At 70.2% G+C, this 56,164-nt stretch carries 55 protein-coding genes, 1 tRNA gene and 2 pseudogenes (1 of these 58 cut by a window edge); 32 read left to right on the top strand and 26 right to left on the bottom strand.

The annotated features are described in order from the left end of the window. The 6 genes from RMT89_RS22010 to RMT89_RS21985 form a co-directional block, all read left to right on the top strand. Positions 1-389: the 3' portion of a prenyltransferase/squalene oxidase repeat-containing protein gene (locus tag RMT89_RS22010; RefSeq protein WP_315885500.1), read on the top strand. 814 nt of this gene lie to the left of the window's left edge; 389 of the gene's 1,203 nt are visible here — the last part of the coding sequence; its start codon lies beyond the left edge, outside the window; the stop codon is at positions 387-389. Continuing rightward, the gene (locus RMT89_RS22005; protein WP_315885467.1) at positions 386-1,003 is read left to right on the top strand and encodes an SCO2322 family protein; all 618 of its coding nucleotides are present in this window, start codon (positions 386-388) and stop codon (positions 1,001-1,003) included. The genes RMT89_RS22010 and RMT89_RS22005 overlap by 4 nt, the downstream gene beginning before the upstream one ends. After that, positions 1,003-2,115: an energy-coupling factor transporter transmembrane component T gene (locus RMT89_RS22000; RefSeq protein ID WP_315885466.1), complete on the top strand. Its 1,113-nt coding sequence runs from the start codon at positions 1,003-1,005 to the stop codon at positions 2,113-2,115. The genes RMT89_RS22005 and RMT89_RS22000 overlap by 1 nt, the downstream gene beginning before the upstream one ends. After that, positions 2,112-3,833 carry an ATP-binding cassette domain-containing protein gene (locus RMT89_RS21995; RefSeq protein ID WP_315885465.1) on the top strand — a complete coding sequence of 574 codons (1,722 nt, stop codon included), beginning with the start codon at positions 2,112-2,114 and terminating at the stop codon, positions 3,831-3,833. The genes RMT89_RS22000 and RMT89_RS21995 overlap by 4 nt, the downstream gene beginning before the upstream one ends. Then, a complete protein-coding gene (locus tag RMT89_RS21990) occupies positions 3,830-4,660 on the top strand; it encodes an ECF transporter S component (RefSeq protein ID WP_315885464.1) in 831 nt (276 codons plus the stop codon). The genes RMT89_RS21995 and RMT89_RS21990 overlap by 4 nt, the downstream gene beginning before the upstream one ends. A gap of 337 nt (positions 4,661-4,997) precedes the next feature. Next, the gene (locus RMT89_RS21985) at positions 4,998-5,408 is read left to right on the top strand and encodes a transglycosylase SLT domain-containing protein (protein WP_315885463.1); all 411 of its coding nucleotides are present in this window, start codon (positions 4,998-5,000) and stop codon (positions 5,406-5,408) included. Between the two features lie 181 nt (positions 5,409-5,589). Here RMT89_RS21985 and RMT89_RS21980 read toward each other — a convergent pair whose 3' ends face one another. Beyond that, positions 5,590-5,985 (bottom strand): ATP-binding protein, encoded by a 396-nt coding sequence (locus RMT89_RS21980; protein ID WP_315885462.1) that lies wholly within the window; start codon positions 5,983-5,985, stop codon positions 5,590-5,592. Positions 5,986-6,113: 128 nt separating this feature from the next. On the opposite strand from RMT89_RS21980, the gene RMT89_RS21975 reads away from it, so the two are divergent. Next, positions 6,114-6,941, top strand: coding sequence for a helix-turn-helix transcriptional regulator (locus tag RMT89_RS21975; RefSeq protein WP_315885461.1), 828 nt, complete (start codon positions 6,114-6,116; stop codon positions 6,939-6,941). After that, a complete protein-coding gene (locus RMT89_RS21970) occupies positions 6,922-7,179 on the top strand; it encodes a DUF397 domain-containing protein (protein ID WP_315885460.1) in 258 nt (85 codons plus the stop codon). The genes RMT89_RS21975 and RMT89_RS21970 overlap by 20 nt, the downstream gene beginning before the upstream one ends. Here the strand turns inward: RMT89_RS21970 and RMT89_RS21965 are convergent. Further along, the gene (locus tag RMT89_RS21965; RefSeq protein WP_315885459.1) at positions 7,163-8,332 is read right to left on the bottom strand and encodes a steroid 3-ketoacyl-CoA thiolase; all 1,170 of its coding nucleotides are present in this window, start codon (positions 8,330-8,332) and stop codon (positions 7,163-7,165) included. The genes RMT89_RS21970 and RMT89_RS21965 overlap by 17 nt on opposite strands. Positions 8,333-8,547: 215 nt before the next feature. Here RMT89_RS21965 and RMT89_RS21960 point away from each other — a divergent pair, with 215 nt between their 5' ends. Beyond that, positions 8,548-9,783, top strand: coding sequence for a cytochrome P450 (locus tag RMT89_RS21960; RefSeq protein ID WP_315885458.1), 1,236 nt, complete (start codon positions 8,548-8,550; stop codon positions 9,781-9,783). An 87-nt stretch (positions 9,784-9,870) separates the two neighbouring features. After that, entirely contained in the window at positions 9,871-11,526 is a 1,656-nt protein-coding gene (locus tag RMT89_RS21955; RefSeq protein ID WP_315885457.1) for a hypothetical protein, read from the top strand. Here RMT89_RS21955 and RMT89_RS21950 read toward each other — a convergent pair. Beyond that, positions 11,489-13,528, bottom strand: a complete 2,040-nt coding sequence (locus RMT89_RS21950) for a bifunctional glycosyltransferase 87/phosphatase PAP2 family protein (RefSeq protein ID WP_315885456.1) — start codon at positions 13,526-13,528, stop codon at positions 11,489-11,491. The two genes, RMT89_RS21955 and RMT89_RS21950, sit on opposite strands and share 38 nt — an antisense overlap. 323 nt (positions 13,529-13,851) lie before the next feature. Here RMT89_RS21950 and RMT89_RS21945 point away from each other — a divergent pair, with 323 nt between their 5' ends. Further along, on the top strand, positions 13,852-14,340 hold the full coding sequence (locus RMT89_RS21945; protein ID WP_315885455.1) for a DUF2330 domain-containing protein: 489 nt from the start codon (positions 13,852-13,854) through the stop codon (positions 14,338-14,340). Positions 14,341-14,361: 21 nt separating this feature from the next. Continuing rightward, the gene (locus tag RMT89_RS21940) at positions 14,362-15,033 is read left to right on the top strand and encodes an O-methyltransferase (RefSeq protein WP_315885454.1); all 672 of its coding nucleotides are present in this window, start codon (positions 14,362-14,364) and stop codon (positions 15,031-15,033) included. A 10-nt stretch (positions 15,034-15,043) separates the two neighbouring features. Here the strand turns inward: RMT89_RS21940 and RMT89_RS21935 are convergent, their stop codons facing one another. Further along, positions 15,044-15,436, bottom strand: coding sequence for a hypothetical protein (locus RMT89_RS21935; protein ID WP_315885453.1), 393 nt, complete (start codon positions 15,434-15,436; stop codon positions 15,044-15,046). Between the two features lie 91 nt (positions 15,437-15,527). Between RMT89_RS21935 and RMT89_RS21930 the strand changes: the two genes are divergently transcribed. After that, positions 15,528-15,947: a DUF1992 domain-containing protein gene (locus tag RMT89_RS21930; RefSeq protein ID WP_315885452.1), complete on the top strand. Its 420-nt coding sequence runs from the start codon at positions 15,528-15,530 to the stop codon at positions 15,945-15,947. Here the strand turns inward: RMT89_RS21930 and RMT89_RS21925 are convergent. Next, on the bottom strand, positions 15,936-16,223 hold the full coding sequence (locus RMT89_RS21925) for a hypothetical protein (protein ID WP_399498465.1): 288 nt from the start codon (positions 16,221-16,223) through the stop codon (positions 15,936-15,938). The genes RMT89_RS21930 and RMT89_RS21925 overlap by 12 nt on opposite strands. Positions 16,224-16,228: 5 nt before the next feature. Continuing rightward, positions 16,229-16,912, bottom strand: coding sequence for a hypothetical protein (locus RMT89_RS21920; RefSeq protein ID WP_315885451.1), 684 nt, complete (start codon positions 16,910-16,912; stop codon positions 16,229-16,231). Between the two features lie 108 nt (positions 16,913-17,020). Here RMT89_RS21920 and RMT89_RS21915 point away from each other — a divergent pair, with 108 nt between their 5' ends. Further along, a complete protein-coding gene (locus RMT89_RS21915; protein WP_315885450.1) occupies positions 17,021-17,512 on the top strand; it encodes a GNAT family N-acetyltransferase in 492 nt (163 codons plus the stop codon). Here RMT89_RS21915 and RMT89_RS21910 read toward each other — a convergent pair. After that, positions 17,505-19,541 carry an MFS transporter gene (locus tag RMT89_RS21910; protein WP_315885449.1) on the bottom strand — a complete coding sequence of 679 codons (2,037 nt, stop codon included), beginning with the start codon at positions 19,539-19,541 and terminating at the stop codon, positions 17,505-17,507. The two genes, RMT89_RS21915 and RMT89_RS21910, sit on opposite strands and share 8 nt — an antisense overlap. 190 nt (positions 19,542-19,731) lie before the next feature. Between RMT89_RS21910 and RMT89_RS21905 the strand changes: the two genes are divergently transcribed. Beyond that, complete coding sequence (locus RMT89_RS21905) at positions 19,732-20,646, top strand: peptidoglycan-binding protein (RefSeq protein ID WP_315885448.1); 915 nt, start codon at positions 19,732-19,734, stop codon at positions 20,644-20,646. A gap of 190 nt (positions 20,647-20,836) precedes the next feature. On the opposite strand, the gene RMT89_RS21900 is transcribed toward RMT89_RS21905, so the two are convergent. Together RMT89_RS21900 and RMT89_RS21895 are read right to left on the bottom strand one after the other, a co-directional pair. Further along, positions 20,837-21,499 (bottom strand): HAD family hydrolase, encoded by a 663-nt coding sequence (locus RMT89_RS21900; protein WP_315885447.1) that lies wholly within the window; start codon positions 21,497-21,499, stop codon positions 20,837-20,839. A 169-nt stretch (positions 21,500-21,668) separates the two neighbouring features. Then, positions 21,669-22,250 carry a TMEM165/GDT1 family protein gene (locus RMT89_RS21895; protein ID WP_315885446.1) on the bottom strand — a complete coding sequence of 194 codons (582 nt, stop codon included), beginning with the start codon at positions 22,248-22,250 and terminating at the stop codon, positions 21,669-21,671. A 359-nt stretch (positions 22,251-22,609) separates the two neighbouring features. Here RMT89_RS21895 and RMT89_RS21890 point away from each other — a divergent pair, with 359 nt between their 5' ends. The 4 genes from RMT89_RS21890 (at position 22,610) to RMT89_RS21875 (ending at position 27,536) form a co-directional block, all read left to right on the top strand. Further along, the gene (locus RMT89_RS21890) at positions 22,610-23,254 is read left to right on the top strand and encodes an HNH endonuclease family protein (RefSeq protein WP_315885445.1); all 645 of its coding nucleotides are present in this window, start codon (positions 22,610-22,612) and stop codon (positions 23,252-23,254) included. A 72-nt stretch (positions 23,255-23,326) separates the two neighbouring features. After that, on the top strand, positions 23,327-24,964 hold the full coding sequence (locus tag RMT89_RS21885) for an alkaline phosphatase D family protein (protein WP_315885444.1): 1,638 nt from the start codon (positions 23,327-23,329) through the stop codon (positions 24,962-24,964). A gap of 189 nt (positions 24,965-25,153) precedes the next feature. Beyond that, the gene (locus tag RMT89_RS21880; RefSeq protein ID WP_315885443.1) at positions 25,154-27,046 is read left to right on the top strand and encodes an FAD/NAD(P)-binding protein; all 1,893 of its coding nucleotides are present in this window, start codon (positions 25,154-25,156) and stop codon (positions 27,044-27,046) included. Positions 27,047-27,098: 52 nt separating this feature from the next. Beyond that, on the top strand, positions 27,099-27,536 hold the full coding sequence (locus RMT89_RS21875; protein ID WP_315885442.1) for a DoxX family protein: 438 nt from the start codon (positions 27,099-27,101) through the stop codon (positions 27,534-27,536). A gap of 50 nt (positions 27,537-27,586) precedes the next feature. Here RMT89_RS21875 and RMT89_RS21870 read toward each other — a convergent pair whose 3' ends face one another. Then, positions 27,587-28,120 (bottom strand): superoxide dismutase family protein, encoded by a 534-nt coding sequence (locus tag RMT89_RS21870; protein ID WP_315885441.1) that lies wholly within the window; start codon positions 28,118-28,120, stop codon positions 27,587-27,589. Positions 28,121-28,300: 180 nt separating this feature from the next. Between RMT89_RS21870 and RMT89_RS21865 the strand changes: the two genes are divergently transcribed. After that, entirely contained in the window at positions 28,301-28,900 is a 600-nt protein-coding gene (locus RMT89_RS21865) for a VTT domain-containing protein (RefSeq protein ID WP_315885440.1), read from the top strand. Between the two features lie 189 nt (positions 28,901-29,089). After that, positions 29,090-31,258 carry an RNA polymerase recycling motor ATPase HelR gene (helR, locus tag RMT89_RS21860; protein ID WP_399498461.1) on the top strand — a complete coding sequence of 723 codons (2,169 nt, stop codon included), beginning with the start codon at positions 29,090-29,092 and terminating at the stop codon, positions 31,256-31,258. Here helR and RMT89_RS21855 read toward each other — a convergent pair. Next, complete coding sequence (locus RMT89_RS21855; protein WP_315885439.1) at positions 31,253-31,582, bottom strand: hypothetical protein; 330 nt, start codon at positions 31,580-31,582, stop codon at positions 31,253-31,255. The genes helR and RMT89_RS21855 overlap by 6 nt on opposite strands. 220 nt (positions 31,583-31,802) lie before the next feature. After that, positions 31,803-32,690, bottom strand: a complete 888-nt coding sequence (locus RMT89_RS21850) for a 2-dehydropantoate 2-reductase (protein WP_315885438.1) — start codon at positions 32,688-32,690, stop codon at positions 31,803-31,805. Positions 32,691-32,803: 113 nt separating this feature from the next. On the opposite strand from RMT89_RS21850, the gene RMT89_RS21845 reads away from it, so the two are divergent. Then, positions 32,804-33,034, top strand: a complete 231-nt coding sequence (locus tag RMT89_RS21845) for a DUF2277 domain-containing protein (RefSeq protein ID WP_315885437.1) — start codon at positions 32,804-32,806, stop codon at positions 33,032-33,034. Positions 33,035-33,083: 49 nt separating this feature from the next. On the opposite strand, the gene RMT89_RS21840 is transcribed toward RMT89_RS21845, so the two are convergent. Next, a tRNA-Val gene (locus tag RMT89_RS21840) sits at positions 33,084-33,155 on the bottom strand. A gap of 168 nt (positions 33,156-33,323) precedes the next feature. Here RMT89_RS21840 and RMT89_RS21835 point away from each other — a divergent pair. From RMT89_RS21835 to RMT89_RS21825, 3 genes are all read left to right on the top strand, one after another. Next, positions 33,324-33,743 (top strand): DUF4097 family beta strand repeat-containing protein, encoded by a 420-nt coding sequence (locus tag RMT89_RS21835; RefSeq protein ID WP_315885436.1) that lies wholly within the window; start codon positions 33,324-33,326, stop codon positions 33,741-33,743. Between the two features lie 77 nt (positions 33,744-33,820). Continuing rightward, positions 33,821-35,200: a hypothetical protein gene (locus RMT89_RS21830; RefSeq protein WP_315885435.1), complete on the top strand. Its 1,380-nt coding sequence runs from the start codon at positions 33,821-33,823 to the stop codon at positions 35,198-35,200. A 9-nt stretch (positions 35,201-35,209) separates the two neighbouring features. After that, positions 35,210-35,416 carry a zinc ribbon domain-containing protein gene (locus tag RMT89_RS21825; protein ID WP_315885434.1) on the top strand — a complete coding sequence of 69 codons (207 nt, stop codon included), beginning with the start codon at positions 35,210-35,212 and terminating at the stop codon, positions 35,414-35,416. Between the two features lie 79 nt (positions 35,417-35,495). Here RMT89_RS21825 and RMT89_RS21820 read toward each other — a convergent pair whose 3' ends face one another. From RMT89_RS21820 to RMT89_RS21810, 3 genes are read right to left on the bottom strand one after another with little or no spacing between them, the layout of a single operon-like run. Continuing rightward, positions 35,496-36,308: an HAD family hydrolase gene (locus RMT89_RS21820; protein ID WP_315885433.1), complete on the bottom strand. Its 813-nt coding sequence runs from the start codon at positions 36,306-36,308 to the stop codon at positions 35,496-35,498. Further along, the gene (locus RMT89_RS21815; protein ID WP_315885432.1) at positions 36,308-38,788 is read right to left on the bottom strand and encodes a phosphoribosyltransferase; all 2,481 of its coding nucleotides are present in this window, start codon (positions 38,786-38,788) and stop codon (positions 36,308-36,310) included. Before RMT89_RS21815 ends, RMT89_RS21820 begins: the two co-directional genes overlap by 1 nt. Before the next feature lie 22 nt (positions 38,789-38,810). Beyond that, positions 38,811-39,977: an HpcH/HpaI aldolase/citrate lyase family protein gene (locus RMT89_RS21810; RefSeq protein ID WP_315885431.1), complete on the bottom strand. Its 1,167-nt coding sequence runs from the start codon at positions 39,975-39,977 to the stop codon at positions 38,811-38,813. A 186-nt stretch (positions 39,978-40,163) separates the two neighbouring features. Here RMT89_RS21810 and RMT89_RS21805 point away from each other — a divergent pair, with 186 nt between their 5' ends. Then, the gene (locus RMT89_RS21805) at positions 40,164-40,997 is read left to right on the top strand and encodes a TerD family protein (protein WP_315885430.1); all 834 of its coding nucleotides are present in this window, start codon (positions 40,164-40,166) and stop codon (positions 40,995-40,997) included. 9 nt (positions 40,998-41,006) lie between these two features. Here RMT89_RS21805 and RMT89_RS21800 read toward each other — a convergent pair whose 3' ends face one another. The 6 genes from RMT89_RS21800 to RMT89_RS21775 form a co-directional block, all read right to left on the bottom strand. Further along, complete coding sequence (locus RMT89_RS21800) at positions 41,007-41,747, bottom strand: Tellurium resistance (protein ID WP_315885429.1); 741 nt, start codon at positions 41,745-41,747, stop codon at positions 41,007-41,009. Between the two features lie 87 nt (positions 41,748-41,834). Then, the gene (locus RMT89_RS21795; RefSeq protein WP_315885428.1) at positions 41,835-42,980 is read right to left on the bottom strand and encodes a DUF475 domain-containing protein; all 1,146 of its coding nucleotides are present in this window, start codon (positions 42,978-42,980) and stop codon (positions 41,835-41,837) included. A gap of 125 nt (positions 42,981-43,105) precedes the next feature. Next, on the bottom strand, positions 43,106-43,681 hold the full coding sequence (locus RMT89_RS21790) for a TerD family protein (RefSeq protein ID WP_315885427.1): 576 nt from the start codon (positions 43,679-43,681) through the stop codon (positions 43,106-43,108). A gap of 147 nt (positions 43,682-43,828) precedes the next feature. Then, on the bottom strand, positions 43,829-44,404 hold the full coding sequence (locus RMT89_RS21785) for a calcium homeostasis/redox stress adaptation protein (protein ID WP_315885426.1): 576 nt from the start codon (positions 44,402-44,404) through the stop codon (positions 43,829-43,831). A 113-nt stretch (positions 44,405-44,517) separates the two neighbouring features. Next, a complete protein-coding gene (locus RMT89_RS21780; RefSeq protein ID WP_315885425.1) occupies positions 44,518-44,976 on the bottom strand; it encodes a peroxiredoxin in 459 nt (152 codons plus the stop codon). A 117-nt stretch (positions 44,977-45,093) separates the two neighbouring features. Next, a complete protein-coding gene (locus tag RMT89_RS21775; protein ID WP_250078557.1) occupies positions 45,094-45,534 on the bottom strand; it encodes a DUF3052 domain-containing protein in 441 nt (146 codons plus the stop codon). A gap of 373 nt (positions 45,535-45,907) precedes the next feature. Between RMT89_RS21775 and aceE the strand changes: the two genes are divergently transcribed. Then, positions 45,908-48,655, top strand: a complete 2,748-nt coding sequence (aceE, locus tag RMT89_RS21770; protein WP_315885424.1) for a pyruvate dehydrogenase (acetyl-transferring), homodimeric type — start codon at positions 45,908-45,910, stop codon at positions 48,653-48,655. Positions 48,656-48,730: 75 nt separating this feature from the next. Beyond that, entirely contained in the window at positions 48,731-49,462 is a 732-nt protein-coding gene (locus RMT89_RS21765; protein WP_315885423.1) for an ion channel, read from the top strand. 192 nt (positions 49,463-49,654) lie between these two features. Here the strand turns inward: RMT89_RS21765 and RMT89_RS21760 are convergent, their stop codons facing one another. Continuing rightward, on the bottom strand, positions 49,655-49,960 hold the full coding sequence (locus tag RMT89_RS21760) for a small hydrophobic protein (protein WP_315885422.1): 306 nt from the start codon (positions 49,958-49,960) through the stop codon (positions 49,655-49,657). 284 nt (positions 49,961-50,244) lie between these two features. After that, positions 50,245-50,903: pseudogene (locus RMT89_RS21755) on the bottom strand (MFS transporter); the annotation flags it as partial. A gap of 1 nt (position 50,904) precedes the next feature. On the opposite strand from RMT89_RS21755, the pseudogene RMT89_RS21750 reads away from it, so the two are divergent. The 3 genes and pseudogenes from RMT89_RS21750 to RMT89_RS21740 all read left to right on the top strand — a co-directional run. Beyond that, positions 50,905-51,164: pseudogene (locus RMT89_RS21750) on the top strand (TetR family transcriptional regulator); the annotation flags it as partial. 54 nt (positions 51,165-51,218) lie between these two features. After that, a complete protein-coding gene (locus RMT89_RS21745) occupies positions 51,219-52,436 on the top strand; it encodes an alpha/beta hydrolase (protein WP_315885421.1) in 1,218 nt (405 codons plus the stop codon). Positions 52,437-52,493: 57 nt separating this feature from the next. Beyond that, positions 52,494-53,348 carry a DUF4429 domain-containing protein gene (locus tag RMT89_RS21740; RefSeq protein ID WP_315885498.1) on the top strand — a complete coding sequence of 285 codons (855 nt, stop codon included), beginning with the start codon at positions 52,494-52,496 and terminating at the stop codon, positions 53,346-53,348. A 69-nt stretch (positions 53,349-53,417) separates the two neighbouring features. On the opposite strand, the gene RMT89_RS21735 is transcribed toward RMT89_RS21740, so the two are convergent. Together RMT89_RS21735 and RMT89_RS21730 are read right to left on the bottom strand one after the other, a co-directional pair. Then, entirely contained in the window at positions 53,418-54,437 is a 1,020-nt protein-coding gene (locus RMT89_RS21735; RefSeq protein ID WP_315885420.1) for an aldo/keto reductase, read from the bottom strand. Then, complete coding sequence (locus tag RMT89_RS21730; protein WP_315885419.1) at positions 54,434-54,901, bottom strand: MerR family transcriptional regulator; 468 nt, start codon at positions 54,899-54,901, stop codon at positions 54,434-54,436. Before RMT89_RS21730 ends, RMT89_RS21735 begins: the two co-directional genes overlap by 4 nt. Before the next feature lie 289 nt (positions 54,902-55,190). Between RMT89_RS21730 and RMT89_RS21725 the strand changes: the two genes are divergently transcribed. Then, positions 55,191-56,006 (top strand): serine hydrolase domain-containing protein, encoded by an 816-nt coding sequence (locus tag RMT89_RS21725; RefSeq protein WP_315885418.1) that lies wholly within the window; start codon positions 55,191-55,193, stop codon positions 56,004-56,006. Positions 56,007-56,164: the final 158 nt, after the last annotated feature.

The following is a 56,164-nucleotide window of genomic DNA, read 5'->3' as shown; positions in this document are numbered from 1 at the left end:
GCGCCGAGGACCGGCCGGACTACGGCAACACCGCCGACGCGGTCGTCGCGCTGGCCGTGACGGGCGGTCCGAAGGCGGCGCAGCAGCCGCTGACGTGGCTGGAGCAGAACTCCGCGGACTGGGCGAAGCAGAACGGCCCCGCGGCCTACGCCCAGCTGATCCTCGCCGCCTCCGTGGCGGGCGCCGACCCGCGCGACTTCGGCGGCACGGACCTGGTGAAGCAGCTCAACGCGACGGGCCCGGAGCCGAAGGCCACCGCGCCGGCCGAGGAGAAGAAGGACGAGGACGACGGTGGCGTCAGCGTCTGGTGGATCATCGGCGTCGGCCTGGTCGCGGGCATCGGCGTCGGCTTCCTGATCAGCAGCCGCAACAAGGGGCAGCAGCTGTGATCCGCCGCGCCGGCGCGCTGCTGCTGGCCACACTCGCCCTGTGTGCGGCCACGCCCTCGGCCCAGGCCGCCAGTTACCGCTACTGGTCCTTCTGGGACCGCGAGGGCTCGTCCTGGATGTACGCCACCCAGGGCCCCTCCATGGCGGTCCCCTCCGACGGTGACGTCCAGGGCTTCCGCTTCACCCTGAGCGAGGACTCGTCGGACGCGGCGACCCCACGCAGCACGGCGAACTTCGGCACGGTCTGCGCGAGAACGCCCGCGCAGGACGGCCGGAAGAGAGTGGCCCTGGTAATCGACTTCGGCACGAAGTCGGAGTCCCCGTCAGGAGAAACCCCACCGAAGCTCCGCACGGCCTGCGCCCGGGTGGCGGAGGACGCGACGACGGCAGAGGCCCTGGCCTCGGTTGCCAAACCCCTCCGCTACGACTCGAACGCCCTGCTCTGCGCGATCGCGGGCTACCCGAGCGCGGGTTGCGGAGAGCAGGTCGCGAAGACGACGAACAAGAACACGAAGAAGAACGACAACCCGTCCGTGGGCCTGTGGGCAGGTGCGGCGGGCGTAGCAACCTTGGGAGCGGCGGCGATCTGGCAGGCGCGCCGACGGCGGGCGTGATGGCCAGGATGCGGGCGCCTGGCGGGCATCCCACCCAGCCCCAACCCCGCGCACCCCTGCACCCCGGCGCCTGGTGGCTCTGGGCCCTGGCCCTCGGTACCGCAGCAACCCGCACCACCAACCCCCTCCTCCTGACCCTCCTCATAGCGACATCCGCGTACGTGGTAACGACCTGCCGCCAGAACACCCCCTGGTCCCGCTCCTACAACGCCTTCCTCAAACTCGCCCTGGCCGTAGTCCTCATCCGCCTGGCCTTCGCCATCCTCCTCGGCTCCCCCATCCCCGGCACCCACACCCTCGTCACCCTCCCCGAAATCCCCCTCCCCGACTGGGCCCAAGGCATCCGCATAGGCGGCCGAGTACACGCGGAGGGGATCGTCTTCGCCCTCTACGACGCGCTGCGGCTCGCCACGCTCCTGATCTGCGTTGGCGCCGCGAACGCCCTGGCCAACCCCACCCGCCTCCTCAAATGCCTCCCGGGCGCCCTGTACGAGATGGGCGTGGCGGTAGTGGTCGCCCTCACCTTCGCCCCGAACCTGATCGCGGACGTCCAGCGCCTACGAGCCGCCCGCCGTCTGAGGGGCCGCCCGGACAATGGAATCCGAGGCCTGCTCCAGGTAGGCCTCCCCGTCCTGGAAGGCGCCCTGGAACGCTCGGTCGCGCTGGCCGCCGCCATGGACGCGAGAGGCTACGGCCGCACCGCCGACGTCCCCCCAGCCGTACGCCGTACCACCACCGCCCTCACCCTCGGCGGACTCCTCGGAGTCTGCGCGGGCACCTACGGCGTACTGACGGCGGAAGGCGGCGCGTACGGCCTCCCCGTCCTCCTCACCGGTCTCACCGCGGCCCTCATCGGCCTACGCCTGGGCGGCCGCCGAGCCACCCGCACCCGCTACCGCCCGGACCCCTGGGACGCCCGGGCCTGGCTGGTCACGGCCTCCGGCACAGCGGTGGCGGCGCTCATGTTCCTGGCCGCGTCGAAGGATCCCGCCGCCCTCGAACCGGGCGTCATCCCCCTGACCGCCCCCACCCTCCCCCTCTGGCCAGCGGCAGCGATCCTCCTCGGCCTGCTCCCGGCCGCCCTCGCCCCCACCCCGAAGGAGCCGTCGTGATCCGCTTCGAGAACGTCTCCGTGACGTACGACGGCCAGAGCGAACCCACCGTCCAGAACGTCGACTTCGAGGTCCCGGAGGGCGAACTCGTCCTGCTCGTGGGCCCGTCCGGCGTGGGCAAGTCCACGATCCTGGGCGCGGTCAGCGGCCTCGTCCCCCACTTCACCGGCGGCACCCTCCGCGGCCGGGTCACGGTGGCCGGCCGGGACACCCGCACCCACAAACCCCGCGAACTGGCCGACATCGTGGGCACGGTGGGCCAGGACCCGCTGTCCCACTTCGTGACGGACACCGTCGAGGACGAACTCGCCTACGGAATGGAGTCCTTGGGCCTGGCCCCGGACGTCATGCGCCGCAGGGTGGAGGAAACCCTCGACCTCCTGGGACTGGCCGACCTCCGCAACCGCCCGATAGCGACCCTCTCCGGCGGCCAACAGCAGCGCGTGGCGATCGGCTCGGTCCTCACCCCCCACCCCCAGGTCCTCATCCTCGACGAACCCACCTCAGCCCTGGACCCCGCAGCAGCGGAAGAAGTCCTGGCAGTCCTCCAACGCCTGGTCCACGACCTGGGCACAACAATCCTGCTGGCCGAACACCGGCTGGAACGGGTCATCCAGTACGCCGACCAGGTAGCCCTGCTCCCATCACCGGGCGCGGCCCCGGTCCTCGGCACCCCGGCAGACGTAATGGCGATCTCCCCGGTGACCCCACCGGTGGTGGACCTGGGCCGCCTGGCGGGCTGGAGCCCCCTCCCCCTGACGGTGCGGGACGCACGGCGAAGGTCAGCGGACTTGCGGGAACAGCTCAACAAGTGGGACGTCAACTCCCTCAAGGGGCGCGGGGAACTGCGCGACCAGCCACAGACAGCCCGCAGCCGCCCACAAACCGCAGCCCCCACCCCACTGGGCGCCACCCCCCGCCGCTGGTTCCACCGCACCCCCGACCTTCAGCCCGCCCCCCAATCCCCTTACGCAGCCGAAGTAAAAGCCCTCGCCATCACCCGCGGAGCGGTCCGCGCCCTGCGCAAAGTCGACCTCACCATCATCCCCGGCGAAACCATCGCCCTGATGGGCCGAAACGGCGCCGGAAAATCCACCCTGCTCAACGCGCTGGTCGGCCTGCTCGAACCCACCAAGGGCACAGTCCAAGTAGGCGGCGTAACCCCCCACCGCACCCCGCCCTCCACCCTCGTCCGCCAAGTAGGCCTCGTACCCCAAGAACCGCTGGACCTCCTCTACGCAGACACAGTCGCCGCCGAATGCACCGCAGCCGACACGGACGCCGGCGCAGCCCCCGGCACGTGCCGCACCCTCGTCACCGACCTCCTCCCCGGCGTCACAGACGACACCCACCCCCGAGACCTCTCGGAAGGCCAGCGCCTCGCGCTCGCACTGGCCGTCGTCCTGACCGCCCGCCCACCCCTGCTCCTCCTCGACGAACCGACCCGAGGCCTCGACTACGCGGCGAAGGCCCGCCTGATCAAGGTCCTGCGCGCACTCGCGGCAGAGGGCCACGCCATAGTCCTGGCCACCCACGACGTGGAACTGGCCGCAGAACTGGCCAACCGAGTGCTCCTGCTCGCAGAGGGAGAGGTAATCGCAGACGGCCCCACAGCAGACGTCGTGGTGTCGTCCCCCTCCTTCGCCCCCCAGGTCACCAAGATCCTCGCCCCCCAGCACTGGCTGACGGTCGCCCAGGTCAAGCAGGCCCTCGCATGACCCCGCAGCCAACCCCCCAGTCCCGCCCCATCCGCCTGGGCCCCCGATCCATAGCCGCCCTGATCCTCGTCAGCGCGGTCGGCCTGGGCGCCATCGGCTGGCCCCTCTTCGCCCCGCCCGAATCCCAGGCGAGCGCGCACGCCCAGGACGCCCCGTGGCTCTTCGCGGCGCTGCTGATCCTCTTGGTCGCGGTCGTAGCGGCGACGATCTCGGAGTCCGGCCTGGGCCCGAAGGCGGTGGCGATGCTCGGCGTACTCGCGGCGACGGGCGCAGCCCTCCGCCCCCTCGGCGCGGGTACGGCCGGCATCGAGCCGATGTTCTTCCTGATGCTGCTCAGCGGCCGCGTCCTCGGCCCGGGCTTCGGCTTCGTGCTCGGCTCGCTGAGCATGTTCGCGTCGGCCCTGCTCACGGGTGGAGTCGGGCCATGGATGCCGTTCCAGATGCTGGCGATGGGCTGGTTCACGATGGGCGCGGGCCTGCTCCCGGGCCAGGACAGGCTCCGGGGCCGCGCGGAACTCCTGCTGATCGCCGCGTACGGCTTCCTCGCCGCCTTCGCCTACGGCGCGCTGACGAACCTCGCGGGCTGGCCCTTCCTGAAGGAACAGGCCTCCAACATCGCCTACGACCCCGACGCGGGCGTTGGCACCAACCTCGCCCGCTTCGTCGTCTACTGCCTGGCCACCTCCCTCGGCTGGGACCTGGGCCGAGCCCTGGTGACGGTCGTGCTGACCCTGACTCTCGGCCCGGCGATCCTCAAGGCGCTCCGCCGAGCCACGAGGAGGGCGGCTTTCGAGGCGCCGGTCACATTCGACCAACCCACTGCGTAAGCCTCAAGGAACACCCTGTCACCGCAGCGGTGAACCACCCCACATGACCCACATCACCTACGATCCGACCTAGTTGGACATTCCGGACGCCATGTCCACGCCAAAACAGCCCCCGACCTGCACATTGAGAGCCACATCACACGAGAAGCGTGTACCCCACATACGACCACAACTAGCAAAAGGGGGCATTGCGGACCCCTGCCGAGCCTGTTTCTCTGGATGACGTCGCACGGCGCCGACGAGCCCCACGGGCCTCGGCGCCGACGCATGTCCCCGCCACACACCGTGTGGTTCCGACATGCCGCGGCCACACCGCCCCCGACGAAAGGTCACCGCCTTGTCCGCCACTTCCTTCCTCCGCAGCATCGCCACCCCGAAGAAGGCCCTCGCCGGTACCGCCGTGGCAGCTGCCGCCGCCGGTGCGATCTTCGCCGCGGCGCCCGCTCAGGCCGCCGAGGCGTCCTCGGCCCAGGCGACCGCGAAGAAGATGATCGGCGACTCGGCCCAGTACCAGTGCTTCTCCAACATCGTCGACAACGAGAGCGACTGGAACGTGAACGCCACCAACGCCTCGTCCGGCGCATACGGCCTCGTCCAGGCCCTCCCCGGCTCGAAGATGGCCTCCGCCGGCTCCGACTGGAAGACCAACCCCGCCACCCAGATCAAGTGGGGCGTCGACTACATGAAGGACCGCTACGGCAGCCCCTGCGGCGCCTGGAACTTCTGGCAGGCCAACGGCTGGTACTGAGCCGAGCCACCCACGCGCAGAGAACCGCACCCGTGTCCGCACGGGTGCGGTTTCATTTGACGAGCTCCGGGGCCGGCCTGCGCGCCAGTTACCTCACCACGGGGTGGTACGAGTCCCGGTACACCGCCTCGAACAAGGACCACGCATTCGCGATCTCGCCGGAGTGGAAGCGGCGCACCGGTCATTCCGTCGCCCTCTCAACGGCCAAGCAGGCAGCCTCCCCGCACTCGAACCACACCGTCTTCCCACCCCCACACCGCCGATCAACCCCCCACTTGTCGGCCACCTCACAGAGCAGCACCAGCCCCCGCCCGCCCTCCGAGTCCGACGGCAACCCGCCCTGCATGCACGGGACTTCCGCACACCCGTCCGCCACCTCCACCCGCACCCCGGCCCCCTGCCGCAGCATGACCACCCGGCAGCGGCGGTCCGGGACATGGCGTACGACATTGGCGACCAGCTCCGTCACACCCAGCGCCACCGCGTCGTACAGCTCCGGCACCTCCCAGTCGGCCAGCAGCGAGCGCACGATGCGGCGGATGTGCCGCGCCGAATGCTCACCGACGGTGAGGTTCATGGCGTACTGAACCGTGTGGGGCGTGGCGAGAGTAGGGGGAATGTATTCGTTCACGGTACGAGCCTGACCTCGCGCAACTACTCTGGGCTACAGGCCGGATACAACATGCTCTGGAGTGGGGGCACTTCGTGACGCACGTCAACGTTCTGGATCCGGGGGCCTCGCCTCTCGACTACTACGGCTTCGAGTTGCGGCGGTATCGAGAGGCCGCCGGTCTCACTCAGCGCCAGTTGGGTGACATCGTCAACTACACCGGGTCGCTGGTGGGCCAGATCGAGACCGCCCGGAAACTCCCGACACCGGAGTTCAGCGACCGCGCGGACGCGGCTCTGGGGACGGGCGGGTTACTGTCCCGGCTGGTCGTCCTGGTGATGCGCAGTCAACTTCCGGCCTGGTTTCAGCAGGTGGCCGAGCTCGAAGTCCGGGCCGTCGAAATCTGCACCTTCCAGACGCACATGGTCCACGGTCTCCTCCAGACCAAGGGCTACGTCCGCGCAGTTCTCGGCGTACTCGACGAAACCAACCTCGACGACCGCACGGCGGTACGACTCGCCCGTCAGCGCATCTTCGAGAAGGAGGAGCCGCCGGTCTTCTGGATGATCCTCAGCGAGGCGGCGTTGCATCAGGAGATCGGCAGCCGCGAGGTCATGCGCGAGCAACTCGCTCACCTGCTGTCCTTCGAGAGCAACCCGCTCATCAACATCCAGGTGCTGCCGTTCACGGCAGGGGCGCATGCGGGGCTGACAGGCTCGTTCAACCTCTACCGCTTTCCCAGCGATCCGACCATCGTCTACACGGAGGGCTACGGCAGCGGGCACCCCACCGCCAACCCGGACACCGTCAAGGACTGCTCGCTCCGTTACGATCATCTTCAAGCCGCCGCACTCTCGCTAAAAGACTCGGCGGAGCTGATCCGGCGCGTGATGGAGGACCGCTATGGAGAGCAACTGGCGTAAGTCCAGCTACAGCAGCGACCAGGGCGGCGATTGCGTCGAATGCGCGCCGATCGGGCTCCTCGCCTGGCGCAAGTCCACGTACAGCGGCGACCAGGGTGGCTCCTGCGTCGAAATCGCCGAAGCCACCCACTGCATCGCCATCCGCGACTCCAAGAACCCTGCGGGGCCGATCCTCACCCTCGACCCCGCCGCGTTCACTACCTTCGTCACCTGGACGTCGACTACAACCGCTGAATGATCGTGCCGGTGGCCAGCCCGCCACCGGCGCACATGGTCACCAGCGCGAACTCCTTGTCCGCACGCTCCAGTTCATGAAGTGCCGTCGTGATCAGCCGCGCCCCCGTCGCCCCCACCGGATGCCCCAGCGCGATTCCACCGCCGTTCACGTTGACCTTCTCCAGGCTCTGCTCGAAGACCTGGGCCCAGCTCAACACCACGGAGGCGAAGGCCTCGTTGATCTCGACGAGGTCGATGTCCCTCAGGGACATCCCCGCCTTGCCCAGTACCGCTTTCGTCGCGTCGATCGGACCGTCGAGGTGGAAGTGCGGGTCGGCGCCGACCAGCGCCTGCGCCACGATCCGCGCACGCGGGCGCAGCTTCAGTGCCCGTGCCATCCGTTTCGACGCCCACATGATGGCCGCGGCGCCGTCGCTGATCTGGGACGAGTTGCCAGCCGTATGGACGGCGGTCGGCATGACCGGCTTCAGTCGGGCCAGCGCCTCCATGGAGGTGTCGCGGAGCCCCTCGTCCCGGTCCACGAGGCGCCACATGCCCTGGCCCGCGCGCTGCTCGTCCTCGGTCGTCGGCACCTGCACCGCGAACGTCTCCCGCTTGAACCGCTCCTCGGCCCACGCGACGGCGGCCCGTTCCTGCGACAGCAGCCCCAGCGAGTCGACGTTCTCCCGCGTCAGCCCCCGATGACGCGCGATCCGCTCCGCCGCCTCGAACTGGTTGGGCAGGTCCACGTTCCACTCGTCCGGGAACGGCTTGCCGGGGCCGTGCTTGGAGCCGGAGCCCAGCGGCACCCGGGACATCGCCTCGACGCCGCAGGAGATACCGACGTCGATGACCCCGGCCGCGATCATGTTCGCGCTCATGTGCGAGGCCTGCTGCGAGGACCCGCACTGGCAGTCGACGGTCGTCGCCGCCGTCTCGTACGGCAGACCCATCGTGAGCCAGGCCGTGCGCGCGGGGTTCATGGACTGCTCGCCGGCGTGGGTGACCGTACCGCCGACGATCTGCTCGACGCAGTCGGCGGGGATGCCGGTGCGGCCGAGGAGTTCACGGTAGGTCTCGCCCAGGAGGTAGGCGGGGTGCAGATTGGCCAGCGCGCCGCCGCGCTTGCCAATGGGGGTGCGGACGGCTTCGACGATCACGGGTTCGGCGGCCATGGGGGGCGGTCCTCTCGTCCAGAACCAGCAGACCTGACAACGAGACCTGCAACTAGATCCGACAACTAGTACGTGTTCTAGTTCTGTGTGCAGTCTGCTGATGTGACGCCCATCACCGCAAGGGTCTTGCAGTCTTCGGGGCCCGCCGTTACGTTGCGCGATAACTGATGGGCCGTCAGATCACCGCCCCGAGTTGGCCAATGGCTGGAGCCGCCATGCCCTGTCCAGCGCTTCCCGACGGGTTCGACTTCACCGACCCCGACCTCCTCCGACACCGCGTCCCCTTCCCGGAGTACGCCGAGCTGCGCCGGGCCGAACCGGTGCGCTGGATCCCGCAGCCGGGCAATCTGGCCGGCTTCCAGGACGAGGGGTACTGGGCCGTCACCCGGCACGCGGACGTCAAGTACGTCTCCACGCACCCGGAACTCTTCTCCTCCTGGGTCAACACCGCGATCATCCGCTTCAACGAGCACATCGAGCGCGACGCGATCGACGCGCAGCGGCTGATCCTGCTGAACATGGACCCGCCCGAGCACACCCGGGTCCGCCAGATCGTGCAGCGGGTCTTCACCCCGCGCGCGATACGGGCGTTGGAGCAGCGCCTGCGCGACCGGGCGCACTCGATCGTCACCGAGGCCCGCGCGAACCCCGGCCCCTTCGACTTCGTCACCCAGGTCGCCTGCGAACTGCCCCTCCAGGCCATCGCCGAGCTGATCGGCATCCCCCAGGACGACCGGGCCAAGATCTTCGACTGGTCCAACAAGATGATCTCGTACGACGATCCCGAGTACGCGATCACCGAGGAGGTCGGCGCCGAGTCGGCCACCGAACTCATCGCCTACGCGATGAACATGGCCGCCGACCGCAAGCAGTGCCCCGCCAAGGACATCGTCACCACGCTGGTCTCCGCCGAGGACGAAGGCAACCTCGGCTCCGACGAGTTCGGCTTCTTCGTGCTGATGCTGTCCGTCGCGGGCAACGAGACCACCCGTAACGCCATCACGCACGGCATGCACGCCTTCCTCACCCACGCCGAGCAGTGGGAGCTGTACAAGAGGGAGCGGCCCGAGACGGCGGCCGAGGAGATCGTCCGCTGGGCGACCCCGGTCAACTCCTTCCAGCGCACCGCCACCCAGGACACGGAGCTGGGCGGCAAGCTGATCAAGAAGGGCGACCGGGTGGGTGTGTTCTACGCCTCCGCCAACCGCGACCCCGAGGTCTTCGAGAACCCGGACGCCTTCGACATCACCCGCGACCCGAACCCGCATCTCGGCTTCGGCGGCGGAGGCCCGCACTACTGCCTCGGCAAGTCCCTGGCCGTCCTGGAGATCGACCTCATCTTCAACGCCATCGCCGACGCGATGCCCCACCTGCGCCTGGCGGGCGACCCGGACCGGCTGCGCTCGGCCTGGATCAACGGCGTCAAGCATCTCCAGGTCGAACTGGCCTGACAGACCCGGGGGAGGCAGGAGCACCTCATCCCCCCGCCCCGCCCCTGCCTCCCCCGAGACCCGGAATCTGTCGTCGGCCGACAACCGATGAACGAATCCGTTCGATTCGGCGTCTACGCAACCGTGGTCCCTGCCGAACTCACCGCCACCCGGCCCGAAAGCACGGCCTCACTCCGGAAGCCATCCTTCCGCACCCTCTGGGAGCGCCACCGCGTCCCGCTCCTGGCTACCGCCCCCACCCTGCCCCTGTACGCCCTGTGGTGGCTCGTCCTCGCCACCGGCGGCGGTGATCTCGCGGCCCAGGAGGCCTGGGCGGGCTTCGCCTCCAGGCACGGCGGTTCGGCGTACAACCTGTTCTGGTACGGCGGGATGCACACCGCCAACTACAGTCTGATCTCGCCGTACTTGATGGCCGCGCTCGGTGTGCGCACGGTCACCGTCCTCTCCGGGCTCGCCGCGTCCTGGCTGGCGGCCGTCCTCATCGGCCGGGCCGGGGTCCGAAGACCCCTGGGCCCGGCGCTGCTCGCCTCGCTCGCCCTGTGGTGCAACGTGGCCTCCGGCCGCACGACCTTCGCCCTGGGTGTCGCCTTCGGTCTGGCCGCCTGCCTCCTGCTCACCCGCGAGCGCCGGATCACCCTCGCGGTGGCGTACGCGGCACTGGCGACCATGGCCAGCCCGGTGGCGGGCCTGTTCCTGGTGGTCGTGGGCGCGGCCCTGCTGTTCGTACGGGACTGGGGGCGGGCCCTGGCCCTGCTCGTGCCGCCCGCCTTCGTCGTAGGCGTGACGACGCTCCTCTTCCCGTTCACCGGCGAGCAGTTGATGCCCCCGGCCCGCATCTGGCCGCCCGTCGTCCTCGGTCTCGCCGTCACCGCGCTGGCGCCTCGCACCTGGCGGGTCGCCCGGTGGAGCGGTGCGGTGTACGCGGCCGGGACGGTCCTGGCGTATCTCATCCCCTCGCCCGTGGGCACGAACGTCGAGCGGTTCGCGGAACTCTTCGCGCCCGCCGTGCTGTTGGCGGCCCTGCTCAGTGCACCCGGGCTCCGAAAAGCACGCCGGAATCTGCTCGTCGCCGCCCTTGTCCTCTCCGTCGCCTGGGTCGGCAAGAAGACCGCCGACGATCTGAGGGTCTCCACCGTGGTGCCCGCCTGGGCCGCCGAGACGCAGGGTGTCGTACGGGCCCTGGAAGGCCTCGGCGCCGACCGCACCCGGGTCGAGGTCGTCCCGGCCCGCAACCACCGCGAGGCCGTCGCACTCGCCCCGCACATCAACATGGCCCGCGGCTGGAACCGCCAGCTCGACATGGAACGCGCCCGCCTCTTCTACGACGGCACCTTCAGCGCCACCACCTACCGTGCCTGGCTGGACCGGTGGGCGGTCGGTCTGGTGGTGATGCCGCTCGGCAAGCCCGACGGATACGCCGAGGCCGAGGCGCGGCTCATCAGCGAACAACGGCCGGAGTGGCTGGAGCCCGTGTGGCAGGACGCCCACTGGCGGATCTACCGGGTGCGGGACGCCGTACCCCTCGTATCGGCGCCCGCGAGCGTCGTGCGGTCGTCCGGCGCCGACCTCGTCGTCCACCTTCCGCGCCCGGGCTCGGTGACCGTGCGGGTGGCGTACTCGCGCTGGCTGCGGGCGGAGGGCGGATGCCTGTCCCGGCAGGGGGAGTTCACCCGCCTCACGGTGACCGCGCCCGGCGAGTACCGGATCAGCTCGGAGTACGGTCCTTCAGCGGCTCGCTGCTGACCGCCTGGGCCGTCACCAGCCGGGCGCGCGGGCCCTGGAGCAGATACGTCAGACCGAAGCCGGCGCCGACGACGGCCGCGCCGCCCACCGCGTCCAGCACCCAGTGGTTTCCGGTGACGACGATCGCGGTGAGCGTGAGGAGGGGGTGCAGGAGGCCGAGGGCCTTCATCCACGCCTTCGGCGCGACGATCGCGATGACCAGCCCGCACCACAGCGACCAGCCGAAGTGCAGCGAGGGCATCGCCGCGTACTGGTTGGTCAGCGCGGTGAGTGTGCCGTAGTCCGGCTTCGTGAAGTCCTGCACGCCGTGCACGGTGTCGATGATCCCGAGGCCCGGCATCAGACGCGGCGGGGCCAGCGGGTAGAGCCAGAAGCCGACCAGGGCGAGCAGGGTGGCGAAGCCGAGGGCGGAGCGGGCCCAGCGGTAGTCGACCGGTCGGCGCCAGTAGAGCAGGCCGAGGACGGTCAGCGGGACCACGAAGTGGAACGACGTGTAGTAGAAGTCGAAGAAGTTCCGCAGGAAGTCGACCTTCACCACGGCGTGGTTGAGCGCGTACTCGATGTCGATGCGCAGGAAGCGTTCGAGGTCGAGGATCTGCTGCGCGTGCTCCTCGGCGCGCTCCCGGCCCGCGGAGTTGCTGCCTCCGGTCGCGGCGAGGCGGACCTTGGAGTAGGCGGCGTAGGTGACCCGGATCAGCAGCAGTTCCAGCAGCAGGTTCGGACGGGCCAGGACCCGGCGCAGGAACGGCAGCAGCGGGACGTGCTTGAAGCGCGTCGGGACGGGATCGGCGTACGGCGTCGGGACCGGCGCCTGGTAGTAGGGCGAGGTGCGGGAGAGGAACGGCACGAAGGTGGCGGCGGCGAGCGCGGCCAGCAGGACTACGTTGTCACGCAGCGGGTAGAGGGCCGCCATGTTCGGCAGCATCATCTTCGCCGGGAGCGTCATCACCAGGACGACGGCGACCGGCCATACGTACCGGTCGGAGGCCTTCTTGCCGACCCGGCCGACGACCGCGAGCAGCACCCACAGCAGCTGGTGCTGCCATGCGGTGGGCGAGGCGACGATGGCGGCGCAGCCAGTGATGGCGACCGCGAGCAGCAACTGCCCGTCACGGGCGTAGCGCACCGCCCGTCTGACCCCGAGCGCGGCGACGGCGGCGGCGAGTACGAGGAAGAGCGTGATCTCCAGCGGTCCGTCCAGGCCCAGCCGGAGCAGGGCGCCGTGCAGCGACTGGTTGGCGAGGTCGTCGGCGCGTCCCCCGAGCCCGACGCCCGCCATGTGGTGCACCCAGTAGGTGTACGAGTCCTGCGGCATCGCGGCCCAGGCGAGCAGGGTCGCGGCGCCGAAGGTGGCGCCGGTGGTGGCGGCGGCCTGCTTGCGCCCGGTGAACCAGAGGAGGGGCGCGAGCAGGAGCAGCGTCGGCTGGAGCGCGCCGGCGAAACCGATGAGCAGGCCGCTGGCCCGCTGCCCGCGCACGGCGAAGCAGCCGAGGAGGACGAGCAGGACGGGGATGATGCTGGTCTGGCCGAGCCAGAAGCTGTTGCGCACCGGGAGGGACAGCATCAGCAGGCTGACGGCGACGGGCGCGGCGAGCAGGGAGGTCCTGCGGCTGACGGGCTGCGGCAGAGCCCTCGCCGCCACCAGGCCGAGGGCGACCACCAGGAGCAGGGTGCCGAAGGTCCAGCCCCAGCCGAGGGCCTGCTCGGCGGACTTCGTCAGCGGCTTGAGAACAAGTCCCCCGAAGGGGGTGCCGGTGAACCGCGTCGAGTCGTAGAGGGAACCGTTCACATGCAGGACGCCGTTGGGACCGACCCAGGTCGCCAGGTCCGTCAGCCGCTCCCCGCGGGGCGTGCTGAGGACGACGGTCACCTGTCGTACGGCGAGGACGGCGGCGAGCAGCCACAGCCCGATGCGGGCCGCGCGCAGGCGTGCCCTGGCCGTACCGACGGCCGTCGCTCCGAACGCATTCGCCGGTCGCCCGCTGTGCTCCGCATTCGCCACGCCTCGTCGGCCTCCCGCCCCGTCAGTCCCACGCGTCCCGAGCGCGCGAGATCCCGTTACGAACCCTATGAGGCTCGCACCACCCCCGGAAGAGACGCAGGCAACCCCCGATTCACCTGACATCCGCTCTCCTTTTGTCCGAATGACGATAGTCCCGAGCGGCTCACCTCGCCTGTGAAGGGCGCGAGATGGACCACAATGCGGACCGGAGCACACCCGTCCGCCGCGTCGCCCGTACCGTCCGAGCCTTGGCGGCACGGCGGGACGCTTCTGAGGTGGCGGGGTGTCTGCGGGGTCGGGCACGTGCGCGTGTCGTTGCCGTGGTGCCGGCCCTGCCGGCCGCGCAGGTGGGCGCCGAGCCCGTCTACCCGATGCGCCTGTCCCGGCCGGCGCAGACCCCGCGGTCCCTGGGCCTGTACGTGCTCGCCGGGCACCGCATGGAACCGGCGTCCCGGATCGGCGGTGAACGGCCCCGGGTGACATACGCCGGACGGGTGAACGCGGCATCCGGCCCGCTGACGGAAGTGACGGCCGGGACGCCGTATCTGACCGCGATCGGCCAGGAGTTCCCGCACCCCGAGTCGATCTCGGCCGACCACGTCCTGCGCCGGGCGCCCACCGAAGACCCCTTCCAACAGGATCAGCCACGAGGACCGGCTGAGGGCGGTGGCGGGGATCCCGGCGTGGCTGCTGACGATCGCGGGCGCGCTCACGGCGGGGATCGCGGCCGTGTCGGTGTTCCTCGTACGCCGTTCACGGCGGCCGGTCGGCGACTATATTCCTTAGCACCGCTACTTAGCCGCTCTAACTAGCCATAGGAAAGGCACACGTACATGAGCGAGTCGCAGCTCTGGGACGCCGTGGACGACTACTTCACCACCCACCTCTCGCCGGACGACGAAGCGCTTCAGGCGGCCCTGCGCGACAGCGAGGCGGCGGAACTCCCGCACGTCGCGGTCACCGCCCCGCAGGGCAAGCTCCTCCACCTCCTGGCCGTGACCCAGGGCGCGCGGAACATCCTGGAGATCGGCACGCTCGGCGGCTACAGCACCATCTGGCTGGCCCGCGCCCTGCCGGCGGACGGACGCCTGGTCTCCCTGGAGTACAGCCCGAAGCACGCCGAGGTGGCCGCCCGCAACATCGCCCGCGCGGGCCTGGAGAAGCTCGTCGACGTCCGGGTGGGCCCGGCCCTGGACTCCCTGCCCCACCTCGCCGACGAGAACCAGGCCCCCTTCGACCTGGTCTTCATCGACGCCGACAAGGCGAACAACATCCACTACGTGGAGTGGGCGCTGAAGCTCACCAGCGCGGGCAGCCTGATCATCGTGGACAACGTGGTGCGCGGCGGCCGGGTCGCCGACGCGGACAGCACGGCGGCGGACGTACGGGGCACGCGGGCGGCCATCGAGCTGATCGGCAGCCACCCGCGGCTGAGCGGTACGGCGATCCAGACGGTGGGGAGCAAGGGCTACGACGGGTTCGCGCTGGCGAGGGTGCTGGCGTAGGAGCCTTCGGCTACACCTCGTGGTAGAAGCCGACGTTGACGCTGCGCGGCGCCGTGCGGTCCTTGACGATGATCTCTCCGCTGCCGCCCCTGGGGAGAGGCGCGGTGCCGCCGTAGGCGAGGGGCTGGGCGTAGTCGCCGATCGTGAGCCGGACCTCGGAGGACGGGTCGGGCTGGGAGCCGCGCAGCCAGGTCACCTGCCAGGTGCCGTCGGGGCCGCACAGGAACTCCAGGTGGACCCGGGAGATGAACAGCCAGTCGTCCGGCGTGGACAGCCGGCACACGGACTTGTCGCGGCCCACGCGGAGCACGGCGCCCGGCTCGCTGGGTGCCTCGGCCATGAGCATGCCGGCCGTGGCACCCTCCTCCGCCGCGGTGACGGCGGCCATGGTGAGTTCGAGCACGTGCGCTCCTCTGAAATGTTCCTTGAAGTGTCCTTGTACAGCGGCCGCATGATAAATCGCCCGGCCCGGCCGTGTCCGGCACAATGGACTCATGACCGAGCGAAAGCCACCCGGCGTCCCGTTCGAGTCCTGGGTGGACAAGCAGATCCGCGACGCGGAGAGACGCGGTGACTTCTCCCATCTCCCCGGGGCGGGACGGCCGTTGCCGCCGGGCACGGACACCACGTACGACGAACTGTGGTGGGTCAGGCAGAAGATGGCCCGCGAGGGGCTGTCCGTCCTGCCGCCGACGCTCGCGCTGCGCAAGGAGGCCGAGGACGCGCTGGAGGCGGCGCTGAAGGCGCCCACGGAGCGGCTGGTCCGGAAGATCATCACGGACGTCAACGCGAAGATCCGCGGCATGATGTTCAAACCGCCGCCGGGTCCCCCGCTCGGAAAGAAGCCGTACGACGTCGAGGACGTCGTACGGCAATGGCGTCGGGCCAGGCTGTCGGATGCGTCAGACGCGTAGCAGCCGGTCGGCCAGCTCGCGGTAGTCGCGCAGGGCGAGGCGGAGCTGCTCGGTGTCGGAGGCCGACTCGTCGCCCTGCCAGGAGCCGCGCAGGGTGCGCCGGCGCTGGTTCAGGGCGTCGGTGAACCGTGTGGTGATCTCCTCCAGCGCCTTGTCGGCTTCCTCGACGGAGGCGCGGGGCTCGTCGACGAATCCGGACATGGCGTGCTGGAGCCGGGTTTCGAGCTTGTCGTACTCCTCACGGGGGAGGAGAGGCGTGGCGGTGCCTTCGGTCATGTCACTCAGCTCCCCTTCGCGTGACGCCTGGTGATCGCCCACGGCGTGTGGCCGTGGCCTTCGGTGGGCTTGGCGGACTCCTCCGGAGCCGCCCGGTGACGCTTGTTCTCGGACTGCCCCACCAGCTCCTCGAAGAGCAGCCGGGCCTCGATCATGGCCTCCCGCATCTCCTCGGTGCCGGCCCCGCCGCTCTGCCCGACGGCCGCGATCCCGGCACCTCCGCCCGCACCGGCGTGCGCGGCACGGTGGACGCGCCGGTAGCCGTCCACATGACCGGCGTGGTGGACGGAGAGCGCGGCGAGCTGCTCCTCGTACCGTCCGCCGTCCGGGAAGCCGCGGTCACCGGCCAGCTCGGCGAGCAGCCGGTCGGCCTCGCTGACCGCCTGCTGCGGCGAGTCGACGAAGTGCTCCTGGGCGGCCGCCCAGCGTGTCTCGTACTGCTGCCGCCGCGCGGGCTCCAGCGGGCGCTCCCGCAGCGACCCGTGCCGCTGCACCCGCTCGGAAAGCTCCCGCTCGGCGGCCTTGGTGTCACCGTCGTGCCGGGCCACGGCCCGGTCGTACTCGGGCCCGAAGCGCCGCTTGAGGCTCCGGCCCCCCTGCCCGCCTCGGGCGCGCAGGAACAGGACGGCCGCGACGATGAGAACGGCCGCCACGATCACGATCAGAGCGATGATCAGACCTGTGGACATGAATGCCTTCCGGGGTTCTCGACCCAACCGGTCCTCCCTGCGAACCGGTACCGGGTCCGGGTAGCCCCGCCCGGCCTCCTCAAACGGCGCCGGCCGACAATGACCGCCATGACCTGGACCATCACCCCGGAAGCCCCGGACTCCCCGGCCGCCACCGCACTCTGGCGGGCGTACTACACGGAGGTCAGCGACCGCTACTACCTCCTGCACGAGGGCCGCCGCACCGATCCGGACGAGCTGGAGCGGGAGATCGCGGCGGTGAGCTGGGACGAGCTCCGGCCGCCGAAGGGGCGATTGCTGGTGGCGCGGTTCGCGGGTGAGGCGGCCGGGACGGCGGGTGTGCGGCTGCTGTCGGCCGGAACCGCCGAGCTGAAGCGGGTGTTCGTGCGGGAGTCGCTGCGCGGCAAGGGCGGCGCCCCGCTGCTCGTCCGGGCCGCCGAGGAGGCCGCCCGCGCGATGGGCGCCGCCCGCATGATCCTCGACACCCGGAGCGACCTGAGGGAGGCCCGGGCCCTGTACGCCCGGCTCGGCTACACGGGGACCGAGCCGCACAACGACGACGTCTACGCCGAGCACTGGTTCGCGAAGGACCTCAACTGATCTTCGCGGGCGCCCCGTTGTGAGGCTGTTCGCGGTCCGAGCCGCACAGCTCGGCGTTGAGGTCCTTCACGAGCTGCGCCAGACCGGTGGGCCGGTCCGGGCCCCACCAGTCGCCGAGGAGTCCGGCGAGGGAGTCCTCGCGGGCCTGGGCGAGTCGGTCGGCGACCTCGCGGCCCTGGTCGGTCAGGACGAGGTCGAGGCCCTCGCGCTGGGCGAGGCGGCGCTCCTCGACCTGGCGGGCGGCGGCGAGGATCACCGGGAGCGGGACGGTGCTGCGCTCGGCGAGCCGGCCGGGCTCCACCCAGCCGTACTTCTTGATGCGCAGAAGGAGCCAGCTCGCCCCGGGCAGCAGGTCGTAGCCCGCCCGCTCGGTGATCTTCCGGTAGATCTCGCGGCGCCCCTCGCGCGTGCCCAGCACCGACAGCGCCCGGCACACCTCGTCGTACGACGACCGCTGCACCGGATTGCTGGCCAGCGTCTCGGTGACATGCGGCGCGGTGACCGACCCGCGCAGCTTGTCCTCCTTGAGGAACCAGGCCAGGACGAAGCCGAGGAGGGCGACGGGGGCGGCGTAGAGGAAGACGTCGGTGATGGATGTGGCGTACGCGTCCACCGCCGCGGGCTGGAGCGCGGCCGGCAGTTCGGCGATGCCGCGCGGGTCGGCCTCCAGCGCGTCCGCCGAGACACCGGCGGGCAGTTCGGCGCCCCGGAAGGCGTCCGCGAGCTTGTCGCCGAGGCGGCTCGCGAAGAAGGTGCCGAAGATGGCGACGCCGAAGGAGGCCCCGATGGACCGGAAGAAGGTCGCGCCGGAGGTGGCGACGCCGAGATCCTCGTAGGCCACGGCGTTCTGCACGATCAGCACCAGCACCTGCATGACGAGGCCGAGCCCGAGCCCGAAGACGAAGAAGAAGGTGCTCATGACGGCCGTGGAGCTGTCCACGTCGAGCCGGTGCAGGAGCAGCAGCCCGAGGGTGGTCACACCGGTGCCGGCGATCGGGAAGACCTTCCAGCGCCCGGTACGGCTGACGATCTGCCCGGAGGCGGTGGAGGCCAGCAGCAGGCCGAGCACCATCGGCAGCATGTGCACCCCGGACATGGTCGGGGTCACGCCCTGGACGACCTGGAGGAACGTCGGCAGATAGGTCATCGCGCCGAACATCGCGAACCCGACGATGAAGCTGATGACCGCGGCGAGGGTGAAGGTGCGGATCCGGAAGAGCTTGAGCGGCAGGACGGGTTCGGCGGCCCGGCGCTCCACGGCCACGAAGGCGAAGGCGAGGACGACACCGAGCACGGCGAGCGAGACGATCTGCGCCGAGCCCCAGCCCCAGGTGGTGCCGCCGAGGGAGGCGACCAGGACGAGACAGGTGGCGACGGAGGCGATGAGGAAGGTGCCGAGATAGTCGATGACATGGGGCTCGGTGCGGCGCGGGATGTGCAGCGCGGCGGCGATGACGGCGAGGGCGACGACACCGACGGGAAGGTTGATGTAGAACACCCAACGCCAGCTCAGATGCTGGGTGAAGAGCCCGCCGAGGAGCGGCCCGAGCACACTGGTGGCACCGAAGACGGCCCCGAACAGCCCCTGATAGCGCCCGCGTTCACGGGGAGAGACAAGATCCCCGACGATGGCCATGGACAGCACCATGAGCCCACCGCCCCCAAGCCCCTGAAGTGCCCGGAAGGCGATGAGCTGAGGCATGTCCTGAGCCATGCCGCACAGCGCGGACCCGATGAGGAAGATGACGATGGCGGTCTGGAAGAGCCGCTTGCGCCCGTACTGGTCACCGAGCTTGCCCCACAGCGGAGTGGCCGCGGTGGAGGCCAACAGATAAGCGGTGACGACCCACGACAGATGGTCCATGCCCCCCAGATCGCTGACGATGGTCGGCAGCGCGGTGGACACGATGGTCTGATCGAGGGCGGCGAGCAGCATCCCGAGCAGCAGGGCGCCGATCGGGACGAGGACGTTGCCCGGGACGTTCTCCCGGACCGCGGCGCCGCGCCGCGCGTGGGTCTCCCCGGCCATACGGACCTCCCGAGGCCTCCCGGCGCCAGATGCACCTTCCATCGTGGTCGGTGTGGCCGGTTATGGCCTGTCGAATCCTGTGAGTCCTGTCGCAAGACGGACTTTGCGGGGTGCCGCGGCGACGACGTGAAGGAAATCTGCATAATCTCTGGAGTTCGCGAGGGGAGTCGCGAGGGAGAGGGACGAACAGGTGACCGAGCCGAAGGACCACGGGTGCCCGGAGTGCGGGGCGCCTCGGGGGGCCGACCACACCCCGTCCTGCGCCTGCACGGAACGAGCGTCCGAGGCCCTGCGCGATGCGCGCGAGGCCCAGGTGGCAGCGGCGGAGGACTTCGATCCACTGCGCATACGGCCGTACGTGGAGCTGGACGGCGCGCCGGACCCGGACCCGTCGTCGACGATGCCCCTGCGCACACCGCTGTCGGTGCCGGCGGCGGAGCCGAACGCGACGGACCTCCACCTCTTCGAGGCCCCGTCCTCGCCCCCGGAGCCCACCTCGGAGGAACGCCCGAGGGGCCGCCGCAGGACGGTACTGCTGCTGGGAGCGGCGGCTGGCATGGTCGGGGTGGTGGCGGCAGCGGGCATGGCCAGCGGCCTGTTCAGCTACGAGTCCCCCACCCGCGACACGGCCCTGCCGGAGGCGGTACGAGCAAGCGTCCCGGACCCGACGCCGAGCGACAAGTCGACGCCGGCCCCGAAGTCCGCGTCCCCGTCCCGGACATCGGCGTCCCCGAGTCCGTCGGCGACGAAGAGCGAGTCCCCGGCCCCCTCGGCGTCAAGCGCGTCCGCGACCCCGTCCGCCACGCAGAGCCCCACCCCGTCTTCAACCCCGGCCAAAGCCTCGGACGCCCCGCCTGCCGAAACCACGCCCGACCCCGGGCCCCCCGTCCTCCGCCGGGGCGACAAGGGCCCGGAGGTGACAGAACTCCAACTCCGCCTGAACCAGCTCTACCTCTACAACGACGACATCAACGGCAACTTCAACCGCCAGCTGGAGGACGCCCTGAGGAACTACCAGTGGAGCCGGGGGGTGGGCAGGGAGGACCTGGGGGTGTACACGGCGGAAACGAGGGCGAGCTTGGAGTCGGAGACGACGGAGCCGTAGAACTCGCGAAGCGTTTCGCCCCAGACCCCCGTGCCGGTGCCGCAGATTTCAGCCCCTCCGGCGTTTGAGGAGCGGGGTTCCAGGGGTCAGAGCCCCCTGGGGCGGGGTCGAAGGGGCGGCAGCCCCTGCTGGGGGTCCCCCCTTCGGGGGAGGGACGGGCAGGGGCGGCGGGGGCGAAAAACCCCCGGCCTCAGCCCACGTGCAGCCGCACTCCCCCGTCGACCGTCTCCACCCGCACCTCCGTCAAATCCCGCACCACCACATCAGGCCCATGGAACCCGGCCCGAGACCCAACCCCCACGACCCGCATCCCAGCAGCCCGCCCGGCCTGAATCCCGGCCCCGGAGTCCTCGAAGACCACACAGTCCGCCGGATCCACGCCCAACTCGGCCGCACCCTTCAAGAACCCCTCAGGATCCGGCTTGCTCGCCCCCACGGACTCCGCGGTCACCCGCACATCCGGCAGCGCAAGCCCCGCCGCCCCCATCCGCGCCGTCGACAACGCCACATCCGCCGACGTCACCAACGCATGCGGCACCGACCCGGCGCGCAACGCAGCCAGAAACGACCCCGCCCCCGGAATCGCGACGACACCCTCCATGTCCGCCGTCTCCTCCGCGAGCATCCGCGCGTTCTCGGCATGGTTCTGCGCCATGGGCCGCCCGGGCAGCAGCAACGCCATGGACGCGTACCCCTGCCGCCCATGGACGACCTTCATGACCTCGTCCCCGTCAAGACCGTGGCGATCGGCCCAACGGCGCCAGATCCGTTCCACGACGGCATCCGAGTTGACGAGGGTGCCGTCCATGTCCAGCAGGAGGGCGCGGGCGGTGAGCACGGCGGTGGCCGTCATCGGCAGCTCCAAAGCACGGGGCGGGAACCAAGGTGGTCCCGCCCGCCGGTCAGGGAAAACGGGCGGGAACCACTTTGTTCCCTCACGGTACAAAACCGTTCCATGATCCCGCCACCACCCCCGGCAAACGTTCACCGACCGTTCAGCTCACCCGCAGATCACCCGCAGATCACCCGGCGATCGCCTCCCACAGGCTCCACACCCCGAGCCCCGCCATCAACACCGCCGCCACCTGCGTGATCAGCTTCAACGGCACCCGCTTCATCAGCGCCTTGCCCCCGACGATCCCCAGCCCGGCAACCGCCCACAGCGCCAGCACCGCACCGAGTCCCACCGACAGCGGATCGTCGTACCGCGCGGCCAGGTTCGCCGTCATGATCTGCGTCAGATCACCGAACTCGGCGACGAGAATCAGCATGAACCCGGCCCCGGAGACCTTCCAGAAGGACTGGTTCTCGGGCTTGCGGACCTCCGCCTCGTCCTCGCCCTTCTTCAGCAGCAGCACCGCCGCGCCCCCCAGGAACAGCACACCCGTGAGCGCGTGCAGGATCTGCTGCGGCAGCAGGGTCAGGACACTGCCCGCCGCCACGGCTAGCGCCACATGCAGGGCAAACGCCGCGGCGACCCCGGCGAAGACATACGACGCCCGGTAGCGCGTACCGAGCACGAGCCCCGCGAGCGCCGTCTTGTCCGGCAGTTCCGCGAGAAAGACGACGCCGAAGACAAGCGCCGTCACACTGAAGGTGATCAAGGTTCCTCAATCGGTCGGGGCCGCCCCGCCGAGAGTGCAGTACCTCTTGCGAAAAAAGACACCTCGGCACGGCAGCACACGGTCAATGCACTGCGTTGCCGAAGGTCTCGCTGGCAGGACCCCGAATCGAGGTCCGCCTCCGGGCGCCGGCTCAGACGAGCTGAGCAGTATGTCGACGGTCCGGCGAAGAGCTACTCCCCTTCTGCGCGCTCCATCGTACGTGATCGTTTCGCCGTAAACCTTGTCATGTCATGCACGCGTCATTAACTTCTCACGCAACGCACACCTCCCCGCAACACGGCGTGGCGAGCATTCCTTCGCTCGCACGCCCAACGCCCCCACACCCCAAGGGAGTTCGCATGTCGAAGTTCTACGCGCGTCGACGGCTGAGCATACTCGCCGCCTTCACCGGTCTCATAGCCTCCGTCAGCCTCTTCAACGGCCCGACCGCCTCCGCCGCGCTGCCCACCCCGGTCAGCGCCGCCACGGCCCGCACCTACCTCGCCTCCCTCACGGTGGCGACCGAGGACCGCACCGGCTACAACCGCGACCTCTTCCCGCTCTGGATCACCCAGTCCGGCACCTGCAACACCCGTGAGGTCGTCCTCAAGCGCGACGGCACGAACGTCGTCCAGGACTCCGCCTGCGCCGCCGTCAGCGGCAGCTGGTACTCCCCCTACGACGGCGCCACCTGGACCGCCGCCTCCGACGTCGACATCGACCACCTGGTCCCGCTGGCCGAGGCCTGGGACTCCGGCGCCGACAGCTGGACCACCTCCCGCCGCCAGGCCTTCGCCAACGACCTGACCCGCCCGCAGCTCATCGCGGTCACCGACAACGTCAACCAGGCCAAGGGCGACCAGGACCCGGCCACCTGGATGCCGTCCCGCACCGCCTACCGCTGCACCTACGTCCGCGCCTGGGTCCAGGTGAAGTACTACTACGACCTCTCCGTGGACTCCGCCGAGAAGAGCGCGCTCACCAGCTACCTGAACGCCTGCTGACCGAAGATCCCGGAACCTACCCGGTGACCTCCGTCGTTCCGTACCGTACGGGGCGACGGAGGAGGGATCACCGTGGCGGAACTGCGCCTGGGACCACTGCTGAGATACGCCGACGGCTCGTCCGCGACCGTCTGGGTCGAGACGAGCCGTCCGTGCGCCGCCGAGGTGCGCGGTGCCCAGGGCGCGTCCGGCGCGTCCCGGACCTTCCAGGTCGCGGGCCACCACTACGCCCTCGTCGAGGTGACCGGTCTCACACCGGGCACGACACAGTCGTACGAGGTGTTCCTGGACGGCACGCGCGTGTGGCCGCTCCCCGACTCCCGTTTCCCGCCCTCGGTGATCCGCACCCCGGCCGCGGACGACACCGTCCGGGTCGCCTTCGGCTCCTGCCGCTGGGCCGCCCCGCCGGACGGCGGGAACGACCCGGTCGGCCCGGACGCCCTGGACACCCTCGCGGCCCGGATCGCCGCCGAGCCGGACGGCGAACGCCCGGACGTCCTGGTGCTGCTCGGCGACCAGGTGTACGCCGACGAGGTCTCCGAGGACACTCGCCGCTGGCTCGCCGCCCGCCGCGACCTGAGCGAGCCCCCGGGCAGCGAGGTCGCGGACTACGAGGAGTACACCCGCCTCTACTACGAGTCCTGGCTCGACCCCGAGGTGCGCTGGCTGCTGTCCACCGTGCCCAGTTGCATGATCTTCGACGATCATGACGTGATCGACGACTGGAACACCTCCGCTGCCTGGCTCGCCGACATGCGGGCCACCCCCTGGTGGCGGGAGCGTCTGCTGAGCGGCCTGATGTCGTACTGGGTCCACCAGCACCTCGGCAACCTCACCCCGGCCGAGCTTTCCACCGACCCGCTCTACGCCGCCGTACGCGAAACCCCCGACGGCACCGACGAGTTGCGCGCCTTCGCCTGCCGGGCCGACGCCGACCCGCACTCCGTGCGCTGGAGCTACCGGCGCGACTTCGGCCGCGTACGCCTGCTGATGGTCGACACCCGCGCGGCCCGCGTCCTCGACGAGCAGAACCGCGCCATGCTCGACCCGGGCGAGGCCGAATGGCTGCGCGCGCAGATACGGGACGGGCGCGGGGCCTACGACCATCTCCTCATCGGCACCTCGCTGCCCTGGCTGCTGCCGCATCTGGTGCATGACGCCGAGGCCTGGGACGCCGCGCTGTGCCGGGGTGAACGGGGCGAGCGCTGGGCCCGCTTCGGGGAGCGGCTGCGGCGCGCGGCGGATCTGGAGCACTGGGCGGCCTTCCCGGCGTCCTTCGACGCGCTGGCGGAGGCGATCCGCGAGGCGGGTTCCGGGCCCGGGGCGCCGGCGACCGTGTGCGTCCTGTCCGGGGACGTCCATCACGCGTATGCCGCCGAGCCCACCTGGCCGGGCGGCGGGCCCGAAGCCCGGGTCGTCCAGCTCACCTGCTCCCCCGTCCACAACTCCATCCCGCTGTACATCCGTCTCGGCTTCCGGTTCGGGTGGAGCGCGGTCGCGCGGTCGCTGGGGCGGCGGATCGGGGGGCACAGTGGGGCGCCGCGCCCGCGTATCGGCTGGCGGCGCACGGGCGGGCCCTGGTTCGGCAACCAGCTGATGACCCTGGTCCTGCGCGGGCGTTCGGCCACGCTGCGGCTGGATCAGGCGCGCCCGGAGAAGGGCGGCGGGGCGCGGCTGCGGACGGTCGTGGAGTCCGAACTCAGCCCGTAATACGCCCCTTTCGGGCGGTTGTCGCACCCGTGGCCCGCGATACCCCTGATGCCAGTGACGCATCCCACAGTCCTCGTACCCCGGGCCCGGATCCACCCCCTCCCGACGGCATGATGAGGCGAACCGTCCGCTCCCAGCGGAGCTGCCGGTCCGCCCGCCCATGCGCCCCACCGCCCGGGAGTCACCCCCTTGTCTGCACCGACCACGGACCCCGCGCCCCTCTCCGTCGCCGTGGTCGGCGCCGGCCCGCGCGGCACCAGCGTCCTGGAACGCCTCTGCGCCTCCGCCCCGGAACTGCTCCCGCCGGGCGCCCGGCTGACCGTCCATGTGATCGACCCCGCCCCGCCGGGCCCCGGACGCGTCTGGCGCACCGCCCAGTCGCCCGAGCTGCTGATGAACACCGTGGCCTGCCAGGTGACCCTGTTCACCGACGACAGCGTCGACTGCTCGGGCCCTGTGCGCCCGGGCCCCGGCCTGCACGAGTGGGCGGCCGGCGCCCTCGGTCCGGACGAGTACCCGACCCGCGCCCAGTACGGCCGTTACCTGGAGTGGGTGTTCGCCCGTACGGTCCGCGAGGCGCCGCCCGCCGTCCGTGTCGAGACCCACCGGGCCCGTGCGACCCGCCTCGACGACGCCCCGGACGGCCGCCAGACCCTCACCCTCGACAACGGCCGCACCCTGACCGGCCTCTCGGCGGTCGTCCTCACCCAGGGCCACCTCCCCACGGCCCCCGATGCCACCCAGCGCGCGACGACCGCGTACGCCGAGGAGCACGGCCTGCGCTACACACCGCCCGCGAACCCGGCCGACGTCGACCTGTCGGCCGTACTCCCGGGCGAACCGGTCCTGTTGCGCGGCCTGGGTCTCAACTTCTTCGACCACATGGCCCTGTTGACCACCGGCCGCGGTGGCCGCTTCGTCCGTGCCGGACAGGGGCTGCGCTACCTGCCTTCCGGCAACGAGCCACGCCTGTACGCCGGTTCACGACGCGGCCTGCCCTACCAGGCACGCGGCGACAACGCCAAGGGCCCCTACGGCCGTCATGTCCCACTGGTCCTCACGCCCGAGGTCATCGCGGCCTTCCGCAAGCGCGCCGACTCCGGCGAGGCGCCGGACTTCCTCGCGGAGATATGGCCACTGGTGGCGAAGGAGGTGGAGACGGTCTACTACGAGGCACTGCCCGGCCCCTCCCCGGACTTCACCGACCGCTTCCTCGCCGCCCCGCACCGCAGCCCCGAAGAGGCCGCCGTCCTGGACGAGTTCGGGATACCCGAGGCCGACCGCTGGTCCTGGGACCGGATCTCCCGGCCGTACGCGGGCCGGGACTTCGCCGGTCCCGGGGACTGGCGCGGCTGGCTGCTGACGTATCTGCGCGAGGACGCCGAGCAGGCCGCTCTCGGCAATGTGGCGGGCCCGCTCAAGGCGGCCCTGGATGTGCTGCGCGATCTGCGCAACGAGCTGCGGCGGATCGTGGACCACGGCGGACTGCCCGGCGCCTCCCGCCGGGACCATCTGGACCGCTGGTACACCCCGCTCAACGCCTTCCTCTCCATCGGCCCGCCCCGGCGCCGTATCGAGGAGTTGGCGGCCCTGATGGAGGCGGGCGTGGTGGAGGTGCTCGGGCCGCGACTCGATGTGCGGGAGCAGGACGGGGCGTGGGTCGCGCACTCCCCCGCCGTGCCGGGCTCTGCGGTCCGCGTCACCACGCTCGTCGAGGCCCGCCTGCCGGAACCGGACCTGCGCCGCACGGCCGACGAACTCCTCGCCCGGCTCCTGAAGACCGGACAGTGCCGTCCGCACACGGTCGACGGCTACGAGACCGGCGGACTCGACGTGACCGGTCGGCCGTATCACCTGATGGACCGTCAAGGTCGGGCACACACACGGAGGTTCGCGTTCGGGGTGCCGACCGAGGGGGTGCACTGGGTGACCGCGGCCGGGGCCAGGCCGGGCGTGGACTCGGTCACACTCTCGGACGCGGACGCGGTGGCGAGGGCCGCGCTGCGTACTACTGCGGCGGGGACCGGAGCGACGGAATCCCGGCTGAATGTTGAACTTGCAAGCACCTTTAGGCCTGCCTAACGTAGGGGGCTCACAGGAACACCCGTCCCCATGGCCCCAAGGAGCCCCCCACATGACCGGACGCCTCAACAGCGCCCAGCCGTATGCCCTCGGCCTGTTCCGCATAGTCGTCGGACTGCTCTTCGCCTGCCACGGCGCCTCCTCGCTCTTCGGCGTGCTCGGCGGCCAGAGCGTCGAGACCGGCACCTGGCCCAACTGGTACGCCGCCGTCATCGAGTTGGTGGGCGGCAGCCTGGTGCTGCTCGGCCTCGCCACCCGCGCCGCCGCCTTCGTCTCCTCGGGAGCGATGGCGTACGCCTACTTCAAGGTCCACCAGCCGGAGGCGCTGTGGCCCATCCAGAACAGCGGCGAGGGCGCCGCGATGTTCTGCTGGGCGATGTTCCTGCTGATCTTCACCGGCTCCGGCGCGTTCGGCCTGGACCGGCTGTTCGCCAAGCGCTCCTCGGCGCAGCGCGAGCCGGCTTCCGAGCGGACGCCCGTCACCGCCTGACTCACGACGACGGCGCCCGTCCCGGTGGGGACGGGCGCCGTCGTCGTGAGTCAGGCGGCCCAGCCGAAGGGCACCGTGAAACAGCCCACCCGGCCGCCCTTGCTGCCCGGCGCGTCATGGAGGACGACGGACGCGGCCTCGCCCTGCCTGAAGCCCCACGAGTGCTGCGCCCGCGCCTGGCCCGCACCGCGCTCGTCGGCCGTGAAGTCCAGCCAGATCTCGTTCTCGGGGTTGACGTGATGCGCCGACGAGGAAACCTCGTTCTGGTAGTGCCCGCCCGCGGCCATCGGATCGGCACCGCAGGGCTTCTTGTGCACATGGACGCCGTACTCGTGCCCGGGCTTCAGGCCCTTGACCCGCAACTGCACGCTCGTCGCACCGCCGCTCGTCATCCGCTGCTCGACCTCGATCCACGAGGCGGCCGGGACCAGCTTCATGTCGTACGTCAGCGCCGCCGAGCGGACGAAGGCGCCGGGCGGCGCGAACTGCGCGTCCGTCCGCATCGAGTAACCACCGGCGCCGTCACCGCCGCCGACGGCGAGCACGGCCGCCGCAAGGGCACCGGCGCACATACCTGCCACCATGATCTTCCTAACGTTGCTGGATTCGGGGCCCCCTCTCCGTGCTACGGGACACCCCGGCTCCCCGCCCCCCGGGACCGGCAGCCGGGTGAACATCACGTGTTGAACACCCGAGCCCCCTGTGAACCACCCGTCACTCCCCGCCGCGTACGCTGTACAACCACGGGGGAACGGGGAGTCGGGGTGCTGGAGAGTTTCGAAAGTGTTGGATCATTGGCCGCCAGTCCATGGATCTACGGGGTCGTAGCCCTGTCTGTCCTGCTGGATGTCTTCGTACCGGTCCTGCCGAGCGGCGTACTGGTGATCATGGCCGCCACCACGGCGGCAGCGGGTACGGCGGCCGAGGTCCCGGACATCCTGGCGCTCACGCTCTGCGCCGCGACCGCGTCCGTCCTCGGCGACCTGGTGGCGTACCGCCTCGCCTGGCACGGCGGCGCCCGGCTGACCCGGACCATCGCCCGCTCCCGGCGCCTGACGACCGCGCAGGAACGTCTCGGCGCGGCCCTCTCGCGAGGCGGCGGCGCCCTGGTCGTCCTCGCCCGCTTCGCCCCGGCCGGCCGCTCGGTGGTCTCGCTCGCCGCCGGCGCCGCACGCCGTCGCGCCCGCGACTTCCTGCCCTGGTCGGCACTGGCGGGCCTGTCCTGGGCCACGTACAGCGTCGCGCTCGGCTACTTCGGCGCCCAGTGGATGGGCACGAGCTGGATGGCGACGGGGGTGTCCGTGGGGGCGCTGATGGCGGCGGGCGCGGTGGCGACGTATCTGGTGCGGCGACGACCGGTCTGAAGCCCGAACCCACGCCGTCTGAAGCCCGCACCCACGCCGTCTCGAGCCCGAACACAACAAAGGCAAGGGAGAACGTTTCCCTTGCCACTTTCAACCTATAGCGCAAGGGGGACCTTGCGGCAAGGCCCCCCTCGTGCCGCAGAATCGCTCCCTCAACGCCGGTAGCTGCGGAAATGAGTGATTCACGAAGTGAGTGCTTCCCTGTCGATCGACCTGTCCAGTGAGAGCGCGTTCGACCTTCCCGAGCGACTGGCCGCCAAGGCCGGCCCCGCGCTGATCGCCGCCGACGAGCGGCACTTCGCGGCCATCGCTCAGAGCCTGGAGCAGACGATCGCCGAGCTGTCCGACCAGCTCGCCGCCGAGCTCAGGGCGCCCGGCGGGGCGGGCCGCGCGGCGATGGACCGGGACGCGGAGGTCCACCGGCTCACCGGCCGGCTGCGCGCCCTGCGTCGCTTCGGACTCGACCTCGTGCTCGGCCACATCGTCGCCGCCGACGACCCGGAGCCCGTCTACATCGGCCGGTTCGGCCTCACCGACGCCACCGGCCGCCGCCTGCTGCTCGACTGGCGCTCCCCGGCGGCCGAGCCCTTCTTCGCCGCCACCCACGGCAACCCGATGGGCCTCGCGAGCCGCCGCCGGTACCGCTGGAAGAGCGGCCGGATCAGCGACTACTGGGACGAGGTGTTCTCCGCCGACGGCCGCGAGGGACACGCGGCCCTCGACGACCAGTCCGCCTTCATCGCCAGCCTCGGCACCAACCGCTCGGACCGGATGCGCGATGTGCTCGCCACCATCCAGTCCGACCAGGACGCCATCGTCCGCGCCGGATCGCGCGGCGCCCTCGTCGTCGACGGCGGCCCGGGCACCGGCAAGACCGTCGTCGCCCTGCACCGCTCCGCCTACCTCCTCTACTCCGACCCCCGCCTCGGCCACCGGCGCGGCGGCCTGCTCTTCGTGGGCCCGCACCAGCCCTATCTGTCGTACGTCTCCGATGTCCTGCCCAGCCTCGGCGAGGAGGGCGTGCAGACCTGCACCGTGCGGGACCTGGTAGCCGAGGGCGCCGGGGCACCGCAGGAGGCGGACCCCGAGGTGGCCCGTCTGAAGTCGTCCGCCGACATGGTCCGGGCGATCGAGAAGGCCGTCCGGTTCTACGAGGACCCGCCCACCGAGGGCATGACGGTCAGCACGCCCTGGGCCGACGTCTGGCTCAGCGCCACCGACTGGGCCGAGGCCTTCCAGGCACCGGGACCGAGCACGCCGCACAACGAAGGACGCGAGCTGATCTGGGCGGAACTGGTCACGATCCTGCTCGACAAGCACGAGGCCGACATCCCGCCCGAGCAGTTCCGCAGGGCGCTGCAGCACGACACGGAGCTGATCGAGACGCTCGACCGGGCCTGGCCGCTGCTCGAAGCGGCCGACCTCGTCGGCGACCTGTGGTCGGTGCCCGCGTATCTGCGGCTGTGCGCGCCCTGGCTCGCCCCCGACGAGGTCCGGCTGCTCCAGCGCAAGGCGGCCCCGCAGGCCTGGACGGTGGCCGACCTGCCGATCCTGGACGCGGCGCGGCAGCGGCTCGGCGACCCGAAGGCGGCGCGGCGCAAGCGCCGGCAGCAGGCCGTCCTGGACGCCCAGCGCGACCGTATGGCGCAGGTCGTCGAGAACCTGATCGCGGCCGATCACGACGGCGACGGCCTGATGACCCAGCTGCGCCGCGAGGACTTCCAGCGCAACCTGGTCGACGAATCCGAACTGCCCACCACCGACCCGGACTTGCTGGCCGGACCGTTCGCGCACATCGTCGTGGACGAGGCGCAGGAACTGACCGACGCGGAGTGGCAGATGCTGCTGCTGCGCTGTCCGTCCCGCAGCTTCACGATCGTCGGCGACCGCGCCCAGGCGAGGCACGGCTTCACGGAGACCTGGCAGGAACGGCTCGAACGGATCGGCCTGGACCGGGTCGAGGTGGCGTCCCTCAGCGTCAACTACCGCACCCCGGAAGAGGTGATGACGGAGGCCGAGCCGGTGATCCGGGCGGCGCTTCCGGACGCCAACGTGCCGACGTCCATCCGGAGTTCGGGTATCCCGGTCGTCCATGGCTCGGTGACGGACCGGGACGGGATCATCGCCGACTGGCTGGACTCGAACGACGACGGGATCGCCTGCGTCATCGGCGACCCGACGTTCGAGGCGACACCCCGGGTCCGGTCGCTGACCCCGTCGCTGTCGAAGGGTCTCGAATTCGACCTGGTCGTGCTGGTGGACCCGGAGCGATTCGGTGAGGGCGTCGAAGGGGCCGTGGACCGCTATGTGGCGATGACGCGGGCGACCCAGAAGCTGGTCGTCCTCACGAGCTCATGAGGTGTCGTGGGCGTGCTTGGCCTTCATCCGGGCGTCCACCCGGTCCTCCGCGGCGACCTCGGCCCAGAAACGATGGGTGCTGACGAACACCGCGAGCTCGTGCTCACGCCGGCGGAGCTTCTCCACGGCTGCCTGCTCATCGGCGGTCCAGCCGGGAGAGGCGGGCCGCTCGATCTTCCGCCAGCCGTTGTCGTCACTGAATCCGTCCAGCGGCTCGACCGACCAGGGCAACCGCTTGAGCAGGGCCGACAGTTCGGCCCGGACCTGATGCAGCTCCTCCTGACCGGCGAGGAGGTCACTCGGAAAGTCATAGGTCGTAGCCACGGCGGCAATGGTACGCCTGTTCGATTTTGGGTGGCGAATTGCTTCCCGGGGTTCATTCGAACGGGTGCCTGATCAGTCGGCGGTGACGGTGGGTACCGCACATTCACCGCGGCCGACCGGTCACCGCCGTTGAGCAGCTCCAGCCGGAGCGGGGCGCCACCGGGGTTGTCGAACAGCCGGATGCCGTCACCGAGCAGGACCGGGGCGATGTGCAGGTCGATCAGGCCCCCAGCTCACCCACCAGCCGGGCAGTCACCGGCACCGCGATGCCATGCTGCTCCGCCGCACGCAACAACGCCCCGCCGATCGCGTCGAGCTCGATGGGACGACCGGATTCGGCGTCGCGCTGCATGGAGGACTTGGTGGCGGGCGGGAAGGCGTCGTAGCGGGCGAGGGCCTGGGCAGGATCGGCGGGACCACCGCACGCCCGACTGACGGCGGCGGTCTCCTCGACAAGCGCCGTCAGCTCCTCGCGGTACCGCGTGCGCGCCTCGCCCAGCGGCAGGCCGTACCGGGTGGTGAGCAGGGCGAAGGGCGCGAGGAACGACATCTTGGCCCACAGGGCGGCGGTCTCGTCCTCCAGCACCCGGGTCGTGGGCCCGGCCTCCCCGAAGACCTGAGCCAGCGCATCCAGCCGCTCACGGGAGACGAGATCACCGGTGAGATCGACCTCGGCGAAGGGGCTGCCGTGCTCGATCACCCCCGGGGCGACACGGGTGGACTCGACCCGGATGACGGCGGGAGCAACAAGCTCGGGCCGGTGATGGCCACGCAGCACGGCCGGATGCTCGACCCCATTGAGAAACGGTACGAGGAGGGCGTCGCCCAGCGCCTTGGCCGGAACCCGCTCCAGGGCCGCGTCCAGGGAGGTGTGCTTGACGGCGATGAGGCAGGCGTCCACGGTCTCACGCAGCTCGGTGTCCGCTTCAACGGCGGCGCTGAAGTCCCCGTAGAGCCCACTGCGCACCTGAATCCCCGAGTCCCGCAGAACGCCGACGGTCTCCTCGCCGGCCAGGCAGACGACCCGATGCCCGGCACGGGAGAGCAGCGCGCCGAGCAGCCCCCCGATACCACCAGGCCCGAGTATCGCGACGGTGAAGTTGGTCATGACTGTCCCTTCGCCGGTCGGCCCCGACTGTCGGTGGCCGCCTCTCGGCGATCATGACATCTCCGGCGGGCGCACGGGGGCGGATTGTCAGTGCCGGGAGTCAGACTGGACACATGTGCCGCAGCATCAAAACACTCCGCCCCCCGGTACTCCCCGAAGAGGCCACCGAGGAGGAAATCCGAGCCGCCGCCCTCCAGTACGTCCGCAAGGTCTCAGGCTTCCGAGCCCCGGCGGCCCACAACCAAGAAGTCTTCGACCGAGCGGTCACCATCATCACCGAGGCCACGGCAGAACTCCTGGCGGGCCTGGAAATACGAGGCCAGTCCCCCCGCAAGGCCGGCTGAACGCAGAAGGCCCCGGCCATGACGGCCGGGACCTTCTGCTGATCCTCGGTGGGCGCGGACGGTTTCGAACCGCCGACATCCTGCTTGTAAGGCAGGCGCTCTACCACTGAGCTACGCACCCGGAACAGGCCCACAGCCTACATTGTCCCAGGCCCTGTCCCGCAAACCGGTATCGCAGCAGGACAGGGGGTGGTGGCTCGTTTCCTGGGGACTGGAGGGGGACCGGCTCACCCTGCGGAGGAAGTGTTCCGGGGTCGTCGCTGACTGTTCGGCCAAGCATCGGATCGAGGTGCCGCGCGGGGTTGCCGTCCAGGTGGAGGACGGGGACGGGAGCGTGCGGGCGCGGGGGTTCGAGGACGCGCTGAGCATTCGTACGGGGGACGGGTCCGCGCAGGTCAGTGAGTCCACCGGGCCGCTGCGGCTGCGTACCGGGGACGGCTCGCTGCGTGCCCAGGTCGACTCGCGTGAGGTGCGGGCGCAGAGCGGTGACGGCTCGGTGAGGCTCGAACTGGGCGTCGTACCGGACCTTGTGGAGTCCCGCAGCGGGGACGGTTCCGTGACGATCGAGGTGCCGCGTGCGACGTACCGGGTGGCGACGGAGACCGGCGACGGTGGGGTGGATGTGGACGTGCCTCGGGACGAGCGCAGCGCGCATGTGGTGAGCGCGCGGACCGGCGACGGCAAAGTCACGGTCCGAACCGCGAACTAACCGGCCCGTGTGTTCGTCCTTAACCGGTGGGAGAATGACAGCGCCGGGCAGGGCGGACCACAGCACGGGAGAGGGATGTGACGGCGACACCTTCGCAGTCGGATTCGCCGTTGGTGCCGCGTGCGCCCCGCCACCGTGCCCTCGTGGACACGCTTACCCTCGTCTCCCTCCCACTCCTCGCCGCCCTCGTGCTGCCCGCCGCGTTCGCCGGCGGCGGCACCCGGCGCTGGTTCGGCGGGCGTGCCGAGAGCCAGCGGGCCGAGGCGCAGGCCGCGAAGGACGCCGCCGCGGCCGCGTTCTACGAACTCGACACCGCTCAGCGCGATCTGCGGATCTCGATAGAGACCATCACCGCCGTCGACGACTCCCCCGCCGCCCGCCGGGCGGTGACCGACTTCGAGGCGATCAGCAGACGTATCGACGAGGCGAGCCATCAGTACATCGAGGCTGTCGACGCCCATGACCTGGACCGGGACGACTTGGAGGCCTCGGTCGCCGCGCAGGCGCGCACGGCGCTGACCAAGGCCAAGGAGGAGCTGGTCCGGGTCAAGGGGGATCTGGACCGTTTCGGGGACGGGCTCGGGCCGCTGCTCGGCAAGGCGGAGACCCAGCTGGCCCGGCTGGCGCCCGCCGTGGAGCGTGCCCGGCAGGGGCTGCTCGCCGCGTCCAACGCCCTGGACGCCGTACGGGGGTCGGGGCTGAAGGCGGACGACCTCGCGGCGCGGCTCGCGGCTCTCGCGCCGGAGCTGACCAAGCTGAACCAGGGCGCCGGCCAGCATGGGGTGCCACAGACGCTGGAGCGGGCCGAGCGTGTCGCTCGGGAGGCCGAGTCGGTGCGCGTGGAGGCGGACCGGCTGCCGGAGCGGGCCGCCGAGATCGATCACCGGCTGGTGTCGCTGCGGACCCGGGCGCAGGCTCTCACCACCCGTTCCGGGCAGGTCGAGCCGGTGCTGAGTGAGCTGCGGCGGCGGTTCACGGTGGCCTGCTGGCAGGACCTTCAGGGGGTACCGGACCAGGCCGTGGAGAACGTACGGCAGGCGGAGCTGAAGCTGAAGGAGGCGCAGGCCGCGCGGGACGACCAGCGGTGGCCGGACGCGACGGCGCTGCTGTCCACGGTGCGGGCGCTGCTGAACTCCACGGACGAGTCGGTGTCGGCCGCGGGTGACCGGCTGCGGCGGTTGAACGCCGTGCAGAAGGATCCCCAGGCCGAGATCGACCGGACGCGGTTCGCCATCCGGGACGCGCAGCGGCTGGCCATGGCGGGGCGGAACACTCCGGATCCCCGGCATGCGAGGCCGCTGGACGACTCGGTGGCCCGGCTGGAGCGGGCGGTCGAGACGCTTGAGGGGCGGCATCCGGACTACTGGCACTTCCTGACGGAGATGGAGGCGGTGCGGCAGACGGTGGCCCGGGTGGTGTCTCAGATCCGTGAGGAGCGGGGTGCCTCCGGCGGTTAATCTGTGGGCATGCCTCGCTATGAGTATCGGTGCCGGAGCTGTGGTGACGTGTTCGAGCTGAGCCGGCCCATGGCTGAGTCCGGTGAGCCTGCTGTGTGCCCTGCGGGGCATGACGACACGGTGAAGCTGCTGTCTGCGGTGGCTGTGGGCGGTTCCGCGAGTGCGCCCGCGCGGCAGGGGGACGGCGGCTGTTGCGGTGGGGGCTGCTGCGGCTGACTGGCAGTCTGCGGGTTCGTCGTGGCTGGTCGCGCGGTTCCCCGCGCCCCTTTGGTGGGGGCTCTGCCCCCACACCCCCTTAACCAGTCGCCCCCGTCTCCTTCAGGAACTCCCTGAGAATCCTCTCCCCGGCCAGCACCCCCCGCTCCGGCAGCGCCCTGATCCCCGGTGCCGTCCACTGCGCGTCCGCCAGTTCCCCGTGTCCCGGCCGCCATCCCTTGTCCGCCGCGAGGAGCAGGTCCGCGTCCAGCAGGGAGTCGCCTGCCGCCAGCGTGAGGTCCGCGCCTGTCCGCCGGGCCAGTTCATGCATGGCGGCGCTCTTGGTCAGTGGCTTCGGTACGGCGTAGATCTTGCGGCCCTGGAGGGAGACCGTCCAGCCTCGGTTCTCCGCCCACACGGCCAGTTCCTTCACCCACTCCTCGGGGAGCAGCTCGCGTTCCACGACCAGGTAGACGAAGAGATCCTCGGCGACCCGGTGCTTGCGCACCCACATCGGGTCGGCCGTCGCCATCAGGTGCTCGCGGACCTCGTCGAGGGGCGCGCACTCGTCGGCCAGCCGGGCGGTGACCCGTGCCTGCCACTCGGGGTCGGAGACGCCGTCCACCAGGAGGTGGCCGCCGTTGGCGCAGATCGCGTACGTGGGGGGAGGGCCGGGGAGGTTGATGCGCTGGTACTGCTTGCGGGTGCGGGTCGTGGTCGGTACGAAGAGCGCCGCGTCGCCGAGTTCCGTCAGCAACTGCGAGGCGGTCTCGGTCATGTACGACAGCGGCTTGCTCTCGTGCACCTCGACGCACAGCAGCCGGGGCGCCCGCGCGTCCGGCATGGTCAGCGCGAGGGCCGCGGAGGAGTAGATGAGCGTACGGTCCAGATCGCTCGCCACCAGCACCGGCATCAGAGGGTCACCGCCTTGCCGTCGGCGCCCGTCGCCCCGCGCGTGTACTTGGGATGGATCAACCCCACGCAGGTGTACGGCAGTTCGGCGACCTCTTCCACCGGGACCCCTCTCTGCTCGGCGAGCAGTCGGACATGGTCCAGGTCGGCCCCGGCCCCCGCGCGCGCCAGGATCTTCCACGGCACCCGGCGCAGCAGCACGCGGGTCGTCTCGCCGACGCCGGGCTTGACGAGGTTCACGTCGTGGATGCCGTACTCCTCGCTGATGCGCTCAACTGCCGCCCAGCCCTCCCACGTCGGCATCCGGTCGGCCGACAGCAGCTCCTTGGCCTGGGCGTCGACCGCGTCCGCGACCTCGGGGAAGCGGGCGGAGACGGCGTCGAGGAAGTCCACCGAGACATCGGCGCCGGCGAGTTCGCGGTAGAACTTCGCGCCGTGGAAGTCATGCGGGCCGACCAGGTCCGCGCGCAGCACCGTGCGGGAAATCAGGCCGGACACCGTGGAGTTGAGGCAGGCGGACGGGATCAGGTAGTCCTCGCGGGTGCCGTACGTCCGTACGCACGAGCCCGGGTCGGCCAGTACCGCGATCTCCGGGTCGAAGCCGGTGACGCCCTCGGCCGCCTCGAACTCCTCGATGGCGGCGGCCAGTTCGCGGGTGATCGCGCCCTTGCCGGTCCAGCCGTCGACGAAGACGACGTCCCGCGGGTCGTGGTGGGCGGCGAGCCAGCGCAGCGCGTTGGCGTCGATACCGCGGCCGCGCACGATGGAGACGGCGTAGTGCGGCAGGTCAAGGCCGTGGCGGTGCTGGGCCCAGCGGCGCATCAGGACGCCCACGGGTGTGCCCGCGCGGGCCAGCGAGACCAGCACCGGGCGGGGGGAGCGTTCGGCGAGGACGACCTCCGTCACGGCGCCGACCGCCTGGGCGAGCCTGGACGCCGACTCCTCCAGCGCCGTCTGGAACAGCTCCTGGTACTGCTCGCTCGGCTGGTACTCCACCGGCAGCGACTCCGCGTAGTGCGCGCCGCCGCTCTGGATGGCCTCCTCGCGCTCCTCGGTCGGCGCCTCCAGGGTCACGTCGGAGAGGTCCTGGAGCAGCCAGCCGACCTCCTCGGGGGCGTACGAGGAGAAGGCGGGGCCGCGGAGGGGCTCGGGCAGCATCGAGGGCCTTTCGGGTACGTACGAGGGGACGACCGCGAGGACGACCTGCGGGGTGTGCGCGGTCAGCTGCGCGAGCAGGCCGTCGGGGGCGTGCAGTTCGGGGGTGTCCGCGGTGGAGTCCACGACCACGACCACGGCGTCGAAGTCGGCGCCGGCCACGTTGTAGGCGTAGCGCTCGCCCGGCCCGTCCGCCGGGTTGTCATGGGCGGGGAAGACGAGGCGGCTGCGGATCGCGTATCCGGGGTCGTCCACCGCGAGGACGGGTGAGCGGGTGGTGGTGGAGTAGCGGACGTCGGCGGCGGTGATCTGCTCCAGCTCGCGGGCGAGGCGGAGGGGGGTGTACATCAGCTCTTCGAAGCCGAGGACGTGCACGTGGTGCGCGTCTTCTGGGAGTGCTTCTGCCAGGCGGGCGGCCATGGCGGGGAGGGCGGTTTCCAGGCGTATTCGGTGGGCGGGGGTGAAGCCGTGTCTTCCGCCGTCGGGGAGGCCGTGAGGCCAGTGCAGGTCGACTCGCTCGATGGCCAGCTGCGGGTCGGTGGGGGCTTGTCGCGCCCACGCGGCGGTAGCCGCAGATTCAACACAGCCCCGCGCCCCTGGGCAGGGATTCTCGAACCTCGTTACAAGGTCCTGCCCCTTCTCCAGCACCCCTTCCGGCAGCAGTACGGTCCCGGCGGCCGCCGCCACCAGATCCACCCGCGCGCCTGTCTCCCGCGCGAACTCCTCCAGCCGCCCGGCGTCCGCCGCCGACCGCATATCCACCAGCGCCACCACCACATACCGCCGCCGCGGGTACCTCGAATGAAGATCCCGCACGGTGTTCAGCACCGTGTTCCCCGTGGAGAACTCGTCGTCGACCAGGATCAGCGGGCCGTCGCCGGCCAGCAGGGCCGGGTCCTCCGGCAGCAGCAGATGCGAGGTCGCATGGGAGTGGGACTCCTCGAAGCCGCCCGCGGGGGCCACACCGGGGACCGGGCGGCGGGTGGAGTGGAGGTAGGGGGCGAGGCCGACGCCGTCGGCGACGGAGTGGCCGAGGCCGGTGGCGGTCTCCGCGTAGCCGAGGACGACCGCGGCGGCCGCCTCCTCGGGTCCCAGCAGATCCCGCACGCGCCGGCCGAGGGCGAAGCCATGGCCGTAGACCACGCTCGGAGACTGCGGGATGTGTTTGCCGAGCACATGGGATACGAGGAGATGCGCTCGCTTGGGGTTGCGGCGCAGCGCGAGTCCCAGCAGGTCCTTCAGCGTGTCGTCGCCCTGGAGTTCGACCCCGAGCCGTTCCGCGACCCAGGTGCCGGACCAGACCCCGTTGTTCACTGCGTTGTTCATGCGTCCCTTGGTTTGTCAGGTGTCAGCCGGGGATTCCGGCGGCAAGCAGCTCGACGAAGCCGACGTCCTCGTTGGCCACACCGAAGACCTCGGCGCGCAGCAGGGTCCGCTCGGCCCAGGCGCGGTGCGGCTTCACCTCGTTCATCTTGTTCGTGTACGCCGAGCGCAGCACGCCCCCGCCGCCGCGCTCGGGCCGCAGGATGTCCTGGGCGTCGCTGAACTCCTCGTGACTGACCACGGACAGCGCGTGCACGGGGAGAACGTGGGAGGGGTGGATGCAGGTCTTGCCGGTGAGGCCGTTGGCCTGGTCGAGGGCGATCTCGCGGAGCAGTCCGTCCATGGCGTGCTCGATGAGGGCCTCGCGCAGCTCCTCGGCCTGGCCCTCCAGGAAGGGGCTGCGACGCAGCTGGGGCTTGAACATACGTTCCTGCACGCGGAAGTACTCCCACACCGGGCCGGTCACGGTGAAGCCGGTGCCGTCGGCCCGGCCGAGCATGTTGACCACGTCGGCGATGACGGAGGCGACGATCTGGACGTCGTACGCCGTCATGTCGGGAGCCCGGCGCAGACCGTAGGAGGAGCAGAAATCGGTCACGCCGAGCCGCAGGGCGAGCACTCTTTCACGATACTTGTCGACCGCCCTGGAGATGCCCTCCAGCGTGTCCACGCGGGACTCGCGGAAGAGCAGCTCGGGCGACTCCAGCACGGGCATGGCGAACAGTCGCCGCCCGCTCGCCGCCTCGGCGCTCGCCAGCGCCTCCAGGAAGGGGATGCCGCGCTCCTCGGTGAACTTCGGCAGCACGAATCCGGACAGCAGCCGCACGGCGGGGCCGAGCCGTCGTACCAGGTCGGGGATCTGCTCGGGGGTACGCACCCGGATGAACAGCAGCGGCAGGTCCGCCCGCTCCCGGCCGGCGAGGTCGGTGAACTGCCGGACGAGGTTCTCCTCGCCCGCCGCGACGTCCTCGTCGCCGATGGAGTCCTCCAGGCACAGCACCATCGAGACCACGCCCCGTGCGGCCTGCTTGAGGACGTCCTCGGCGAGCCGGGGCCGGGTGGCCGGGCTGTACAGCGTGGCGCCCAGGGCCGTGGCGAGCAGCCGGGCCGAGGAGTCCGCGTCGAACTCGCACGGCTCCCGGTGGAAGAGGCGCCGCCGCACCTCAGGGGCGATATGCCCGAAATGACGCATAAAACTCCCCCGTGGTGGCTGAGCGACCCCTGTGATCCGTTCGCAGGTGGCCGGTAATAGTACGTAGGGACCTATGTCAGGGGTTCCCGCAGGGCATGAATTTCTGGTAACGCGGGTGCGGACACCGTCAGGTGATCATGTACCCCCGCGTTGTCGTGATCACTACCGAGAGGGCAGGATGACCGCATGACGCACGCGATGCTGAAGGGGTCGAACGTCCCGCTCGAAGCCACGACCGTACGTGCCGTGCTCCGCTGGACGCCCGGGCAGGGGGTCCCGGATGTCGATGCCTCGGCGCTCCTCCTCGGCCCCGACGGCCGTGTGCGTTCCGACGAGGACTTCGTTTTCTACAACCAGCCCCGTCACCCCTCCGGGAAGGTCTGGCGGCTCGGCAAGAAGCGGGTCACTGAGGGCCTCACCGACACGATCCAGACAGATCTGGCCGGTGTCGAGCCAGACGTCAGCCAGATTTATCTGGTCGCTTCGGCGGACGGCGCCACCTTCGACCGCGTACGGTCGCTGCGCATCCTGCTGTACGACGCCTCGGTCGCCGACGGCGAGCCCCTGCTGCACTTCGACATCAAGCCGGAGACCGGCGAGGAGACGGCCCTGATCTGCGGCGAGCTGTACCGCCGCGGCGAGGGCTGGAAGTTCCGCGCGCTGGGCGAGGGCTATTCCAATGGCCTGGAGGGCCTGGCGACCGACTTCGGGATCTCGGTGGAGGAGTCGGAGGCGGCGGCCGCCCCCGAGGAGCCCACGGAGGAGCCCACGGAGGAGCCCACGGAGGAGCCCACGTCCCAGCCGCTCCCCCCGGAGCAGCCCACGACAGCGGTCCCGCCCCAGCCGGCGTACGGCTACCCCCAGTCCCCGCCCCCCACGGCCCCGGCCTACGGCTACCCCCAGCCCACAAGCCGGCCTCCGGCCCAGGGCGGCGGCTACGGCTACCCGCCCCCGGTGACCCCGGTCCCGGCCGGAGAATTCCGTCTGCCGCCGCAAGGTCCACAGTTCATCGGACGGTAAGGGCAACCGTCACCGCTCCGACTTCGCCTTGAACCCCCGCCCCCACTGGAGCCCCCACCCGTACAACCGGTCGAGCTCGGCCTGGAAGCCGTACACGAACTTGACCTCGCGCCGGACGAAGATCTCCCCCTTCACGTTCTCGATCATCACCACCGCGCAGGACCGCGCCTGCGGATGCCGCTCGTCGAGACCGATCTCGATCCGCGGCCCGTTGCTCGGAAAGAGCGTGACCATCGCCTGGGTACGGTCGAAGGCCGGCGTCTGGTCGTAGATGTACACAAAGACCAGCAGCCGCTTGATGTTCTCGCGCTGATCGAGGTTGACGTACATCGTCTCCCCGGAGGCCGACCCGAACCGGTCGTCCCCGCTGAGCTTGACGTACGGCGGCGCGTTGACGTCCCCGAGGAAGCCGCCCAGCGGCTGGACGACGCCCTTGGAGCCGTCGGTCAGCTCGTACAGGCACCCGAGGTCGAGGTCGACGTTGACCATGCTCTGGCTGTGCCCGACGACCTCAGGCGGCTTGAGCGCCTTGAACGGATGCCGCAGCAGACTCTCCCGCTGCGGCCCGCCTATGTCGGAGCTGCGCATCCGCCAGTTCAGATTGATCCGCAGATGCCCGGTGGCCGCGCCCTGCTTGGTGAGGGAGACCTGGCCATGCCGTTTGGTCAGCTCGATCGCGTTGCTCGCCGCGCTGCCCGAGTCGAACTGGGCGGCACGTCCACTCCACAGCAGCCCGTCAAACAGGCCCATTCCCGCCCCCACACGCAGTGAAAATACCGGCGGGGCGGCCAGAGGCCCGGCCGCCCCGCACAGAAGCGTTCCTCACTCAGCAGGCTGTCACACCCCGGACGAGACCTCAGTCTTGTCCGAGGCCGACGCTTTTCCCTCCGCAGCCGCCAGCGCGCGGTTGCGGCGGACGGAGGAGAGGAAGGACCAGCCGATCAGGATGACACCGATGGAACCGGTGATGAGCTCGCTGATCTCGTACTGGATGGTGATCAGCAGGATCGCGGCGAGGGCGCCGATCGCGTAGTGCGCGCCGTGCTCCAGGTAGACGTAGTCGTCGAGGGTGCCCTGGCGGACCAGGTAGACCGTGAGCGACCGGACGTACATGGCGCCGATGCCGAGGCCGAGGGCCATCAGGACGATGTCGTTGGTGATGGCGAAGGCGCCGATGACACCGTCGAAGGAGAAGGACGCGTCCAGGACCTCAAGGTAGAGGAACATGAAGAACGCGGCCTTGCCGGCCAGGACGACCGCCGAGCGTGGCTTGCCCGTGCGCTCCGCCGCTTCCTCCGCCTCGTGCTCGCGCTCCTCTTCTTCCTCCAGCTTGTCCTCGAAGTAGCCGGAGAGACCGCCGACGATCATGTAGGTGATCAGGCCGGCGACACCGGAGAGCAGCACCGTCTGCGCCTTGTCGACCTGCGCGCCACCGTGCTGGAGGGCGTTGGCCGCGAAGGTCATGGAGCTGATCATCAGGACAATCAGCGCGATGCAGACCGACAGCATGTCGACCTTGCCGAGCTTGGCCAGGGGCCGCTCCAGCCAGCCGAGCCACTTGATGTCACGGTCCTCGAAGATGAAGTCAAGGAAGATCATCAGCAGGAACATGCCACCGAAGGCCGCGATCGACGGGTGAGCGTCGGTGACGAGCTGCTCGTAACGGTCCTTGTCACTGATCGCGAGCTCGACCGCCTCGATGGGCCCCATCTGGGCACTGATGGCGACGATGACGACAGGAAAGACCAGCCGCATACCGAAGACAGCGATCAGAATGCCGATCGTCAGGAAGATCTTCTGCCAGAAGGCAGACATCTTCTTCAGGATTCCGGCGTTGACCACTGCGTTGTCGAAGGACAGCGAGATCTCAAGGATGGAGAGGATCGCCACGATGCCGAAGGCGGTCCACCCCCCGATGAGGACCGCTGCGACGAGGCCGAGCGCGGTGACCGCGAACGACCAGCCGAAGGTTTTCAGAACCACTGGCTACCCAATCCTGTATGTACGGGTCTCCCCCGCGCCGTACTCGGCTTTACGAACTTTTGAAGCCGAAGTCTAGTCGGCCCCCCTCCGCACCCCACCCTGGCCCGGCTTTTGCTCATATCGCGTTACGAGACGTTGACCCCGAAGTCCAGTGCGATGCCCCGCAGTCCGGACGCGTACCCCTGGCCCACCGCCCGGAACTTCCATTCTCCCTGGTAGCGATAGACCTCGCCGAAGATCATCGCCGTCTCGGTGGAGGCGTCCTCACTGAGGTCGTAGCGGGCGAGCTCCTGGCCGTCGGCCTGGTTCACCACGCGGATGAACGCGTTGCTGACCTGTCCGAAGGTCTGGCCCCGCTCGTCGGCCATATGGATCGAGACCGGAAAGACGATCTTGTCGCACTGGGCGGGCACCTTGGAGAGGTCGATCAGGAGCGACTCGTCGTCGCCGTCGCCCTCACCGGTGAGGTTGTCGCCGGTGTGCTCCACGGAGCCGTCCGGGCTCTTGAGCTGGTTGTAGAACACGAACCACTCGTCGCCCATCACCCGTCCGCCGGTGCACATCAGCGCGCTGGCGTCGAGGTCGAAGGGGGCTCCGGTGGTGGAGCGCGCGTCCCAGCCGAGCCCGACCAACACCTGGGTGAGGTTCGGTGCGGCCTTGGAGAGGGAGACATTGCCCCCCTTGGCGAGCGTGACGCCCATGATGCTGGTCCTCCCCTATAGGGCCTGTCTTTCGGCTCATTCCTGGGCCGCGGGCCCGGTCATCCTTCTTTGGTTGTTTCCCTGCGCGTCCGGCGCCGCACGCAAACCGTGCGACGCCGGGCGGTTGGAGCGCGGTTACTGCTTGGCTCAGACGTTCACGCCGAAGTCCTGCGCGATGCCGCGCAGACCCGAGGCGTAGCCCTGGCCGATGGCGCGGAACTTCCACTCGGCGCCGTGGCGGTAGAGCTCACCGAAGACCATGGCGGTCTCGGTGGAGGCGTCCTCGCTGAGGTCGTAGCGGGCGATCTCCGTGCCGCCCGCCTGGTTCACGACGCGGATGAACGCGTTGCGGACCTGGCCGAAGGACTGCTGACGGTTCTCGGCGTCGTAGATCGACACCGGGAAGACGATCTTCTCCACGTCGGCGGGGACGCCGGCGAGGTTGACCTTGATCTGCTCGTCGTCGCCCTCGCCCTCACCGGTGAGGTTGTCACCGGTGTGCTCGACGGAGCCGTCCGGGCTCTTGAGGTTGTTGAAGAAGATGAAGTGCGCGTCGCTCGCGACCTTGCCCGAGTTGTTGAGCAGCAGCGCGCTCGCGTCCAGGTCGAAGTCCGTGCCGGTCGTGGTCCGGATGTCCCATCCGAGACCGATGATGACAGCGGTCAGACCGGGCGCCTCCTTGCTCAGAGATACGTTGCCGCCCTTGCTGAGGCTGACTCCCACGAGTCCTCCATTGATGTCCAGGGGCGGGGAGCCCCGCCATGCGTTTGATACCGGATCAACGAGTCGATCCTAGTAACGGGTTCCCGTGGCTTGCAGGCCTTGGTACCCGAGAATCACAGGATGTCGAGCGCCTTGACGTACTCGTTCAGGTCACGGGCGTCCGGCAGACCGTTGACGACGGTCCAGCGGACGACGCCCTCCTTGTCGATGACGAAGGTGCCGCGCAGCGCGCAGCCCTTGTCCTCGGCGAAGACACCGTAGGCGCGGGAGACCTCGCCGTGCGGCCAGAAGTCGCTCAGCAGGGGGTACTCAAGGCCCTCCTGCTCGGCGAAGACGCGCAGGGTGGGGACGGAGTCGTTGGAGACGGCGAGCAGCTGCGTGTCGCGGTCCGCGAACTTCGGCAGGTTGTCCCGCAGCTCGCACAGCTCGCCGGTGCACACACCGGTGAAGGCGAACGGGTAGAAGAGCAGCACCACGTTCTTGTGACCGCGGAAGTCGGACAGCCTCACGGTCTTGCCGTGGTTGTCCTTGAGCTCGAAGTCGGGGGCCTTTTCGCCGACCTGGATGGCCATTTCTGGCTTGTCCCTTCGGTGGGGCTGTTCGGGTGGTCGGGACCACCCTACGCAGAGATCACGAAGGGCACGCGGACGGGCCGACCGAAGCCGGCCCGTCCGGTGTTCGATGGAGGATTACTTCTTCGTGGACTTGGCCGCCTTCGGCGTCACCAGCCGGCTGCCGCTCCAGTCCTTGCCGACGCTGACGCTCTTGGACGCGGACAGTCCGGCCGTCGTCGAGGCCTCGGAGATGTCGCTCGGCTCTACGTAGCCGTCGCGTCCGGTCTTCGGCGTCAGCAGCAGGATCGAGCCGCCCTCCTCGATGTACGTGGTGGCATCCACCAGCGCATCTGTCAGGTCGCCGTCCTCGTCGCGGAACCACAGCACCACGGCATCGGCGACGTCGTCGTAGTCCTCGTCCACGAGATCGCTGCCGATGACTTCCTCAATGGCCTCGCGGAGTTCCTGGTCTACGTCCTCGTCGTAGCCGATCTCCTGGACCACCTGCTCGGGCTGGAACCCCAGCCTGACGGCAGGGTTCGTCCGCTCCTCCGCGTGGTCCGCGGTCGCGCTCACGGGTTGCCTCCTGATCATGTCTTCGGGAATAACTCAGCCACGCGCGTGCGCGAAGCATTGGCCGTAGTCCACACGGGCGGGGCGGATCGCGCAAGTACCCGGCCGTCCAGACCGCCGAAACGGTGACGTTCCGGGCTGTGTCACCGCGATTCCCGCCATGCCGCCACACTCCAAGGTGACACACGCCACACCGTTCTGCCCCCTTTGCGCTTTTGGGAACCCTCCGGTGGGACCAGGCTTGGATTACCTCGCAGTAGAGATGACGTTTGCCGTCCCGAGGTACACGATGGGGATCGGCGCAGACAGAGCAAAACCCCAGAAACAAGCCCCGAAGCAAGCCCGAAAACCAGCCCTCTGACAGGTAAGGACCAGCGTGGCTTCCGGATCCGATCGCAACCCGATCATCATTGGCGGCCTTCCGAGTCAGGTTCCTGACTTCGATCCCGAGGAAACCCAGGAGTGGCTCGACTCCCTCGACGCCGCTGTGGACGAGCGCGGCCGCGAGCGGGCCCGCTACCTGATGCTCCGGCTGATCGAGCGGGCCCGCGAGAAGCGTGTGGCCGTGCCCGAGATGCGCAGCACGGACTACGTCAACACGATCGCGACCAAGGACGAGCCGTTCTTCCCCGGCAACGAGGAGATCGAGCGCAAGATCCTGAACGCGACCCGCTGGAACGCCGCGGTCATGGTGTCCCGGGCCCAGCGCCCCGGCATCGGTGTGGGCGGCCACATCGCCACCTTCGCCTCCTCCGCGTCCCTGTACGACGTGGGCTTCAACCACTTCTTCCGGGGCAAGGACGAGGGCGACGGCGGCGACCAGGTCTTCTTCCAGGGACATGCCTCGCCGGGCATCTACGCCCGCGCCTTCCTGCTGGACCGGCTCAGCGAGCAGAACCTGGACGCGTTCCGCCAGGAGAAGTCGAAGGCGCCGTACGGGCTGTCCTCGTACCCGCATCCGCGGCTGATGCCGGACTTCTGGGAGTTCCCGACCGTGTCGATGGGCCTCGGCCCGATCGGCGCGATCTACCAGGCGCGGATGAACCGCTATATGGAGGCGCGCGGGATCGCGGACACCTCCAAGTCGCAGGTGTGGGCGTTCCTCGGGGACGGCGAGATGGACGAGCCGGAGTCGCTCGGCCAGCTGTCCATCGCCGCGCGCGAGGGCCTGGACAACCTGACCTTCGTCGTGAACTGCAACCTGCAGCGGCTCGACGGCCCGGTGCGCGGCAACGGCAAGATCATCCAGGAACTGGAGTCGATCTTCCGGGGTGCCGGCTGGAACGTGATCAAGCTGGTCTGGGACCGCACCTGGGACCCGCTGCTGGCCCAGGACCGGGACGGCGTGCTGGTCAACAAGATGAACACGACCCCGGACGGGCAGTTCCAGACGTACGCCACCGAGACCGGCGCGTACATCCGCGACCACTTCTTCGGGGACGACCACCGGCTGCGCGCGATGGTCGAGGGCATGACCGACGACCAGATCCTGCACCTGGGCCGCGGCGGTCACGACCACAAGAAGATCTTCGCGGCCTTCTCGGCGGCCAAGGCGCACAAGGGCCAGCCGACGGTGATCCTGGCCAAGACGATCAAGGGCTGGACGCTGGGTCCGAACTTCGAGGGCCGCAACGCCACGCACCAGATGAAGAAGCTGACGGTCGACGACCTCAAGCGCTTCCGTGACCGCCTGCATCTGCCGATCTCCGACAAGGAGCTGGAGTCCGGCGCGCCGCCGTACTACCACCCCGGGCGGGACACCGAGGAGATCCAGTACATGCACGACCGCCGCAACGCGCTCGGCGGGTACGTCCCAACCCGCGTCGTGCGCGCGAAGCCGCTGCGGCTGCCCGAGGACAAGACGTACGCGACCGTGAAGAAGGGCTCGGGCCAGCAGTCCATCGCGACGACCATGGCCTTTGTCCGGCTCCTCAAGGACCTCATGCGGGACAAGGAGATCGGCAAGCGGTTCGTGCTGATCGCGCCGGACGAGTACCGCACGTTCGGCATGGACTCCTTCTTCCCGAGTGCGAAGATCTACAACCCGCTCGGGCAGCAGTACGAGGCGGTGGACCGCGATCTGCTGCTGGCCTACAAGGAGGCGCCGAACGGGCAGATGCTGCACGACGGCATCTCGGAGGCCGGCTGCACGGCCTCGCTGATCGCGGCGGGTTCGGCGTACGCCACGCACGGCGAGCCGCTGATCCCGGTCTACGTCTTCTACTCGATGTTCGGTTTCCAGCGGACCGGCGACCAGCTCTGGCAGATGGCGGACCAGCTTTCGCGCGGCTTTGTGCTCGGTGCGACCGCCGGCCGCACGACCCTGACCGGTGAGGGTCTCCAGCACGCCGACGGCCACTCGCAGTTGCTGGCGTCGACGAACCCGGGCTGCGTGTCGTACGACCCGGCCTTCGCGTTCGAGATCGCGCACATCGTGCAGGACGGTCTGCGGCGGATGTACGGCCCGACGGCGGACGGCAGGCCGGGCGAGGACGTCTTCTACTACCTCACCGTCTACAACGAGCCGATCCAGCACCCGGCCGAGCCGGAGAACGTGGACGTCGAGGGCATCCTCAAGGGCGTCTACCGCTTCAGCGAGGGCACGTCGGGCTCGGTCCCGGCGCAGATCATGGCGTCCGGTGTCGCGGTGCCGTGGGCCGTCGAGGCGCAGCGGATCCTCGCCGAGGAGTGGAACGTCAAGGCGGACGTCTGGTCGGCGACCTCCTGGAACGAGCTGCGGCGCGAGGCCGTGGCGTGCGAGGAGCACAATCTGCTGCATCCCGAGGAGGAGCAGCGGGTGCCGTATGTGACGCGCAAACTGGCCGGCGCGGAGGGGCCGTTCGTGGCCGTTTCCGACTGGATGCGGTCGGTTCCGGACCAGATCGCGCGGTGGGTGCCGGGGACGTACCAGTCGCTGGGCGCCGACGGCTTCGGCTTCGCGGACACCCGGGGCGCGGCCCGTCGCTTCTTCCACATCGACGCCCAGTCGATCGTGGTGGCCGTGCTGACGGAGCTGGCGAAGGAGGGGAAGGTGGACCGTTCGGCGCTGAAGCAGGCGATCGACCGGTACCAGTTGCTGGATGTCTCGGCGGCGGATCCGGGGGCCGCGGGAGGCGACGCGTAGAGCTCCGCTCGTGGGCGGCTGGAGGGTCGAGGGGCATCTGACTCCCGGCCCTCCGGCCTTTCCTACGATGCGGGCATGAAGCAGATACCCGCGCAGGTCCGTTGGGAACAGCGCACTCAACGGCCGCTGATGGCGCTGGCGGTGCTGTTCGCCGTGGCCTACGCCGTGCCGATCGTGGACACTTCGGCGAGCAGGGCGTTGACCCGTGCCTGCACGGTGATCGAGTGGGTGGTGTGGGCGGCCTTCGCGGCCGACTATCTGATCCGGCTGGGACTGGCCGAACGCCGGGCGGAGTTCGTACGGCGGCACTGGATGGACCTGTGCGCGGCGATGCTGCCGCTGATTCAGCCGTTGCGGCTGCTGCGGTTGGTCTCGACGCTGATGCTCGTCGGCCGGCGGGCGCGGATGGCCTCGCAGGTCCGGCTGACGACGTACGTCGTCGGCTCGGTCGTCGGGCTGCTGATGTTCGGCTCGCTGGCGGTGCTGTCCGTGGAGCGGGACTCGCCGAATGGGAACATCAAGACGCTGGGTGACGCGGTGTGGTGGTCCTTCACGACGATGACGACCGTGGGGTACGGGGACCATGCGCCGACAACTGGTCTGGGCCGGATACTCGCGGTGGGTCTGATGCTGTCCGGGATCGCACTGCTCGGTGTGGTGACGGCGAACATCGCGGCGTGGTTCATCGCGCGGTTCGAGGTGGACGACGTGGAGGAGCGTCGGCAGACGGCGGCGATCCAGTTGCTGACGGAGGAGGTACGTCAGCTGCGGGCGGAGGTCGCGGCGCTGTCGGAACGGGCGCCGTGAGTTTGGGCCTTCGTTTTTCGCCCCCGCCGCCCCTACCCGTCCCGTCCTCCAGGGGCTGCCGCCCCTTCAACCCCGCCCCAGGGGGCTCAGCCCCCTGGGGCGGGGCTCCTCAAACGCCGGAGGGGCTGGATTTTGCGGACCTGCGCTTTCAAGCTCCGGGCATTCTCAGCCCGTCCGGAGTTTTGAAGGTTGTCAGAGCAAGCCGCCGCCCGGCGTCGCCGTGCCCGCCAGCCAGATCAGGGCCAGGAGTGTGTCTATCGCGCCCAGCACCACCGCTATCAGTGCCGGGACCGGGCGGGCGCCGGACCAGGTTCGGTTCATGGCCAGCCAGCCGCAGACGATGGCGAGGGGGCCCAGGATGATGCCCAGGACGAAGAAGCCCGCCACCGCGCAGATGGTTCCGATGATGCCGAGTGTCGCGCGGTCCGGCCCGGACCGTGACCACGTCCGGCCACGTGTACGGGGGTGCCTGCGCGTTCCATGTCCGAAGCCCGCCATGGTGGACTCAACTCCCGGGAACCGTCGATTCGTTGGATTCGGTTCCCGGGGCGAGTACCCCATCCCCCGCGTCTACTCCACCGGACTGCCGGCGCGCTGTCCCCCTCCGGCAGCGCGCCGCAGCACCGGTCACCCTCCTTGCCGTACGAACTTGCCCGAGGAACATGCCGTACGGAGGGCCTGACCCACTGTGACCCGCGGCGCGGGCCGAGGACGAGGAATCTTTAGCTTTGTCACCCTGATAGGGGAAATACACCTCAAACCCCTTGCCGACAGGGCCCGTTTCAGATGTGCGCGGCCCCCGCTCCGGCCTCCGCGTTCTCCCCCCGCTTGGTCAGGAACGCGACCGCGACGGCCACCGCCGCCACACCCGCGGCGACCAGCGAAGCAAGGCTCATCCCGGAGATGAAGGTTTCGTGCGCGACATCCGTGATCTTCACGGCGACCGCGTCCGGCGTCCCCGGAGCCACCGGCGCCACACCCACCTGCACCGCCTCGGAGGCCCGCGCCTCCTGGGCCGCGGTCAGCTGCGGAAGCCCCGCGTCCGTCCAGTTCCCGGCGAGATCGCTGTCGACCTTGGAGGCCATCACGGCGCCCAGCACGGCCGTACCGAGGCTGCCGCCGATCTGCATCGCGGCCTGCTGGAGGCCGCCCGCGACGCCGGAGAGCTCCATCGGGGCGTTGCCGACGATGACCTCCGTGGCGCCGACCATGACCGGCGCCAGGCCGAGGCCCAGCAGGGCGAACCAGAGGGACATCAGGCCGCTGCTCGTGTCCGCCTCCAGCGTGGACATGCCGTACATGGCGATCGCGGTGAGCGCCATACCGCCCGCCAGCGGCACCCGCGGGCCCAGCTTGGTGATCATCGCCCCGCCAGCGGGGAGCCGACGATCATCATTCCGGTGAGGGGGAGGAGGTGGAGACCGGCGTCGATCGGGCTCATCGCGCTGCTCGCCGCGCATCTGCGGCGGCAGGCGGGGACCGAGGAGCGGATCGCGCGGGTGCTCGCCGAGCGGGAGGGGCTCGATGTCGACGCCGATCCGCGGCCGCGGCTCGCGGTGGCGGTCTTCGGCGGGGTGATGCGGGTCACCGAGCGGCAGTGGAGCATGGGCGAGGACTTCAGCCTGGGGGCATCCGGGAACTGACCATCGCCTATCGCGAACAGGTGGGGCCCGCACTGGCCGAGAACTGGCGCGAAACGTGATCCCCGTCACTCGTTTAACGCGAGACTCGTTCGTTCTCCTAGTGTGTCCTCCCAGTGACTTCCTTCGACACATCCCCGCAACTGAACGTCTGGCGCGCTCTGCTCGCGCTGGCCGTGGTGTTCGTCATGCTGGCGACCACCGGCTGGACCGCGCTGCGCAACCAGCGCGCGACGCCCGCACTGCAGTTCTCGCTCTCCGCCTGGGAGCACGGCCGGGTCGCCGGCCGCGAGCTGCCCGACCCGGACTCCGCCCCGGCCCGGCTGGCCCGTTTCTTCACCTCGCTCACCGCTGACCAGCGCTCCGCCCTGGCGCGCCGCTATCCGCTCGCGGTCGGCAACATGAACGGCGCCCCGGTCGAACTGCGCTACCGCGCCAACCACATCGCGCTGTTGCAGGCCCGCAAGGCCGAGCGCAAACGCATGCACGACAACCGCCTCTCGCCCGCGGGACAGCGCGAGGCCGGCCGTCGTATGCAGCGCTACGCGGCGCTGATGAGCCCCGGGCGGCACATCCTCGCCTTCGATCCGGCGGGCTCGGGACGGGTCGCCGAGGTCTTCGGCGACCTCGGCCGGGCCGAGCGGGTCTCCGTGGTCGTCCCCGGCGTCGACACCAATGTGCTCACCTTCCAGCGCACCTACCGCAAGTACTCGGCGCCGGTCGGCATGGCGCAGTCGCTGTACGCGGCCGAGCGCACGGCGGACCCGTCGACGCGTACGGCCGTGATCGCCTGGGCCGACTACACCGCGCCCGGCGGCCTCGGCCTCGACTCGGCCACCGCGACCCGCGCCGAGGCCGGTGCCGTACGGCTGAACGCGCTGGTGCGGGCGCTGCCCGGCAGCGCGCCGGTGTCGCTGTTCTGCCACAGCTACGGCTCGGTCGTCTGCGGGGTCGCCGCGCCCACGCTGCCCGGCCGAGTGGCCGACATCGCGGTGGCGGGCAGCCCCGGCATGCGGGTCGCGAAGGCGTCCCATCTGGGCACGTCCGCCCGGGTGTGGGCGATGCGGGACGCAGACGACTGGGTGCAGGACGTGCCGTACCTGGAGCTCGGCGGGCTCGGCCACGGCGCCGATCCGGTGTCCTCGGCGTTCGGGGCGCGGGTGCTGTCGGCGCGGGATGCCGAGGGGCACAGCGGGTACTTCGAGCCCGGCACGGACAGTGTGCGCAACTTCGCGGAGATCGGGGTTGGCGCGTACGACTCGGTGCGGTGCGCGGGAGATGACGAAGCCTGTCGGGAGGGTTTGTCCGGCACCACGCCGGTCGGACGCGCGTAGAGGCGCAGGAACTACGGTCTGCGCGGGGAGGCGACGGAGGAGCTCGTGCCGCATACGATGAGCCGCATGGGTGACGTACTGGCCGGATTTCATGCCGCCTGGGAGTTCGAGTCCGACTCCGTGCTCATCCGTTACGAACGGGGGATTCGAACACCCAAGCTGCTGCAGGCGCTCGGGGAGCGCCGGGTGCCGCTGGCGGCACTCTCCGCGGTGACGCTCACGCCCGGCAAACGCGGGACCGTGGTGCTGCGGGCCGAGCCGCGGCCCGGCGCCGATCCACTCATGGAGGCGGCCGACGGGCAGCTGAAGGAGGGGTGCGATCCCTATCGTCTGGTGCTGCCGGCCGAGCGGGAGACGCTCGCCGAGTACTACGCCGACGAACTGCGGGCACAGCTGACCGAGTCGGGGCCGGCGGATCGTTTCCTGGTGGCGCCGCCGGACGGACCGCGGTCCTTCAAGGCGTACGACGGGAAGGCGTCCTTCGACGGGCGGACGGTCGCGTTCCGCTGGTTCTGGACCGGCGCGTCCTCGGCGAAGTGGAAGGCCGGGGACCAGTCCTTCGCGATCGGCGACCTGAGCGGGGTCGAGTGGCGCTCCCCCGAGGTCTTCGAGGGGCATCTACGGCTGGTGCGGCGTGGCGAGACGTCCCCGCCGCAGGTGGACCAGGATCCGGCGGCCGTGGTGTTCGGGCTGGGGTACGGGCCGGTGCACGAGTCACTGCCGTTCGCCGCGGCGGTGTTGGCGGCGGTTCGCTCCGCGGGTGTGGCCGCTGTCCCGGCTGCGGCTGCGCCGCGCCGGGATCCTGCGGATATTGCCGAGCGAATCCGTCATCTTGGGGAACTGCATCAGGCGGGGCTGGTGACTGATGAGGAGTTCTCCTCCAAGAAGGCGGAGTTGTTGGCGGAGCTGTAGGGGCGCGTTGTCGGCTGCCGGCCGGTGGGGGCTGGTCGCGCAGTTCCCCGCGCCCCTGGGTGGGTTGGCCTACTCCCTGCCTGCGGACGTGAACGTCATGTCCGCGTAGCGGTCGCCTGCCACCTGACCGGCGATCGGCTCCAGCAACGCCAGTTGCTCGTCCGTCAGTTTGATCCTTGTCGCCGCCGTGTTCTCCTCCACCCTCGTCGGCTTGCGGGTGCCCGGGATCGGGATGACCGGGAGGGTGTGGACCTGGGCCTGTTGCTGGACCCAGGCCAGGGCGATCTGCGCCAGGGAGGCGCCGTGGGATTCGGCGATCTGGTGGATCGGGGCCAGGAGGGCCGCGTTCGCCGTGGCGTTCTCGCCCGTGAAACGGGGCTGCTGGCGGCGGAAGTCGTCGGCCGTGAGGTCCTTGTCCGCGGAGCCGAAGGAGCCCGCGAGGAAGCCGCGGCCGAGCGGGGAGTACGGCACCAGCGCCACACCCAGGTCCCGGGCCGCGGGTACCACCTGCGCCTCGATGTCCCGGCTGAACAGCGACCACTCCGACTGCACGGCGGCGATCGGGTGCACGGCGTGCGCGGCGCGCAGCTCGGCGGCGGTGACCTCGCTCAGGCCCAGATGCCTGGCCTTGCCCTCGCGGACCAGCTCGGCCATGACGCCGACGGTCTCCTCGATGGGGACGTTCACATCCCGGCGGTGCATGTAGTAGAGGTCGATCGCCTCGACGTCCAGGCGCTTCAGGCTCGCCTCGACGGCCTGGCGGACGTAGGGCGCGTCATTGCGGATGATCCGCCGCGCCGGGTCGTCCGGCGGGATCGCCAGCGCGAACTTGGTCGCGATGACGACCTCATCGCGGTGGGCCTTGAAGAAGGGGGACAGAAAGCGTTCGTTCTCGCCGGCGCCGTAGGCGTCCGCCGTGTCGTACAGGGTGACGCCCAGTTCCAGCGCCCGCTCCAGGGTGGCCCTGGACTCCTTCGCGTCCGAGGGGCCGTAGGCGAAGCTCATGCCCATGCAGCCGAGGCCCTGCACCCCCGTCTCGGGGCCGGTCTCGCCAAGTCGTGCGGTCGCGATCGTGCTGTTCTCGGTCATCGGGGCCTCTCCGACGCCAGGGCGAGCCCGGCGTCGCCGTAGAAAGCGATCTTGCGGTCGAGCACGGCGAGCGTGTCCTGGAGTTCCGCGATCCGGGCCAGGACGTCTTGGCGGGTCTCCTCCAGCAGTTCGTAGCGTGCGCCGTAGGTGTGGTCGCCCTCGCGCACCAGCTCGGCGTACCGGACCATGTCGGCGACCGGCATGCCGGTGAGCCGGAGCTTGCCGACGAGGTCGAGCCAGTCCAGGTCGCGGTTGCTGTAGCGGCGCTGGCCGGTGTGCGAGCGGTCGATGTGCGGCATCAGACCGATGCGCTCGTACCAGCGCAGGGTGTGCGCGGTCAGGCCGGTGAAGGCGGCGACCTCGCTGATCGTGTAGCTGTCCTGGCCATCGGGGCGCCGGTCGGCCTGCGGCGGCGGCCCCGCGCAGGTGTGGGTCCTGGTTCCCGTGGTCTCCATCACCGTCATGGCCTCAACGCTATGACCTTGGAGTGCACTCCAAGCAAGCGCGGCGTGAGAAATCGGCAAGACCTGGCGGGGCCCGGGTGATCAGCGTGCGGGCCAAGAGTGTCGTACGCCGTGCCAGGGCGGACGGGGACTTCGCACGGCGCCAAACCCTCCGCTGGAGCTGCCCGGCCATGCCGTCGAACCCCTTGAGGGCGTTGCCGAAACCGCTCTCCGTGCACGTCGCTGGGCTTCTCCCGTACGTCGGACCCCTTCCTGCGGCTCAAGCTCTGAGCACCTTTAGGCTCGTGCCATGAAGAGCCTCGCCTTGATCGAGAACTGGCCGGTGTCCACCGCCGCGGCGGGTGTCGTGCGCGCCGACGGGACGGTACTCGGCACCCGCGGTCCCGTCGACCGACGCTTCCCGCTCGCCTCGGTCACCAAGCCGCTGGCGGCCTACGCCGCGCTGGTCGCGTACGAGGAGGGGGCGGTCGAGCTCGACGAACCGGCGGGCCCGGCCGGCTCGACGGTCCGTCATCTGCTCGCCCACACCTCGGGCCTGGCCTTCGACGAGCACCGGGTGACGGCGCCTCCCGGGGAGCGGCGGCTGTACTCCAACGCCGGCTTCGAACAGCTCGGGGACCACATCGCGAAGGCCACGGACATCCCGTTCGCGGAGTACCTGCGGCAGGCGGTGCTGGAGCCGCTGGGGATGACGTCGACGTCCCTGGAGGGCTCTCCGGCGAAGGACGGCGTCTCGACGGTGGACGACCTGGTGCGCTTCGCGGCGGAGGTCCAGGCACCGCGGCTCCTCGACCCGCGTACGGTCGCGGAGGCGATGACGGTCCAGTACCCCGGCACGAAGGGTGTCCTGCCGGGGTACGGCCACCAGAGCCCGAACGACTGGGGGCTCGGCTTCGAGATCCGGGACTCCAAGTCCCCGCACTGGACGGGGTCTTCGTCCTCGCAGGGCACCTTCGGTCACTTCGGCCAGTCCGGCACGTTCCTGTGGATCGACCCGTCCGCGGGAGCCGCGTGCGTCGCGCTCACGGACCGGGCGTTCGGACCCTGGGCGGTCGAGGTGTGGCCGGTGTTCACCGACGCGGTGCTGGCCGAACTGCGCCGATAGCCGCCCCTAGGACGACGGGAACCGGCGCTCGCAGTCGCGGTTGATGGTGTCGCCGGGGTCGCCGAACGCGCTGTCGTTGGAGCCGGGGTCGCCGAACGCGCTGTCGTTGGAGCCGGGGTCGCCGAACGCGCTGTCGTTGGAGCCGGGGTCGCCGAACG

It is taken from the genome of Streptomyces sp. P17, assembly GCF_032436805.1.
Lineage (GTDB): Bacteria > Actinomycetota > Actinomycetes > Streptomycetales > Streptomycetaceae > Streptomyces.
Note: the sequence above shows the minus strand (reverse complement) of the source record. Positions and strands in the feature narration are given on the sequence as shown.

Coding starts and splice junctions, on each gene's coding strand:
- RMT89_RS22000 (WP_315885466.1), top strand. CDS start 1,003: ATGGCCAGGATGCGGGCGCCTGGCGGGCATCCCACCCAGCCCCAACCC.
- RMT89_RS21990 (WP_315885464.1), top strand. CDS start 3,830: ATGACCCCGCAGCCAACCCCCCAGTCCCGCCCCATCCGCCTGGGCCCC.
- RMT89_RS21980 (WP_315885462.1), bottom strand. CDS start 5,985: ATGAACCTCACCGTCGGTGAGCATTCGGCGCGGCACATCCGCCGCATC.
- RMT89_RS21970 (WP_315885460.1), top strand. CDS start 6,922: ATGGAGAGCAACTGGCGTAAGTCCAGCTACAGCAGCGACCAGGGCGGC.
- RMT89_RS21965 (WP_315885459.1), bottom strand. CDS start 8,332: ATGGCCGCCGAACCCGTGATCGTCGAAGCCGTCCGCACCCCCATTGGC.
- RMT89_RS21960 (WP_315885458.1), top strand. CDS start 8,548: ATGCCCTGTCCAGCGCTTCCCGACGGGTTCGACTTCACCGACCCCGAC.
- RMT89_RS21955 (WP_315885457.1), top strand. CDS start 9,871: ATGAACGAATCCGTTCGATTCGGCGTCTACGCAACCGTGGTCCCTGCC.
- RMT89_RS21940 (WP_315885454.1), top strand. CDS start 14,362: ATGAGCGAGTCGCAGCTCTGGGACGCCGTGGACGACTACTTCACCACC.
- RMT89_RS21930 (WP_315885452.1), top strand. CDS start 15,528: ATGACCGAGCGAAAGCCACCCGGCGTCCCGTTCGAGTCCTGGGTGGAC.
- RMT89_RS21925 (WP_399498465.1), bottom strand. CDS start 16,223: ATGACCGAAGGCACCGCCACGCCTCTCCTCCCCCGTGAGGAGTACGAC.
- RMT89_RS21920 (WP_315885451.1), bottom strand. CDS start 16,912: ATGTCCACAGGTCTGATCATCGCTCTGATCGTGATCGTGGCGGCCGTT.
- RMT89_RS21915 (WP_315885450.1), top strand. CDS start 17,021: ATGACCTGGACCATCACCCCGGAAGCCCCGGACTCCCCGGCCGCCACC.
- RMT89_RS21910 (WP_315885449.1), bottom strand. CDS start 19,541: ATGGCCGGGGAGACCCACGCGCGGCGCGGCGCCGCGGTCCGGGAGAAC.
- RMT89_RS21900 (WP_315885447.1), bottom strand. CDS start 21,499: ATGACGGCCACCGCCGTGCTCACCGCCCGCGCCCTCCTGCTGGACATG.
- RMT89_RS21890 (WP_315885445.1), top strand. CDS start 22,610: ATGTCGAAGTTCTACGCGCGTCGACGGCTGAGCATACTCGCCGCCTTC.
- RMT89_RS21875 (WP_315885442.1), top strand. CDS start 27,099: ATGACCGGACGCCTCAACAGCGCCCAGCCGTATGCCCTCGGCCTGTTC.
- RMT89_RS21870 (WP_315885441.1), bottom strand. CDS start 28,120: ATGGTGGCAGGTATGTGCGCCGGTGCCCTTGCGGCGGCCGTGCTCGCC.
- RMT89_RS21850 (WP_315885438.1), bottom strand. CDS start 32,690: ATGACCAACTTCACCGTCGCGATACTCGGGCCTGGTGGTATCGGGGGG.
- RMT89_RS21845 (WP_315885437.1), top strand. CDS start 32,804: ATGTGCCGCAGCATCAAAACACTCCGCCCCCCGGTACTCCCCGAAGAG.
- RMT89_RS21825 (WP_315885434.1), top strand. CDS start 35,210: ATGCCTCGCTATGAGTATCGGTGCCGGAGCTGTGGTGACGTGTTCGAG.
- RMT89_RS21820 (WP_315885433.1), bottom strand. CDS start 36,308: ATGCCGGTGCTGGTGGCGAGCGATCTGGACCGTACGCTCATCTACTCC.
- RMT89_RS21815 (WP_315885432.1), bottom strand. CDS start 38,788: ATGAACAACGCAGTGAACAACGGGGTCTGGTCCGGCACCTGGGTCGCG.
- RMT89_RS21810 (WP_315885431.1), bottom strand. CDS start 39,977: ATGCGTCATTTCGGGCATATCGCCCCTGAGGTGCGGCGGCGCCTCTTC.
- RMT89_RS21805 (WP_315885430.1), top strand. CDS start 40,164: ATGACGCACGCGATGCTGAAGGGGTCGAACGTCCCGCTCGAAGCCACG.
- RMT89_RS21800 (WP_315885429.1), bottom strand. CDS start 41,747: ATGGGCCTGTTTGACGGGCTGCTGTGGAGTGGACGTGCCGCCCAGTTC.
- RMT89_RS21790 (WP_315885427.1), bottom strand. CDS start 43,681: ATGGGCGTCACGCTCGCCAAGGGGGGCAATGTCTCCCTCTCCAAGGCC.
- RMT89_RS21780 (WP_315885425.1), bottom strand. CDS start 44,976: ATGGCCATCCAGGTCGGCGAAAAGGCCCCCGACTTCGAGCTCAAGGAC.
- RMT89_RS21765 (WP_315885423.1), top strand. CDS start 48,731: ATGAAGCAGATACCCGCGCAGGTCCGTTGGGAACAGCGCACTCAACGG.
- RMT89_RS21760 (WP_315885422.1), bottom strand. CDS start 49,960: ATGGCGGGCTTCGGACATGGAACGCGCAGGCACCCCCGTACACGTGGC.
- RMT89_RS21740 (WP_315885498.1), top strand. CDS start 52,494: ATGAGCCGCATGGGTGACGTACTGGCCGGATTTCATGCCGCCTGGGAG.
- RMT89_RS21735 (WP_315885420.1), bottom strand. CDS start 54,437: ATGACCGAGAACAGCACGATCGCGACCGCACGACTTGGCGAGACCGGC.
- RMT89_RS21730 (WP_315885419.1), bottom strand. CDS start 54,901: ATGACGGTGATGGAGACCACGGGAACCAGGACCCACACCTGCGCGGGG.
- RMT89_RS21725 (WP_315885418.1), top strand. CDS start 55,191: ATGAAGAGCCTCGCCTTGATCGAGAACTGGCCGGTGTCCACCGCCGCG.